Below are 57127 nucleotides of genomic sequence, written 5' to 3' on the forward strand. Positions count from 1 at the left end.
AAATGGCGCGAGCACAAATTGCCCGTGATCGGGTAATGGCAGCGACGCTGCTGCCGTATCAATCGCGCGGCGTAGTTTTGCTGGCAGGTAACGGCCACGTGCGTCGCGATATCGGAGTACCACAGTGGCTTAACTCGGCGTATTCGGTGGGTTTTGTTGAGTCAAAAAGTGAGGCGAATTTTGATGAAGTGCATTTGATTCCTGCCGCCGAGCGACCTGACCTCTGCGCGAGTTTTAAATTGAATCAATAAGTGTTGGATGAAAAAAACCGCACACCACTTTGGTGTACGGCCTTTTTGATTAGATTATCTTATTCAGATTTTTCTGGGAACGGCTCATTTTTGGTTTTCCACAGCGAGTACAACACCCCCGCAAGCAGTAGACCGAATGTCACCAATAGCGATACCAGCGTTGGGATTTTGAATGCCACCAATTCAATGTCGTTCAAATACACCAAACCGACTTTAATCCCGATAAACACCAGCACTACGGCTAAAGCATACTTCAGATAGTGGAAGCGATGCACCATCGCCGCCAGTGCAAAGTACAGCGCACGCAAGCCTAAAATCGCGAAAATATTCGAGGTGTATACGATAAATGGATCTTGGGTAATCGCGAAAATCGCCGGAATACTATCAACGGCAAATACTAAATCGGCGGTTTCAACCAAGATCAAGCACAAGAATAATGGTGTTGCCCACCAGCCTTTTGATAGACCATGCTCTTCACCACGTACCCAGAACTGATTCCCGTGAATACCTGGCGTAAAGCGCATGTGACCGCGCAACCATTTATAAAAACCATTGTCTTCCAGTTTGCCGTGCTCATCATCGGCAATCAGCATTTTGATCCCGGTAAAAATCAAAAATGCGCCGAAAATCATCAAGATCCATTGATATTCAGATACCAAGACCGCGCCGACGCTAATCATCAAGCCGCGCATCACAATCGCTCCGAGAATCCCCCAGAACAAAACGCGGTGTTGATAAATCCGTGGTACGCCAAGGCTAGTAAAAATCAAGGCAATTACAAATACATTATCCATTGAGAGCGATTTCTCAATCAGATAACCTGTCATGTATTCCATGCCAGCCGTTGCGCCTTTGTACCACCAGAGCCATACCCCAAATAAAAGCCCCATCGCGATATACATTGCCGATAGCTTTAAGCTTTCGTTGACGCTGATTTCGTGGTCGTCTTTTTGTAGTACGCCCAAGTCAAATGCGAGCAGTGCGATGACGACAGTAAAAAACATCAGCCAAACCCAGACTGGGTAGCCCACCCATACTCCCATTAAAAATTCCATTTGTGTTCCCTGTGATTGATGACTTGCAATGCGAAAAATTAACTTGCAGACTAGACAAGTATAAATTGAATTGCGCGAAGAATTTAGACTATGAGTGGAGTTGGAGAAATAAGTTTCATCGATAGCCATTGTCATCTCGACGCTGCGGAGTTCGATTTGGATCGCGATGCGGTTATTGAGCGCTCGATTGCTGCCGGAGTGACGCAGTGGGTGGTCCCCGCGGTCACATCGGAAACCTTTGCCAGTACCCGCCAAATGCAGCAAAAGTATGGCACACACATTGCATTTGGCTTGCATCCTATTTATGAAGCGCAGCATCGCGATGAGCACTTATTGCTGTTGCGACAAGAACTGGATGTCGGCGATGCGGTGGCGGTTGGCGAAATCGGCCTTGATTTTTATTTGCCTGAACTGAATGCCGAGCGGCAAATTCATTTTTTCGAAGCACAACTCAAAATCGCCCGCGATTACGACTTACCCGTCATCGTGCACATTCGGCGCAGCCAGGATCAAGTCCTTAAATATCTGCGTAAATGGAAAGTGCGCGGTGGAATTGCACATGCGTTTAACGGTAGTGAGCAGCAAGCTGCTGAATTTATCAAATTGGGATTTTGTCTCGGTTTTGGTGGGGCGTTAACGTATAGCGGCTCACAACGAATTCGTCGTTTGGCGCAAAGCTTGCCGCTCGAGTCGCTGGTGCTGGAAACCGACGCGCCGGACATCACGCCGAGCTGGTTGGCTGGGCCTCCGCCACGGCGTAATGAGCCGGCTGAGTTGAGGCAAATCGCGGTATGTTTAGCCGATTTAAGAGGTATTACACTGCATCAGCTTGCGGTCATAAGTCTTGAAAATACGCAGCGCGTATTGGGAATTGCGACGATGTAATGCTAACTAAAATCAGTTTTTTGCTTTTTTAAGGCTTACTTAAATATTTTTTTTGACATCATGAAATTCGAGTATAGAATCATAAGAAGAATAAAAATACTTTTAAATCAATGATTTAGGTTATTATTATATTCTTATGGAGCGATAATCATGCGTATGTCAAATCTCGCTGTTGCAGCAACATTGGTCTTCTCTGCTGGTTTTAGTCAGGCTGCGTTGATTCCGGTAAAGGTATTTGAAAAAGACACGATGGTTGACTCTGTCCATCGTGAATTCACGAATTGGACATCACCTTATAAAGTTTCTAAAGCAGGAGAATATTCATTTGATGTGATCTTGACGTCTACTGATGGCAATTTTGCATCACTAGTTGATAAATTTTATGTGAATAATAAGCGTTTAAAATTTAACGCTGTGGGTGGATCTACTGATAGCTACGTTAGTAGCTTTAGTTTTTATGCTAAGCAAAATGATGCTTTACAATATCTTTTATCGTTTAGTGTCCCCCTTAATGTGATTGGTAAAGTAAACATCAGTTTGAATCAAGTAGCCCCTATTCCCGAGCCAGAAACATACGCTTTAATGGGGCTTGGCTTGATTGGATTGTTGGCTGCGCGTCGTCGTAAGATCGCTGCTTAAGTCAACATCGCTTGCTTCCAAACCCGCTACGGCGGGTTTTTTTAATACCAAACTTGCTCGTGTTTACCATTACTCAGATGTTTGCTTAGCACTTGGCTTGGGTTATAGCCAAAGTACTGGCGAAAGCGGCGCGAAAAACTAGATATTTCTTGGTAGCCACTGGCTCGTGCCACGTCCCCCACGCGATGTCCATGCAGCAATAGCTCTTTGGCCTGATTCATTTTCATTCTAAAAATCAGCTTATTGGGTGTTTCACCTAAATGCTGCATGCACAGTCGATGCAAGTGCGTGGTGGTAATGTGTAGTTGTGCAGCAAGTGCGGCATTAGTCCAATCTTGCTGCAAGTTCTTTTGCGCATGAGCAAACAGTTGATCTAATTGCTCGCTCCAACCGATTTTAGTACTAAAGGCTTGCGTGGCGCGTTCTAGCGCCAAGCAGAGAAAATCTAAGGCTGGCACCGCTAGATTGCTCGTATCGTTTGTATTAAAGCGCAGCACTTCGCGATGAAATTGTCGCATCGCATCGGCGAGTGTTGCACCGTCTACACTGTGAGTGATCGCTGGCAGTGTGCGATGTAGATAATCCCAGCGTGAAGTGCAATACAGCAAAAACCACACATGTTGCATCGGCTCGGTGCCAATGCGTCGATAGCCGCAGTGGACTGATGCAGGCATCAACGCTAATTGCCCTGGCAGTAAAGTGCGGGTCAGACCGTCTGGCGTAAAGACTTCGCCACGTCCCGAAAGGCAAAAAGCCAGCACGTGCCACGGGGTGTCTACCCGCTCAACTTCAAAAAAATCCCGACCTTCGCTAAGGCCACACATCATTATCCCGCGATCACGCAGTGGGGGATAAGGTTCTTTGTGGAACACATGAGTCCCCACCATGATTTGTGGGGATTCTGGACCGATATCGAGCCGTTCGCGATAGATGAGTGCCATAACATTAATTCCAGTTGCACATTGCTGCTACTTATCCATTCGCTTCAATCAGTGATGGGTAGGGGAATGTTAGTTTTAGACAAATTGAATGTCATGTTGCGACATTTTAATCCGTTCAGCAAGTGAGTAATCTAGCTGTCTATTAGCTTTCGAAAAAGAAAGGACAAAGGTGATGTCTCAGTCTAGTAAGCCTTCCATGCTTGGCTCTTGGCAACTGGTGACCGGTGAGTGCCGTGACGACAGTAGTGGTGAGCAAGTTCAGTATCAAGCTGTGCAGTGCCGTTCATTAAAAGTTTTGTCGGAAACTCACTTTTCATTTATCACGTATCAGGGCGGAGAGTTCTACTTTGCAGCAGGCGGCCGCTATTGTTGCGAGGGTGAGCAATACACCGAATGGCTTGATTTTGCCAGCCATCCTTCGATGCAGAATCGCGAATTTGTGTTTCAGTTTCGTATCGAAGGTGATCTTTGGCACAACACGCGCTGGGAGAATGGCGTGCAAGTTGAGCATGAAATCTGGCGCAGACTGGACGCTCAATAAAACCCACACTGAATACGGGCAAATTAAGTATGTTGATCGAAGTAGAAAATCTAAGTCGCGTTTACCGCACGCCGATTGCGCCGAAAGGTTGGGCGGAGCGTTTTAAACAAGTGTTTCGTGCCAATTTTGAAGATAAACGCTCAGTGAGTAATGTGAATTTCACGATTGCGGCGGGCGAGTGCGTTGGCTTGGTCGGCCCCAATGGCGCAGGGAAATCGACAACAATAAAAATGTTGACTGGTATTTTAGAACCTAGCTCTGGCAAGGTATTGGTCGCTGGCCATCATCCACAAAGGGATAGGGTTAAATACGTTAAGAAAATTGGCGTCGTTTTTGGTCAGCGTAGCCAGTTGTGGTGGGATTTGCCAGTCAGAGATTCGTTTGAAATTTTGCAGGCATTGTTCGATGTGCCGCAGGCCGCATTCAATGAGCGCTTGGCGCTGTTTCGTCGCGAAGCAAATTTGGACGAGTTTTATCATCGCCCAGTACGTACTTTATCGCTCGGTCAGCGCATGCTCTGTGAAATCGCCGCCGCATTTTTGCATAGCCCTGATGTCGTGTTTTTGGACGAGCCAACGATTGGCCTTGATTTAGATATGAAGTCGCGGATGCGTAGCTTGATTCGCAAGCTCAATCAAGAGGCTGGTACGACGGTGTTAATTACGTCGCATGATGTGGGCGACATTGAGCGGCTGACGCAGCGATTGCTGTTGATCGATAAAGGTGAGCTGCGCTTTGACGGCAGTTTGGTGCAATTTCGCCAACACGCGGGGGACGGTCGCTGGTGGGCGGCGCGCTTGCCGCCGGACTTGGTTGCGGCGGCTCAAATCAGTTTACGCCAGCATCATTCGGCCTTGCCGGTGCGTTTGCGTGGCGAATGGCTCGAAGTGGCGCGCCACGATAGCTTGCCATTTGCCGAATTAATGCAAATTCTCGCGCCATACTCGGTGAGTGAACTGAAACCTGTTGAGCAAGAATTTGAAGAGCTGCTGCACGGTTTTTATCTGGCTAATCAAACGGAGGCGGTATGTTAAGTATTCCGTTCAAAGGTTGTACTGCTTTGCTGTGGGGCAGCGCGCGGATTCTGGCCACTGACCGCAAAGGGCGTTGGTTGGTGACGTTTGGCTATTTGATTGCCTTGTGGTTGCTGTATTACTTATGGGCGGCGCTGTTTAACGATGGCACCGAGCGGGCAGGGATGAATTTTGCTGGCGCGTTTTTGCACGTCGCCGTGGCGCAAACCTTGTTTACGATCTTACATGTTGGCACGGATTGGCGATTAGCGCGTGAAATTCGTTCTGGTGAAATTGCGACGCAACTGATTTTGCCGATGTCGCTGAATCTGCGTCATTTTTCGATTTCGCTGGGGCGTGCTTTGGCGCAAGCTGCGTATATTTTGCCCGCGTTTTTGGTTTTTTTGTGGTGGTTTGACTTGAGTTTGGCTCCCAAAGCGATTGGGTTGGCTTTGCTGTCGGTGTTTTTGTCTTTTGTGCTGATGTTTTGCATTGATTTTGTCGTTGGTTTGGCTGGCTTTATTGCGACTGATTTATGGGGTATTACCGCGAGCAAAGATGCGCTGGTGCAGTTTTTGGGCGGCGCTTTAATACCGTTGGCGTTTTTTCCGGCGGCGATGCGCGAGGTGTTGGCATATTTACCATTCGGGCATTTTTTTAATACGCCAGTTGGCTATATCACCGGTGAAATTGCCAGCATTCAGCCAATGCTGATTCAGGCGGCATGGACAGTGCTGTTTCTCTTTGCCGCCGCATTGGCGGGGCGGATTGTGCTGAAAAAGTTGATTGTGTTTGGGGCTTGAAATCGATAACCCGAGTCCACGAAAAGCACGAAAAGCACGAAAAAATCAAAAGCAATTTGATTGAGTTTGTTTGTTGGGTATTTGCTTGTGGCCAATAAATTGATTGGCCTGTATGTATATACATGTTGTATTGGTGTTTTTTCGTGCTGTTCGTGTTTTTCGTGGACAAATTGTTAAAAGGTATTGTTATGCAACTTAGTCCATTTTGGCGCGCGTATCGGCGCATGGTGGGATCAGAAGCGCGCGCACGCTTGGAAAATCGGGCCGATTTTGCGCTGATTATTTTGGGCGTTGCGGTTACGTCGCTCTCGACCGCTGCCACTTTGTATTTCATGCTCGGCGCGACAGGCACGATTGCGGGCTGGCATCGTGGTGAATTGATTTTTATGCAGGGCTTTATGTTTTGCATTTTTGCGCCACAAAGCGCCTGCTACAACAGTATGTTTTGGTTGGAACATTGGCTGAAAACTGGCGCATTTTTGCGTTTTTATACGCGTCCGGCCAATCCTTTGTTGCTGCTGGCTTTAGAGCGCTTTCACCCGCAAGGATTTATCGTGTTGCTGATTGGTTTGGCTTACTGCCTATTTGGTCTGTGGGGTAGCCCGCTATTGCATGAGCCGAGGTTTTACGTGGGATTTGTGCTGTTGATGCCTTTGTCGGCGCTGGTGCTGTGGGTGATTAATCTGGCGGCCTTGTCGACTTGCTTTTGGTTGGGGGAGTCGCATCCGGTGTTTATGACCACGGGGAAATTGGTGGATATGTCGCGCTATCCTTTGGATTTGTTTCCCAAGCTGGCCACGATGATTTTTATGGCCCTGCCTTTGGCAGGAACTGTTTGGTGGCCGAGCAAAGCCTTACTACGTGATGCAAGTTTGCCATTGACGTTGCTGGGGATGGCGCTGTTGGCAGGTGTCTGCGTTGCTGGCTTGAACTGGATGTGGCGCGCTGGGATGCGACACTACGCAGGTGCCGGAGGTTAAGTTTTGTAAAGAATTGTTATTCGCAAAGAAAAAGCGACTAAAAATCAATGATGCAATGTTACATCAGTGGTATTGCTAATTGAAAAGACTTGATACGTATGATTTTTGCAATGTTGCAATTGTAAAATTTGACGCTGCTTTATGCTCTCTGGCCTAATATCCGCCGTAAGTTTTATTGCAAGCAAAATCATAAGGATTTGTCATGTTTAGCCCAGTTGTTCGCTCTTGTGTTATTGCCGCTACATTGTTCGTTGCTGCACCAGTATCGGTATTGGCTTTTGACGCTAATTCAAGCCGCCCTGTGAATGTCAACGAGAAAGGAGTGGCTTTACGCGGCTTTGATCCGATTTCTTATTTCAGTGGTAAAGGGCCAGTGATGGGGAGCGAATCGAATAAATTTGTTTTCGACGGCGCGACGTACTGGTTTGCATCGGCTGAAAATTTGGCGAAGTTCAAAGCCAATCCATCGCAATACGCACCAAGATTTGGTGGTTTCTGCGCGATGGGCGTAGCAAAAGATAAAAAAATCGATAGCGACCCAACGGCATGGCGGATTGTCGATGGTTATTTGTTCGTTTTGCAAAACAAAGACGTACAAAAAAATTGGTTGGTTGATGTTTCTGGCAATCTAAAAGCGGCGACAGTAAGCTGGAACACCATCAAGAATATTGCCCCCAAAGGCTTGTAATTCGCAGCGTGATGCCAATCATTTATTGCATATAAATTGATTGGCATCGACACCATGCAATGGCAATATCGATTAGCAAACGCAGCAGATTTACCCCAGATCGTTGCGATTTATAACAGTACCATTGCCTCTCGGCAGGTCACGGCAGATACCGAACCTGTTTCGCTTGATAGCCGACAAGCTTGGTTTGCTGCGCATCAGCGCCCAGATCGCCCTTTGTGGGTGGTTGAGCAGGCTGGTGTTATCGTCGGCTGGCTGTCTTTTTCCAGTTTCTATGGCCGTCCGGCTTATCAAGGTACTGCTGAAGTGAGTATTTATCTGGCTGAGTCGGTGCGAGGGCAAGGGCTTGGGCAATTTCTACTTCAATCAGCGATTGATTTTGCTCCTAGTATTGCTCTGCATACTTTGCTCGGCTTTGTTTTTGGGCATAATACCCCTAGTGTAAAACTGTTTGAGCGATTTGGCTTTGCCCGATGGGGGCATTTACCCTGCGTCGCTGAGCTGGATGGCATCGAGCGCGATTTACTCATTTTTGGTTTACGAGTTTAGACCGATTGAGTGGCTAGTGCTTGTTGGGTCGCTTGGCGTAATTCACGTAATTGCGCTACTGGCAAAGCGTCGGGCGAGGATTCTAATTGCGCCCAGCGCTCGGCGAGCAATTCGGCACCAATTTGGAGCGCAATTCCTTTGGCACTATGGGCGTGACGGATAGCGTCTTCTTGGTGGCCTTCGCTGTATGCTTGGGTAAATTTTTCTTCTAATTCCTCGATTCGTAGCAGCCCTTTTTGGCATAAAGGCCAAAATCGCTCGGCTGAGAAACCTAAGCGTTGCATGGCGTTTTCTGCATTCAGAATAAGTTGGGATTCGCTTATCGGTGATGGCGCTGGTGTTTTAGCATCGGGGTTTAATAAGGCAACGATTTCATCGATTGTAAAGGGCTTGTGCAAATGCCCCGTGAAAGCGCGAAACTCGGGTTTCGTTTGTAACTCTGAGAGTGGGCTAGCAGAAACGAGGTAGATAGGCTGATTCCAGCCGTTTTCACGTAGGCGAACCGCCGCATCCATTCCGTTCATTTCTGGCATCTGGTAATCCATGATGATCGCAGTAATTTCAGGATTGTGTTGCGCTTGAGCTATTCCTTCGAGCCCATTGGCCGCTTCTAGTGTTTTTGCGCCAAAGTCGTGCAGTATTTCACAAATCATTTCACGATTGATGGCTTGATCTTCAACGACCAAAATCAATTGATTGCTGAGTGATTTGGGATGCGCGATGTGGTCAGAGTTTGTTTTTGTTGTCGAATCGGCAAGCTCTGGGGCGCTTTGTGCTTGCACATTAACGATGAATTCACTGCCAATATGCTCTTGGCTGGTAAATTGAATATCACCATGCATTAAGCGCGCGTAGTCGCGACTGAGAGCTAGTCCTAAGCCCGTTCCACCCGCGAGTTGACCTGATTCGCCTTGCTCAAATGGAGAAAAAATCCGTGCTTGATCTTGGGCTTTAATCCCACATCCTGTATCACACACTGTTGCGTAGATTTGGTAATAATTCGTGTGTGCTTCTGCATAAAAAATGACGCTGACTTTACCTGCTTGCGTGAATTTCAGGCTATTGCTAATCAAATTAATCATGATTTGCCGAAATTTACCTGCATCTAGTATGACGTTGTCGGGTAATTCGGCCGCGAGATGAATGCTGAAATCGATCGCTTTGGCTTGCGCCATCATTTCAAACATGGTTTCAAGCTCTTGCTTAAATTGTTTGAAGTTGAGCGTTTCGTTCACTAGGCAGAGCTTGTTTTGATCGGCTTTAGATAGATCAAGGACATTGTTTAATAGTCGCAATAAATGAGCACCACTTTTAGCGATATGACTCACTTCCCGCCGTTCTTCAGGGCCGAGTGGTTTGCGAGATAGTCGATCGGTATAGCCCAGAATGGAGGTAAGTGGCGTGCGTATTTCGTGGCTAATATGTGCCAAAAATCGGCTTTTCGCTTCGTTGGCGACTTCTGCTTGTTGGCGTGCTTCTTGTAACGAGATCGCCGTATCTGCGAGTGTCTGGCGGCTTTTTTCTGAGCGCCACAACGCATATAAACCCAGTGCAGCAGAAATAAACAATAGCAACATTTGCAGTGTTGCCAAAATAACCCTTAATTCCCCCCAGTGGCGAATATCTTTTCGATTTTCGTCAATCTCGTTCGCATCATGGGTACGAGCCTCTTGAATTAAGAGATTCACTTGAGGCTCGAGCGCAATCGTAGCTTGTTTGAACTTTTGCCAGTCCTCAGACGAAATAGGATTTTTTTCTAATATTTTGGCGCTCTCGTGAATGTAGCGTATCAACGGCGCCATAATCGGTTTGGTTAAGTTGGGATGTTGAAATAAGGGCGCAGCCTCGATTTCCCCTACGGCAAAACTATGAATTCGGCTGTAAAAAATATCAAACCGCAGCAAGATGGGTTCTAACTCGGTTGGATTGCCATGCTGTACGACTTCGCGAAGACGCTGGTATTCATTATTCAATTGAAAAAATTGCCATAACTGATTATCGATGCCCGTTTCACTGGCATAGTTAAGCGCTTTTTTCTGTTTGAATTCAAAATGCACCATCACACTAAAATTGCTAAGTAAGATGATGCAAATCGCTGCAAAGATGATTCTAAATCGAGTCATGCGCAGCTTTATTCCGCGGTGATACTGCGCAATTGCCAGCTACAGCGACGGTAGTAATCGGTTTTTCGTAATTCTTCGTGCTCATGAAAAGGGTACACAATAAACAGTGGGCCTTTTTCGCGAACCGACATCGGCTTGCCATCGAGTTGGCGTGCGATGATGACATCGTATTCAAATGCATCGCTGACAGGGATGCTAATCGTATAGTCGTTGAGTGCAATGAGCCGAATTTGCCCAGAGTGAATGCCCGCCAATTTCAAGACATCGCGCAGCAGGGGGCCCTCAAATTTCTTCGGCGCTGGATACCATGGAGTTTGGACGGTCATGCTTTTTTGTGGCAACTTGGCTAGCGCAGCATCACTGAACTGAATCGTATTGCTAGCGGGTTTTCCTGTTACAGTGAGAATGATTTTTTCGCTCACTTCTGCTGACGCAAACGCACTGAACGTTGCAAAACAAAAACTCAATAGCAAGGTGCGTAGCATGCTCGTACTCGGTTGAAATTTGAGCTTTAAATTGTAACGTGAATATCATGATATTGTGATGAATTACCGTTCATCGATAAGGCAGGGCAGATAATCGGTAAGTTTTGCATGTAAATATGCCCCAGCGCTGCTGGCAGCTTAGTGCCAACAGACTCTAGGGCATCTTTAGCGGTCTCACTCAATTAAAGAATAGAAAACGCAATCATCCCCACTGTTGCGCCAGTCGTTCCTAAAATGGTCTCCATGACCGACCAGGTTTTTAAGGTTTGCATTTCATTGGCGCCAGTGAACTTACCAAATAGCCAAAAGCCAGAGTCATTCACATGGCTGAGCACAATTGAGCCGCCAGCAATACAAATCGATAAGGCAGCCAGTTGTGCGCCAGAAAATCCAGCTAATTCAATTACTGGCAACACCAAACCCACCGTGGTTAAGCAAGCGACCGTTGCCGAACCTTGAATCACGCGTACTGCTGCGGCGAGTACAAAACACGCAATCGCAATCGGTAAACCCGCGCTAATCAGCGCATTACCCAGTGCTGGGCCAACGCCGGAGTCAACCAGTACCTGCTTAAACACACCGCCCGCTCCTGTCACCAGCAAAATAATCCCCGCTGGTTGTAGCGCTGCACTGCAGATTTCCATGACTTTTTCTTTACTCATGCCGCGTGGGATGGCGAGCCCATAGATGGCAAGTAAGCAAGCCAGCAAAATCGCTGTGAATGGGTGACCGATCAGTTGTAGCCATTGAAACATTGTGCTGCTTGGGTCGATCAAGCGGGCGACGATGGTTTTCAGGCCAACCAGTAAGAGTGGGAACAAAATCAGCGACAAGCTAAAACCAAACGAAGGCATTTGATTTTGCCCTAGGGTTGGCTCACTCACGTCGCTTGGCAAGGCCAAGTGCACATGCTTGCTAATGAAATTGCCATAAATTGGTCCAGCCAAGATCATTCCTGGGATCGCAGCCGCTAAGCCAAGCAAGATCATCCAGCCAAAATCAGCATTCATTTGCGACGCCAACAACATCGCGGTTGGACCCGGCAGCAAAAATGCCGCAGAAGCAGCAACACCAGCAAATAAAGGAATCGCCAGTTTGATCACATTGCCACCCGTGCGACGTGCCACCGCAAAGACCACGCCAATCAGCAACACAATCGCCACATCAAAAAACAGCGGTAGCGTACAAATGAGGCCAGCAATCCCCAATGCGTAGTTCGCGCGGCTGTGGCCAAATTTGTCGAGTAATTTGACGGCGATTTGATCGAGCGCGCCCGTTTCATGCAAAATTTTGCCAAACATCGCGCCCAAGGCGACGACAATCGCCAAGAACCCTAGCGTGCCGCCCATGCCTTTTTGCATGGTGTCGGCGATTTTATCGATGGGCATGCCAGAGAAAATACCGGCGCCAATCGACACCATCATCAATGCAACAAAAGCGTGTAAACGTGCCTTCATCACTAAAAACAGCAGTAATAGCACCGAGCCTAGCGCGGTGAAAATCAGTGTGAGCGTTTCCATGATCATTACTCCCGCGTCAAAATGGCTTGGTAGGCTTGCTCGATGACTGCGTCAAGCGGCTGGGCGATGTCGATTTCAATCACATCGTTTTCGTCGGCGCCTGGTACTTCGAGCGCGGCAAATTGTGAGGCCAGCATCCCGCTTTTTTGGAAATGACCTTGCCGTGCAATCAGGCGTTGTTCAATCAGATCAAAGTCACCCTTTAAAAATAGAAAGGCCAGATTCGGATTACCCTGACGTAAACGATCTCGGTAGGCTTTTTTCAGCGCAGAACACACAATTAACGAGACCGGATTGGCGCGTTGCATCGCGAAAGCCGCGTCATTGATGGCGGCGAGCCACGGTGCGCGGTCATCATCATTCAGCGGCTGCCCAGAAGCCATTTTCTCGATATTGGCTCTGGGGTGTAAAAAATCGCCGTCTAGAAATGCGGCGCCTAGTTTTTGTGCCAATTGTGTTGCGACCGCTGATTTGCCACAGCCTGATACACCCATTAATACGAATATTTTTGTATTTGCCATTTTTCGACTCCATTCTTGAATATGTTACGAGTAACATGTTACCAGTAACATATTGCCTACACTTTTGCGTTAGCTCAAGGTTAAACAAGGGTTTAGCGCTGATTTTGGCTTGGGGATACTACTTATGTAGTGCGGTAAATATTAACTACGAAATGTATATGGAGCTGTAATCGATCGCAGCTGTGCTACAGCGCTATACGATGGGGGAGTATTACGGCCTTGCCATCACACTCTGGCCCATAAATAAATGAAAGCCTAAATCCAGTGTCCGATCAGGATAAATGTGTCCATTAATGCTGCCGATTAAGCGCTCAGCAGCGCAGCGACCAATCGCTTCGCGTGGCGTAACGATGCTGGCGAGCTGCGGTTGTAAGGCTAGACCAATGTCTAAATGGTTAACTCCGGCAATACGCACGTCGTTGGGAACGCGTTTGCCTATGCTTTGTAGCGCCAATAGGGCGCCGGCAGCAATATCGTCATTGGTACAAAATACGCCGTCGAGCGAAGGGCGCTCGGCGAGTGCTTGTCGCATCAGTTCACCACCTAAGGTAAAACTGGATGAGGCACTGGTTTGTACGATGTGCGCTGGCAGATTGCGCGCTGCCAGTGCTGCGCGAAGACCCGCTTCACGCAATTGAGTGCGAGTATCCATTCGGGCGGCTAAATACACCATTTCTTTGCAGCCCTGATCGAGCATCGCATTGACCATCGCCATGGCGGCGGCTTGGTGATCCATGCCAACGGCTAAATCGATGGGGTGCGCGGGTAAATCCATCATTTCAACGACGGGAATTGCCGCGACTTCTAGCATTTGCAAAGTTCGTGCAGTGTGGTTCGATTCGGATAACAGTAGCCCATCGATATGAAATGAAAGCAGCTGTTCGATTTGCTGCTCTTCGCGCTCTGGTTCATAGCCGTAATGGCCATACAGCGTGTGATAACCGGCTGGCGTGCTGACTTGCTCGATGCCTTGCGCCACTGCGGAGAACACTTGGTTCGACATCGAAGGCAGTAATACGCCAATTGCACGACTGCGCGAATTAGATAGCATCGCTGGCACACGGCTGGGAATATAGCCCAGCGCTTGCATCACTTCGGCAATTTTGGCTGCGGTTGCAGGTGCGACTAACTCGGGCGAGCGCAGATAACGACTGATGGTCATTTTTGACGTGCCGACTTGGTCGGCGACGTCTTGTAGCGAAGGGCGGCGGGGTTTATCGAGCATGTACGTTGCCGCAGACAGGGCAGTGTGGGTCTTGTTTGTATTTCATTTCACGCCAGCGTGAGCTGCGTGCATCAAAGAGTTGCAAGCGACCAATTAAGGTTTCACCCATTCCCATAATCACTTTAAGTGTTTCCGCCGCTTGGGCTGCGCCAATAATTCCGACCAAGGGCGCAAAGACGCCAAAAGTTGCACATGGCCCGTCGTTGGCCTCGCCTTCTTCGTCAAATAGGCAGTGATAGCACGGCGCGCCAGCAATACGGCTATCGAACACGCTCAGTTGTCCATCAAAACGTACTGCCGCGCCCGAGACCAACGGTGTTTTACTGACAACACAGGCGCGGTTGACCGTATGGCGGGTGGCGAAATTATCACAGCAATCGACGACGACATCGGCGGCACTGACGAGCTCGAGCAAACGCTCGCCACTGGCGCGTTCGGCGAAGGGGCGGACTTCAATTTGGCTATTGAGTTGTTGCAAAGTGAGTGCTGCCGATTGCGCTTTGTTTTGGCCGACTCGATTTTCAGTATGCACAATTTGTCGTTGCAGATTGGTCAAATCTACCGCGTCATCGTCGACAATTGTCAATGTGCCAATCCCAGCGCTGGCTAAATACAGCGCCACCGGAGAACCTAATCCGCCCGCACCAATAATAAGTACATGGGCATTGCAGAGTGCGGTTTGGCCTTCAATGCCAATTTCGTCGAGTAAGACATGGCGGCTATAGCGCAGCAGTGCGGCGTCATCGAGGTCAATTTGAGCCGTTCGGGTAGGGCAGAACGTCATGGCGTCAACACCAAAACAAAGAAGCACTCATTATAGCGCGCTGGCGTGTGCCAAAGGCTTGTGTATTGTCAGAGCAAAGTGAAAAATCGGTATGAATGGGTATATTGATATAGGACTTGATCAATAATGGTTGCATGGGTATACCGTGTGCTAAAGATACCGGCGGAGCTCTTCTGGCGTTTCATCATGATCACCGTGTGGATGCTTTTCCCATACTTTTGCATATACGTCGCGGCTTTTGATATTGTGCTCTGGGATATTTAGATTGTCGCATTGCACTTCTTCACAGTAGTGAGCTAGCGCGCGTTTGATTTTTTGCAGGATATGATTGTCAAGATGAAAGCCTGCATCCATCAAGATGGTTTCGAGCTTGAGCAGGGTGTGCTCGCTGACGCTATATTGCACCGAAACTCGATGCTCGCTCGGATACGCTTGCACCGTCACCCCGACAATACGCCCAAGTAAACGCGCAGCTTGCACCGCTTGATCAGTCGGTAGTGCGCTAAATACGATATCGCGATGCTGTAGTTTGAGGTCAGAATGAGATTTCATGATTGAGCCTATCGATAAGTCTTATCGTTGGTATAGATTAGGCTTTTTTTTTGCAAAATGCACGTCGGCACTCAGGTTTTTTGTAGCGAGCAGACATAAAAAAACCGCAGCGTTTAAGCTGCGGCTTTGTGGATGACAACTTATTAGCTATTGGGTTGATAAACCACTACTTTCATGCCCGGCACCAAGGTTTGCCGATTCCATTTTTTAAGGTCATCAAGGTCGACGTCGTATTTCTTGGCAATCTGGCTATAAGTATCACCGCGCTTCGCTACGTATTTGGTGGCGACGGGTTTTTTGCCATTTTTGGCAATAGCTTTACCCGGAATAGTTAAGGTTTCACCAAGGGCCAAGTGATTTGATTTTTGACCGTTGATTGCTTTGAGTTGCGCGACAGTGAGTCCGTAGCGGTTGGCGATATTAAACAGCGTATCGCCTTTGGCCACTTTGTGCTCGCCCGCGGTGCTAGATTTGGCGAGGGTGGGTTGCGCTTTCGGTGCGTCATTGGCGCCAGTATCAATGCTGTCGGATTCGCGGTTTTTATGCAGTGCGAGCAGGGTTTGACGCTCGGAAATATCTAAACCTGGTACTTTAGGCACCAAAATCGTTTGCCCGCGTGCGATGGTGTCTTTGTTGCCAATGTCATTAATATCGCGTAGCTCCGCCGGGGCAATACCAAAGGTATCGGCCAGCTCATCAAAGCGCTCGCCGGGTTTGGTCACATACGGTTGCCAATTGAGTAATGGTTCGTTGTACTGTGCCAAATTGCGCTCGAAGGTTGCTTTTTTGCTGATGGGCAAGACCATGTGGCGGTCGTCTTTGTGCGCGATCACCGGGCGAATAAAGCCAGGATTCAAACGAAGTAATTCATCAACGCTAATTTCAGCTAACTTGGCCGCCACCGATACATCCATGTGTTTACCGGTTTGCAGTGTTGTGAAGTAGGCTTGATTATTCACTGGCGTTAAGGTCACGCCATAGGCTTCGGGGTCGGCGATGATATTGCGGATGGCGAGCAATTTGGGAACGTAATTGCGCGTTTCGTCTGGCATTTTTAGATCGACGTAGCTGGTCGGTAGACCCGCGGCTTCATTTTTGGCGACGGCGCGTTTAACGGCGTTTTCGCCCCAATTGTACGAAGCCAAAGCCAATTGCCAGTCATCAAACATGCCGTGAATATCTTGCAAATAAGACAGCGCGGCGCCGGTTGCCGCTACCACATCGCGACGACCGTCGTACCACCAAGTGCGTTCTAAACCATAGCGTTTGCCCGTGTCGGGAATAAATTGCCACATGCCCGCAGCTTTGGCGTGCGATTCGGCGCGTGGATTATAGGCCGATTCAATCATCGGTAGCAGCGCGAACTCCATCGGCATGCCGCGTTTTTCGACTTCTTCCACGACAAAATGCAGATAAGGCGTGCTGCGATTGATAATTCGATTCAGATAATCAGGGCGGCTGGCGTAGTAATTTTCCCATTTGCTAACTAATGGGCTATCAATATCGGGAATTGCAAAGCCTTTGCGAACGCGCATCCACAGATCTTTTTCCATGGGGGCGGTAATCACATTACCAAATAAGGCATCCATTACTTTGGCGGTGTCGCCATCGAGCTGACCTGAAGGAATGCTCAGATTGTAATCGAGGCGGATCTTGGCAGGGTCTGCTGCCGATACTGAAGCGGATAAACAAGCGGATAAGATGAGCGCAGGCAGTCGTAGCTTCATGAGCCGTGTCCCATTGAGTGATAATCTGAATCTGCCGATACTAAAGCTCGCTTTCATGCTGTGTCAACGCGTTAGCAGCGATTATTTGATTAACGGAAAGTATCTTTCCAGCGCCTTAATGCAGTGAAGCAATCTAAAGCGGTGTTTCTACAGCCAGTTTGCTGCGCTATAGCTGACGCAAACGCGGCATCATCGACGCGCAAGTAGGGATTGGTCGCCTGTTCGAGCGCAATAGTGCTGGGCAAAGTGGGCTGGTTTCGGGAACGTTTTTCACTTTCAATGGACTGACGTTTTAGAGTGTCCGCATGTGTAGGATCTACCGCTAGCGCAAAACGTAAATTGCTCAGCGTATATTCGTGGGTACAGCAGACCCAAGTTTGAGGCGGTAAGGCGGCAAGGCGCTGTAAACTATGAAATAGTTGTTCATGGCTGCCTTCAAATAGTCGGCCGCAACCACCGGCAAACAAGGTGTCACCGCAAAATAGCGCGCCAGCACCAAAGTAGCTAAGGTGATCAAGCGTATGACCGGGGGTGGCGATGACTTGAAACGTGGTATCCAGCAGGGTGATGGTTTCACCGCCTGCCAATACATGGTTCACGTATTTAATCCCTGCCGGTCCATAAATAGGAAGGTCTGGCCGGGCTAATTCAGCCAGCCCATCCGTATGATCGTGATGGTGATGCGTGATGAGGATGCCTGAGAGTTCGCACTGGTGCGCAGCGAGCCAAGTTTTGAGTGGCGCAGCATCGCCCGGATCGACCGCGATGACCTGCTGATCGTTTTGCAGTAGCCAGATATAATTATCAGTAAAAATAGGAAGGCAGCTAATTTTGAGCATATGCGATAAAAATCCTGTGAGCCACTGTCATGAATGCTGAGTTTGACCATTTTGCCGCTTGGCTGGCGACTCCGCTAGGGCGATATGTCGCATTGAGCGAAGCTGCGTGGTTTGAACGCGCAGCGGTTGATCTATTTGGCTACAAAGCCATCCAACTGGAATTGCCACAAATCGATTGCTTGCGTAGCAATCGGATGCCATGGCGCCTGCAAGCGGGAGAAGCCGCCGGCACACAACTCAAATGCGCTGCGCATGAATTACCTTTTGATGCGCAAAGCCTTGATCTGATCGCGCTACCGCACGTGCTGGACTTTTCTCCTGATCCGCACGCAGTTTTGCGTGAATGTCAACGCGTGTTGCGCCCGGAAGGTCGCTTACTGATTACTGGGTTTAACCCATGGAGTTTATGGGGCTTGCGCCGCCTAAAACCGAATCAAGATATGCCGTGGAAAGGCAATTTTGTGGCCTTGCCAAAATTAAGAGATTGGCTCACCGAGCTGGATTTACAAGCCGTGCATGATGAACATTTGTGCTATCGGCCACCGATTCAGCGGGCGGGGTGGTTAGAAAAAAGTCGCTTTTTTGATCAAGCCGGTGATCGTTTATGGCCTGCGGGCGGCGGCGTTTATTGTCTTGAAGCTGTTAAGCGAGTCTGTGGCATGCATGTGATCGAGCCGCATTGGCGCAGCGTTGCGGTGAATCCAACTGCGGCCGTCGTGGTAGAGAAAATGCGGCAGCAAGCAGGCAAGGATCGTTGCAAATGAAGAGGGTATTGCTCTTTAGTCTTTATTTAATAATGGCTATATAGCAATACCTTTATTTTGCGCATTGCTTGGCGGTGTCCTGCATCGATTTGATGATTTTGTTGCCTTCCTCACGGTTTTTAGTTGAAATTCGAATATCGTAGCCGCTGCCCAAATTACCGCCGCCAAAGGCGATTTTGACATCGTCGTCGCCCAAATCGACAAATTGCACCACGGTGAGATTAATAAAACGTTCTGTTTTCGCCTCGTTCGGGATTTTCCACGGGCAAAAAGTCGCCGCGAAACTGTGGCTAGCGGTTAAACTGAGCGCCAAAACGCAACTGATCTTCATCGCAATCTTGCGCATGATCTAATCCGAAAGTGAATCAAAGATGGTCGAAATTTACACTGATGGTGCTTGTAAAGGCAATCCGGGCCCGGGAGGTTGGGGCGCTTATTTGAAATATGGCGAACACGAGAGAGAGTTGTTTGGCGGCGAAGCGCATACGACCAATAATCGGATGGAATTGCTCGGTGTTATTTCCGCGCTCGCGGCCTTGACGCGTTCCTGCGAAGTGACGATTCATACCGACTCACAATACGTTAAAAATGGCATCGAAACGTGGATTCACGGCTGGAAAAAAAACGGTTGGAAAACCGCCGCCAAGCAGCCGGTGAAAAACGAAGATTTATGGAAAATGCTCGATGAACAAGTGGCACGGCACACGGTGCAATGGCGCTGGGTGAAAGGCCATGCTGGTAATCCCGGTAATGAGCGTGCCGACCAATTGGCCAATCGCGGCGTTGAGTCTTTGGGCTGCTAGGCTTTGTTGACGGTGGCTTCACCTCGAACATCGTTTTGCCGCGATGCGTAAAATAAACGCCAACAGCGCCTAGTTGGGTAGGACTGGAAAAACACAATGAAAGTGCACACCTTGATTAGGCTGACTGTGAATTTCAATGCTGCCTTTGAGCTGTTGGGTAATCAGGTTATAAACAATATTCATGCCCAAACCGCTGCCGCCGCGCCCCATCTTGGTCGTGAAAAATGGATCAAAAATGTGCTTTTGGGTGTGGTCGTCCATGCCATTGCCATCGTCGCGATAATCTAAAATCAATTCTCCTGCCGCTCCCTGTGTTAATTCAATTTGCATCAGGCCATGTACGCGGCCTTCAAAACCGTGTAATAGGCTGTTATTGATTAAATTAACAATGATTTGTGAAAGGCTGCCAGGGTAGGTATCTGCCTGAATATAAGGCTCACATTTGGCTACCCAGCGATACGGTGTATGTTTGATGCTGGGGGATAAATTTAGCAAGATTTCATTCAAGTAGTCATTCACGTTAATGATGCGCCGGACATCGCTATTTTGATCAACGGCTATTTCTTTAAAGCTCTTCACCAGTTCGGCCGCGCGTTGTAAGTTTCGCTCGGTTACTAAAACATTTTCCATCGCTGTTTTGACAAAGTTCAGCAAACGGTTTTTTCCGAGTTTGCCGCTGTCAATTGCGCTGGCGATTTGTGCTAATTCACTGCGTAGAGTGCTACTGGCCGTCACGCCAATACCAATTGGGGTGTTGATTTCGTGGGCAATCCCGGCGACAAGTCGTCCAAGCGAGGCCATTTTTTCATTTCTTTGTAACTCAGCTTGAATTTTGTCTCGTTCCGTATTGGCAAACACTCGTTCAAATAAATGCACCACATGGCTGCAATGCAGAATTTGCTCTCGCTGCCAGATATTGCTCTGCTTGATTTGCATGAAACTCACCATGCCCACAGGCTGATTGTGGCTTTGCAAGGGGAAGTCGAGACAAGATTGCGGTTTTTGTTCACCAAATACCAGGGGCATTTCACTTGCAGCGGGGTGAAATCGGGCATCGGGCGCAATCACCGCCTGACTGATTTTTTGAATAAATTGGTGATACTTGGGGGTTTCTGCTTGGCTGATTATGCCGCGAATCGGCGAGTTGCTATGCGATTGGGCTTTGCACTCATAGTTCATGGTATGGGTATTGAGTTGCCATATGCCGACCCAGTCTAATTGCAAAATGCGTGCTGTTTCATTAAGTAGTAATTGCAATGAGGCTTGCTGACCGAGATTAATTTCTGGGGTGGCTGCGAGTTCGAGCAACTGTTCGCTGACAGATTTCTGCGTTAAGTCGTATTTCTTTAGTACTTGTAATCGGTCAGGTGCGCTGAGTAGATTCATTTGCGCTTGGGTTGCGTGCATTTCATGCACGTATTGCATGGCTTGCACTAAATTGCCATTGAGCTCGTGAATGGCAATCAGTAAGCGTAAATGCTCAATTTGTTGTAATAACGAATTGCTTTCTTTGGCGAAAGAAAGCGCTGTTTCACAGTGAGTTTGGGCGCCGGCAAAATCATGTTGTTTGAATAAAATCTGCGCCAATGTGTCATAGCAGACGCCACGTAACCATTGATAGCTACACTTTTCGGCCATGCTTAGCGCAATATGAACGCTATTTTTGGCGGCGTCGAGGCGGTTTTGCTCTAGATAAATGTGCCCCAAATGCCAGTGCGACTCTGCAATATACTCTTTGATATTACCCAAGGTTGCGTAGTGCAAGCCGCGTAAAAACTGCGCTTCAGATTGTTCTAGCTCGTCAGGATAATAAAAATGATTGACCCCGATATTGATGGCTAGCTTGCTGGCAAGATAGGGATTGTCAATTTTATTGATGAGTTGTTCGGCATCTTTAAAGTAGCGAGTTCCTTGGCCCGGATCGCCCAATTCATTGCTAATTTGGCTCAGACCAATTCTGGCTTCAATGCCTGAGGCGATATCGCCACTCAGTAAGCTGGTATCAATGCAGCGAGTCCAGTATTGCAGTGCCTCCCGATATTCACTACGGGTGTAGTGAATCCGGCCTAGCGCTTCAAACAGTCGACCCGCTTGCCAAGCGAGCGTATGTTCTTCCGCTATCGTCAGCGCCAGTTTGAGCTCAGCCTCGATGCTGGCGGCTTCGCCGATACGTTCCAGCGTAAAGTAGCGTTGGTAGAGCGCATCTAATTGCAGTGCGTAGTCGTTTTGCTGGTTCGCCGATTTTTCGATTTGCTGATAAAGACGGAGTGCGATGCGAGGGTGCTGGCGCGCGATTTTTGCTAGTCGCTGCAAATCAGAGTGCATGACCCCTCCTGTTTATCCGACTTGTTGTAGATTTATAGCTTAATCTGTGGCGGTTTCTTTCTTATTTTTTGTATCAAAAGCAATCACATCCATGCCCAGTACGCCTAGTGAAATGCTTTGATGTGCTGCTTGTGGATGGGTGAGCGAGCCTGCTGCGGCACGAGCGATCAGCAAGGGTAAGAAATGCTCCGGTGTAGGGTGAGCTCGGCGGGCGTGTGGCAGGCTGTTTTGCCACTGCTCCCAATCTTGTTTGCTATAGGTATCGAGTGCTGAATAAGTTGCAGCAATGAATTCAGACGCATACGGTTCGATCTCAAATTTAGTGTTGCCCGTTTGCATGCGGCTAAATGCATCGCGCAAATTGTGCGTGATACTGCCCGAGCCAATCAGTAACACATCATCCGGCAGAATTTCAGCTAAGCGTTCACCCAAAGCCCAATGGGTAGCCACATCCATAGTTTGCGCCAATGAGATTGTTATCACCGGCACATCGGCGTTGGGGTACATCAGTTTCAGCGGCACCCACGCGCCATGATCGAGCGCGGAATCATCGGTGACTGCGATAGTGAGCCCTGCGTTGGCGAGCTGCTGCGCTAGGCGCTGGGCAAAATCAGCATCGCCCTCCGGACGATATTGCATTTCGTATAGCTCAGGCGCAAAGCCACCAAAGTCGTGCCATTCTCGCCATTGTTGGGCGATACCAACCGTGGTGTGTGTTTGAATATTGTGCGCGGAAATCATCACGATGAGCCTGGGGCGTGGCTGGGTTTGGCCGAGCGAAATCAGGAAATCGTGGGCTGGAGTATCGTCAATCACTAGCGTTGGTGCGCCATGACTAATAAATAATGTGCGTGGCATAAGTCATCCTTTTTGATGCTTTCAATCATACGATTTTGCACAAAATGCTGCGGCGAAATGATTTGAATGACTTGTCGAAAAAAAATGAATTGCGGCCTATTGAGGAAAAAACGTAAAAATGGGAGTCCAAGAAAAAAGACAAAAACGAAAAAAGACAATGCATTGAATTTGCTCGATTGAGCTTGCGCGCGACGGTGCTGAGTATGGATTCATTTTTGTTTTGTATTGGCCATGCTTTCGTGGGCAAGCCCGCTCCCATGAGCTTGTCAGGCATAGAAATTTAAGCGGCTTCGTTTTTTTGCCTTTCTTTCGTGTTTTTCGTGGACTCTGGTTTTGAGTTTGGATTTACCCGTGCTGGGCGCAGGCTGGTGCGAACATCAGTTACAATAGCCCCATTGTTGTGTGGGGAACTGGCATGCGCCAAATCTTTTTAGATACTGAAACGACCGGTTTGCGTGTTGAAGACGGCAATCGCTTGCTCGAGGTGGCGGCGGTTGAAATGATCGATCGCAAATTATCCAAACCAGAGCGCCATTTTCATCGCTTTGTGAACCCGGAGCGCGATTCGGAAGAGGGCGCTTTGAATGTTCACGGATTAACGACCGAATTTTTGGCCGATAAACCTAAGTTTGCCGCCATTGTCGATGAGTTTCTCGATTTTGTGAAAGGCAGCGAGCTGATTATTCATAATGCGCCATTTGATGTTGGCTACCTGAATATGGAGCTGGGTCGGCTCGGGCGCGGCAAAATTGAAGATTACGTCGATAGCATTACCGATACGCTGAAAATGGCCAAAGACCTGTGGCCGGGTAAGCGCAATAGTTTGGATGCGCTGTGTGATCGCTATGAAGTCGATCGCTCAGGCCGAACTTTGCACGGCGCTTTGATCGACTGTGAATTGCTCGCCGAAGTCTATATGGCGATGACGCGCGGGCAAGACAGTTTATTGATCGACTTTGCGCCAACAGCCGAAGAAAACGCCAGTAATTTGGAACGCCGCAGTAGCGGCAAGCCGCTGATTGTGACGCAGGCCAGCCCTGAAGAACTCGCGCTGCATCAGAAATACCTCGATGCCTTGGATAAAACGGTCAAAGGTGCTTGCGTGTGGCGCGAATTAGAGCCGCTAGCGACGAACGAGGCGAATCCACAATGAGCGTATGCATGAATACCAGCGAACTTAAAGCTGCTGCGCACGCCGCGTGGGACGATGATGACGAAGCCTTGGCCGAACAGCATTTTTTGGCCGCGCTGGCGATTGATGAACAAGACGCGGTGACTAACTACGATTTGGCGCTGCTGTATAAATATCAAAGCCGCTGGGTCGAGTCACTGCGCTATAACCGCCGTGCCGCTGAATTGAATCCGGAAGACGAAGCCGCGTGGTGGAATCTGGGTATCGCTGCGACTGCATTATCGGATTGGGCAACTGCAGCGCTGGCGTGGGAATTTTTCGGTGTTACTTTGGACGCCAGTACAGGCCTCGCTCCTGATTTAAAACTTGGCTCAATTCCAGTGAGAATTACACAAGGCGATCAGGTTGAAGTGCTGTGGGCCAATCGCCTTGATCCGGCACGCGCACAGATTGTCAGCGTGCCGATGCCCGATTGTGGGGTGCGTTATCACGATATTGTGTTAATTGACGGCGCGCCGCGTGGCACGCGTGAACTCAATGGTCAACAAGTCCCAGTGTTTGATTGGCTTGAGTTTTGGCAACGCTCGAACTACTCGACGTATGTGCTGGAAGCCAATATTCCTGATGAGCTAGCTGTTCATACCCTTGATAAATTAATAAAAAACTTAGAGCTGGCTGTTGAAGATTGGGCTAGCAATCTGCGTTTATTGTGTAAAGCCTGCAGCGAAGGCACTCCGCATGAGCAGCATGATCAAAAGGGGGATGTTGTCAGCGAATGGCAGCCCGAGCGTCAAATGGGGTTCGCGGCACTCAACGATCAGGCCCTTGCCGATGTGCTTGACGCATGGCAAGCGGCTCATCCAGAAATAGAAATCCTCGAAGTTTACAATGCACTGGATGTCGATGAAGCTGCGGAGGGCGATGCAAAATGAGTGCGATTGCTTTGGTGCCCGCTGCAGGTAGCGGGAGCCGCATGGCATCCGCCACGCCGAAACAGTATCTAGATTTGCTCGGTCAACCGCTGATTGCGCACACGCTGTGCGCTTTGTTGGGCGCAACGCGCTTGGCGCAAGTGGCCGTGGTGATTTCACCAGCAGATGAATGGTGGGAGAGCTACGACTGGCCAGCCTTACTCGGCGCATCGTTTGCACGCCTGCTGGTGCTGCGCGTTGGCGGGGACAGCCGTGCAGAATCGGTGATGAATGGCTTGGCGGCATTACCGCAGTCCGATGCATGGGTATTGGTGCACGATGCGGCGCGGCCTTGTTTGCGTAGCCAGCAAGTCGATGAAATGATTACTCAGTTGGAGTATGACGCAGTAGGCGGTATTTTAGCTGTGCCAGTCGCAGATACCCTTAAGATTGCAAGCAAGGAGCAGAGCATCGCCCGCACAACGCCGCGCGCTGGATTGTGGCAAGCGCAAACGCCGCAAATGTTCCGTCAGCAAGCATTGCTTGCTGCGCTGCAAGCGGCGTTACCTGAACATGTGGCAGATATCACCGATGAAGCCAGTGCATTAGAACGCTTGGGAAAATCGCCAAAACTCATCATGGGCAGCCCGTGGAATTTGAAAGTGACGTATCCGCAGGATTTAATTTTGGCAGGCTTACTGCTAAAAAGTGGGGCGATTTAATTCGCTTGGAGAACGCCAATTAAAAAGTCCGCATGGAATGATCCTTGCGGGCTTTTTACTGTGTCGCTGGGCTTATTGAACTTGCTGCGGCACTACTGGGTTGGTGAATTTCACGCCCGCGAGTAGTTTTTGATACATCGCAGGATCAATCCATTCTTGCTGGCATTGCGCTGAAAACTCAATCTGCGATAGTTGAATTTCGCCCATCCGAGGATTGTAGGCATCGTGGCGAAAGGCTTGTGCGTAACCTGTTTCGGTTTCGTGCGCGATGATTGAATGCAATCGAACATCATGTTCGCCATTGGCCATCACGGTTTGCGCCAGCACTTGATCAATAATCACAAAAAACAGCCGTGCAAATTGTTCCGCTGATGGCGATACGGGCATGGAAATCCAGCGCGCTGAAAAAATTTTGCATAAGCGGATGTATTCCGCGTCGTCTTTATCCCAAAAGCAAATGGCATGATCAAACGCATCAATCACATCGCGAATCGTACCTTTCATCAAACCAAAGTCGTAAACCATCTGCCCGTTGTCTAATGCATCGGCTTCGAGCAAAACTTCTATTTTATAGCTGTGACCGTGAATCGAAGTACGACAGCGCTCGGATGAGCAGTTGCGCACAATATGGGCGTTTTCAAATTTAAATAGTTTGCGAATCAGCATATTCAATAGCAGGCAATGAATGAGATTTGTTTTTAACAGAGACGAGCCGCAAGGGCAAGGCAGGAGCGCGGCTATTCGTTGCTTATTGAGCGTGTTTAATACCAGTGTTTTGCCGCGAGCTCGGCAAAATACCCAATTCCTTTCAAGAAATAAAGAAGAAAGATTAAAGAAAGATTGTCGATTCGACTTTTTTTTGGCGCTAGAAAAACATGAGATTTTCGTCACAAATGTATCGCGTTGAGCAAAGTTTTTGTCGTTTTAACTACTGCAATAAACTTCAATTAGTTACATCAGTAAATGCTAATTAATGTGTTGCGCTGCATTTTTGATGCTAATTAATTCATATTAATCATTGGTTTACTGCTTTTATGTTGCGGTGCGAAAAAATGGGGCTTGTTGCTTTTTGTAGTAAATTTCCGAGTGTTACTGTTTTGCTAGACGTGAATTATTTTTGTTTGAGTTTGGGGTGTTGACAAGGGATTTGGCTTCAGTATTAATCGTAATTGCCGAGGTCGGCCTAGAAGTGAAGCGGTCGGTCAGCAGGGGTTAATGCCTGGTTTCTTACAAAATGGTAACAGCCCTAGGCTGCAGGATAAGACCAATTATTTTGCAGCATGAATGCCAATCAATAATATGGAGGAGACTTTAATGTCCCATTTGAATCGCATCGCATTTGCAGCTATCCCGGCCGCTATTGCAATGATCTCAGTCAATGCGTTTGCTGCCACTGCGTGGAATAGCACTTCTACTTACGTCGCTGGCGACGTTGTGACCTACTCTGGCAAAGACTACAAAGCTAAATGGTGGACTCAAGGTAACGTGCCTGGTGCCGAGCAATGGGGCCCTTGGGAAGCTTTAAGTGGCGGCACTGTAACGCCAACACCAACGACGGTCGTTACCGCTGGTCCAACAGCAACGACTGCACCAACGGCAACAACACCACCTGCTGGCGCATGTACTTACGCAGCATGGAATGCCGCAACTGCCTACAATGGCGGCGCATTGGTGAGCTCGAATGGTCGTAACTATAAAGCTCAATGGTGGACACAAGGCAATGAACCAGCGACTAACGTTGGCTCAGGTAAACCTTGGTTGGATCTTGGCCCTTGCGATGCCACTGCAACGCCAACGCCAACAGCAACTAAAGTTGTGACGCCTACTCCGACTGCAACAACTGTCGTGACCCCAACTCCAACTGCAACTTCAGTTGTTACTCCAACGCCAACGAAAGTCGTGACGCCAACTCCGACAGCGACTTTAGTTGTGACGCCAACACCAACCGCTACTTCGGTTGTAACCCCAACACCAACTAAAGTGGTAACGCCAACTCCGACGGCGACCACTGTCGTGACGCCAACACCAACTGCAACTGCAGTCGTAACGCCAACACCAACTCCAACAGGTGTGGTTGGCTCGCAAGATCAATGCCGCCCAGCTGGCTTGGTGTCTGACGTCGCTAACGTACCGTATTGCAATGCTTACGATACCGCAGGTCGTGAAAAACTCGCTAACAACATGAAACGCCGTAGCATCGGTTACTTCACTAACTGGCGTACTGGTAAAAACGGTCAGCCTGCATACCTAGGTGCAGATGTGCCTTGGGGTGATATCACTCACGTGAACTATGCGTTTGCACACGTGAATGATCAATGGCAAGTTTCAATCGGTAATGAAGCCGATCCAAATAATTCTTCAGTAGGTATGGAATGGCCAGAGAAAGGTGCGAAATACGCATTGAATCCTAATCTGCCATACAAAGGCCACTTCAACATGTTGAAGACCAACAACAAGAATGGCGTGAAATTGCTGCTTTCTGTTGGTGGCTGGGCTGAAACTGGTGGTTTCTTTAATGAAGCTGATGGCCGTACCGTAAGTGGTGGCTTCTATGCCTTGACGACTGACCCTGTGACCGGTGCTGTACGTCAAGATCGTATCGATACGTTTGCTAAATCAGCTGCTGCATTCGTGAAGAAATATGGCTTTGATGGTATCGATATCGACTATGAATATCCAACTTCAATGAATGATGCCGGTAATCCAGAAGATTGGAAGATCGGTAATGCAAGACGTGGTGATTTGTGGAAAGGCTATATGGCCTTGATGAAAACACTGCGTAACGAGTTGGACAAACAAGCCGTTGCGGATAACAAGTACTACATGTTGACGATTGCATCACCATCGTCAGGCTACTTGCTACGCGGTATGGAAGACTTCGAAGCGGTTAAATACCTCGATTACGTTAATATGATGACATATGACTTGCATGGTGCGTGGAACCACTTCGTAGGTCACAATGCGGCCTTGTATGACACAGGTAAAGACAATGAAATCGCTGATGCGAAAATCTACTCAGGTGGTGATGCGCATTACTACAATTCGCAAGGCTACTTGAACATTGATTGGGCGTATAAATACTTCCGTACTGCATTGGCAGGTGGTCGTATCAATATCGGTTTACCGTACTACACTCGCGGTTCACAAAACGTAACTGGCGGCACTAATGGTCTATGGGGTATTTCTGCTCTGGCTGATCAAACTAAGTGCTACCTCGGTACTGGTGGTAACTTAGGTCCTGATGCATTGAGCGCGAAAGCGGGTGCACCATGCGGCTTCGGTGCACAAGGTATCGATAACTTGTGGTTTGACCGTGATGCAGCTGGCAATGAAATGTTTGCCGGTGTGAATCCATTGTGGCACGTGAACAACTTGCGTGATGGCTTGCCAACTCCATACGTTGCTCAATACGGTCATGATGTAACTAAGCCAGCGAACCAAGTGACTGGCAGCTACATCGAATACTTTGATGATGTTGCAAAATCATCTTGGCTGTGGAACCCAACGAAGAAAGTGTTCTTGTCGACTGAAAATGAGAAATCATTTGCAGCTAAAGTGCAGTACGCAATCGATCAAGGCGCTGGCGGTATCATGTTCTGGGAAATGGCGGGTGACTACAGCACGCCAGCTCAAAATGGTACTTCTTCATACGGCATGGGTAGCTACTTGACAGCTCTTGCAGCAAACAAATTGCGTGCAGCAACACCGTATGGTGTGAAAGCAGGTGATGAGAAGTTTGTTCAACCAGCTGACGTGTTGGATGTGACATTGGATTTGGTTGGCTTCAAACCAAAAGGCGATGATAACTACCCACTCGCTATTGGTGTGAAACTGAAAAACAACTCTAATGTTGATTTGACTGGCGCGAAAGTGTCGTTCAACGTGGCCCCATCAACTCCATTGGTACCATCTGAAGTTCAATACCTGAAACCAAGCGATCCACCAGCTGGTAACGGTGTAGAAAACCTCGTTGATATCTACAGCGGCGGTACTTGGTCTGCGGTTCCTGCATCTAGCACCGTAGGGAACGTTGGCGGCTTGCCAAATGGTTTCCACCGTCTATCGTACGAGCTCAAAGCGGGTACTGTTGGCACAACATGGGGTGTAACTGACTTCAGCCCAGGCAAAACGATCACTATCGGTATGCGTGTGTTTATGCCTCTGACTGTACCAAGCAACGTAACGCTGACTCTGCCAAACGGCAAAGTGTACGGCATCAAGCAATAAGTTAGACTTTGACCCAGCATTGCTGGGTTGATGAAAAACGCCACGATTTGATCGTGGCGTTTTTTTATGGAAATCAAAGCGTATATTGCTCAAAGCTATGCGTGTAAACGCTTTTGCTGATATACATGTCTACTTGTATTTAGGGCAGAACCTTGTGTTTGATCTGTTTTAAAAAAATCCCGCTGTGACGAGCGGGATGTTGGATCAAGTACTCAGTGCTTAACGTATATGGAGCCAATCAATCAGCGGCTGCCATTCTTCACGGTCACGCTCTGTTTTTGAGTGGGGCAAATCAAATAATGTCATGCCACGCTGTATCGTTTGGTTGTAGAGCTGCGTATCGCGTAAGCAAGTGAGTAGTGGTAGGTCGTAGCGACTCAGAAAATCGGGTAATTGTTGAGCAGATTGTGTACGTGGATTCACGCGCATGCCGACCACGCCAATTTTTACTTCATCATGGCGCACCGATTTTAATTCGGCTAATTCGGCAAAAAAATCAGCGCAGGCCCATAAATCAAATGCAGAAGGCAGTACAGGGACGATGACGTGATCGACTTTATTGATGACATGCTTGAGTTTTTTTCCGCTAAAGCACGCTGGGGTGTCCAAAATAGCGACTTGGCAGCCTTTGGGTGGGCGTGCAACTTTATCGTCGCCGATATCCCAGCGATGGATAAACGGTAGGGTGCTGGGGCGTAAATCAAGCCAATGGTGACTCGAATGCTGCTTGTCTAGATCGCCTAACATCACGGTGTCTTCTTGCCAGGCAAAGTAAGTTGCTAAATGCGTGGATAGGGTTGATTTACCGCTGCCGCCTTTGGGATTGGCGATCAATATTTTACGCATTACCGAAAACTCATATTCAAAACCATTCAAGATTATGACAGAGTTTTGCTTGCTGAATGTGAAGGTTTAGTTAAATTATTTCTTTTTTGTGAAAGTAGTTTGAAATATATAAGTCAACTTTTGAGGGCGGAAAATTGAAATGCAGCTGCTGAGTTTGCTGAGCCGCATTGATAATTTGCTGCTACGGTGCAGTCGCTGAGCACTCCCATGGTGGGTAAGCGGCAAGTGGTGACGCGTAGCAGCCGCAAGCAAGTTAATTGAGTTTGTCTTGGTTTGGCTCTGCTTGGCGCAGACTAACGGTTGCGCCGCTAGGTATTCCTTCTTGTTCCCAGCGGTCAAATTCGGCCATGATTGTGTCGTAGGTTTGTTGGCTGATTTCCGGCAGCGTTCCACCTAGCGCTTCTTTAGCTTGAGTAAACCCTAATTCGACGGCATCGCGGATTTTTTTCATTTGTGCAGGATCATCGCCGATTGCAAATTTGGCAAAGCTTAAAATGCGCTCAGAGACTTTTCTTACCCCCATCTCGCCATCTTCAGAGATTGCAGCTTTTGCGGCATCAATGGTGTCTTGGTCTACCGTCAGTTTTTGCTCTCCACTGATGACTTTGGACATCGTCAAGCCTTGTTGTTCCAGCAAGGGGCGAATCAAATTCATCATTGCTTCTACCTGACGCTCAGAGTCTTCGAGCATGGTGGTCAGTTCGGCGGGCATCACGCGAGGCTTGCTATAAGTGAGCGCTTCTGGAGTTTGCCCAGTGAGTATGACTTTGTCTGCAGTATTTGCTGCTGTCTGTTCGCTGGGCTTGATTTGTTTCATGTCAGCGCTGGCTTTGCTAATAGAAAGATTGCTGGTCATGCTGCTGGAGCTGGAAATTTGGAGCGACATTTCAATCACCTTCATCAAATCAGTATGGGTCTCTAGTTGTTATATCGTCTTAAAGTACTGAATTAATAGGTAAATAATGCCGATTCTCAGGTGAAAGGATGATTTTCCTGTGTGAGTTGACGAGCGGTAGCTAGGGGCTGTTATGCAGCGTTTTTTTGACTTCAGTATGGGTTAAGTACTGGCCTAAAATCCGCTGCATGGTGCCGTCGGTATTCATGGTCTGAATGATATTTTTCCATTGCTCAGCTTCACTGGCTGTGAAGTGTTTTTTCGATAGAATCAGACCGTGAGGTACTGGTTTTTCGAGCGGTGCCCAATCGTGGATCGATATCAAATGCGGCATGCCAAGCTTAGGAATGTAGTAGCCATATACGGGACTTTGTGAAAATAAACCGTGTATGCGGCCCGCTTTGAGTAGCTCAAAGAGTTGTTCAGCACTGGCGGTTTCAAGCAATCTATTTTGTTCCCGTAGTTGAGTTAAGAATTGGTCTTGTGTTTCGCCGTGTTTAAAGGCGCGAACTGCGCCCCACTGTAGCGATGGGGTGTTTAAAAAGTCTTCAAAAGAGTTGATTGTGGTGCTGAGGTTTTTAGAAATGACGCTGATATTTTTGATGTTGAGATAGGGGGCAAACCATGCAAATTGTTCGCGAGCAGGATTTTGTATTCCCGACACGCTCATCGCGATCTCGCCAGACTCGAGATCTTTCCAAATCCGTGCGCGCGGTAAAACGGTGCTGACAAAATGGCAGCCTGTTCGCTGTTTTAGTTCGTCAATCACATCTCGATCGATTCCTTTGCCGGCTGAATAGAGCAAGCCGAAATCATAAAAGGCCACTTTAATCATAGCGGGGCACTGTGGCGCAGCAATAACGTTGCTGGCGACACACATCATGAATATAAACAGGGCTTTAGTTTTGGGCATACTGTTAGCGTTGTATAACAACTGAATTATTTGCAATTTAGTCTAAAAAAATCAAAGCAAAAGATAATAAGTGCAATCTGTGTTACTGAAATCCGCCACGCCAATTTTGAGCTCTGGCTCGGTGTGTTGTTGGTGTTTTGCTATTCAGTGTTTTCTCAGCCATGATGAATGATGTGATATTAACGTGATGGTTTGCATGTTGTTGATTTGAATACAATAAGCAGAGGAATCTCTTTTTACATGCCGATAAACAAGCTCGCCGCGGAAGATTTCGATTTTTTTCGAGATTTTCTGGATGCTTTGCCAGTTCAGTGCTTTGTCAAAGATGCACAGGGCAATGCTTTGCTGATGAATAAAGCATGTGAAGAAGCACTAGGTGTTCCTTTTTCAGTGGTGAAAGGTGAAAAAATTAAGCAGTTTTTTCCAGCTGAGCAATGGCAGCGATTTTTTCTGCGTGATTTGAGTGTTTTTGAAGCGCATCAAACGATCTCATCCGAAGAAACATTCTTTAGTGCTAAGCATGGGCAAAATCGGGTTGGTTATGTGGTAAAGAATCCTTTGTATGATGAGCAAGGTAAGCCGCAATATATTATTGGTTCGACGATTGATATCACCGAGCAAAAGCAACTGCAGCAGCAAGTCGACAATGAACTTGAAATGCTGAAACTGCAAGTGGCAGACGCCCCTCTGCAAACCATACTTGAGCAGTTTGCGCGCAGTTTTGAGGCGACTTTTCCCGGGACAATGTGTTCAATTTTATTGTTAGATGAGTGTGGCTTGCACTTAACACATGGCGTCGCGCCAAGCTTGCCGGCGGATTATTGTGCTGCCATTGATGGTTTGACGATTGGTCAGGGAGTCGGTTCTTGTGGCACGGCGGCCTACACTGGGCAGTCGACGATTGTGGCGGATATCGCCAGCGATCCACTGTGGCAAGATTATGCCGCTTTGGCGCTCTCACACGGATTAGCGTCGTGCTGGTCTATTCCCATTATCTCGACCAAGGGCAAGGTGTTAGGCACTTTTGCAAATTACCATGCTTATCCTTGCTCGCCACAGGCGATTGAGCTGCAAGCGATTAAGCGCGCGGCTTATTTGATTGGCTTGGCAATTGAGCACGATCGCGCAGAGAGGCAGCTAGCGCAGGATCAAAAAAAACAACAAGAAGCCGCGCAGCATACACAAACCATTTTGGACAATATGGTCGACGGGGTGGTTACGATTGGTGTCGATGGTGTGATTGAGAGCTTTAATGCGGCGGCGAGTCGCATTTTTGGTTTTCAAGCGGATGAAATCGTGGGTAGAAATGTCTCCATATTGATGCCAGAGCCACATGCAAGCCACCACGATGCGTATTTGCGTCACCACTTTGATACGGGGGAGCACCGAGTGATCGGTCAGCCGCGCGAAGTGGTCGGCAGGCGTAAAAACGGCAGTTTATTTCCGATGAGATTGTCTGTTTCAAAAACGACGCGCGCAGGACAGGCTATTTTTATTGGCTTGGTGAGCGACATTACGCAAGAGCATCAACGGACTCAAGAAATTCACCGTTTGGCATTTTATGATGCGCTAACCGGCTTGCCTAATCGCCGATTGCTGATGGATCGAATCAAAAAAGCGATGATCGCCTCTGCGCGCTCTGGGCATTATGGCGCGGTGATGTTTTTAGATTTGGATCATTTCAAACAATTGAACGATACGCATGGTCATGATGTGGGGGATGTTTTACTGCAGCAAGTTTCGGCGCGTTTGCTGTCGTGCGTTCGGGAAAGTGATAGTGTGGCGCGCTTGGGTGGGGATGAGTTTGTCATTTTGCTGGAAGCGCTTAGTTTGCATGAGGCTGAGGCTGCTAATCAGGCAAAATGGGTTGCCACTAAAATTTTGGAGACGCTTGGTCGGCCCTATAGCTTGTGCGGTATTGAGCATTTGAGTACCCCGAGTATTGGTATTGTATTGTTTTTGGCCGAGCAAACCTCAATCGAAGAGCTGCTCAAGAAAGCCGATGTGGCTATGTATCAAGCAAAGGCTGCGGGGCGTAACACCGCTTGTTTTTTTGATCCTGAAATGCAGGCTGCTGCAGCGATTCAAGCTGATTTAGAAAAATCATTGCGCGATGCCTTAACGCGCGAGCAGTTTTTTCTTGAATACCAAATTCAGTGTAATGCCGCGGGGCACATTCTTGGGGTCGAAGCATTGGTGCGTTGGCAGCATCCTACCTTAGGGAAAGTATTGCCCGAGGTGTTTATCCCTATGGCCGAAGAAACGGGGGTGATTGTGCCGCTGGGCTTGTGGGTATTAGAGCAGGCCTTAGGACAGCTGTGTGTTTGGTCGAGATACCCAAAGAGTCAGTCCTGGATGTTGGCGGTCAATATGAGTGGCTTGCAACTGGCTCATCCTAATTTTGTAGACAGTGTGATCCGTGTTCTGCGGCAAACGGGAGCAAATCCAGCGCGAGTCAGAATCGAGTTGACTGAAGGCGCAATGCAGAAAGATATCGATGAGATTATTGGCAAAATGAATGAGTTAAAAGCCTTGGGGGTCAGTTTTTCGCTTGATCACTTTGGCACTGGTTATTCGTCTTTGCTGCATCTAAAACGCTTGCCGCTCGCGCAATTAAAAATTGATGCTAGCTTTGTGCGTGATCTTCATTGTAATCCGAGTAATGCGATGCTGGCGCAAGCGGTGATTTCATTGGGGCATGGTTTTGATCTTGCGGTGATTGCAGAAGGAGTCGAGTGTGCCGAGCAGCAAGAGCGTTTAGAGCACATGGGTTGTGATGCATTTCAGGGGCATTTATTCGGCAGACCTGTCGGGGCAGAGCAACTGCATCATTATTTTGATTGATGAGGTATTGCTCTGTATCCAATGCTGTATATTGCTTTTGGCAATATACGCCACAGATTGTAGTCAAAGCGCCGATTTGATTCGGTGCTTTGAGAATGGCAGTTGCAAGTGCGAGGGTTGGTAGCGCTGGATTTTTGCCGCCCCACGTCACCCCCCCACTAGGCTTGGATAATAAACACCGTAGGCCGTTTATGAATCACTGGCTCGGGTTTCTTTTTCCATTGTCCAACTTCCAACGTTAAAATTTCTTGATTGGGCAGCGTAATATCGCAGGCCACAGTGAGGCGGGTGCCGGGTTTTAGGCTGGCTAGTAGCGCTTGAAATAGCGCACCATTGCGGTAGGGCGTTTCGATGAATAGCTCTGCTTGGCTTTCTTTGGTTGATGTGGCTTCCAGTTGACGAATCGCAGCTACGCGACCTGTCGCATCCGAAGGTAAATAACCGTTAAAACGGAATTTTTGCCCATTCGCGCCCGATGCCATCAGTGCTAACAAGAGCGATGAAGGGCCAACCAGTGGTACAACTTTGATGCCGCGTTGATGCGCCAATTGCACGAGACGGGCGCCTGGGTCGGCCACGCCGGGGCAGCCTGCTTCTGACATCAAGCCTACGTCAATCCCATCGAGTAGCGGTTTTAAGAGCGCAAAGACTTCGTGATCTTTGGTGTGTTCGGATAATTCATCCATTTGCAGGCTACGTAGTTCATGCGGTGTGCCAAACATTTTTAGATGCGCGCGCGTCGTTTTGGCATTTTCGACCACAAAATGAGTGAGTCGTTTGGCGATTTCAATCACATCGGCCGGCAGAATGTCATTGAGCGTATCGCCCCCCATTGGGGCTGGAATAAGGTAGAGAATGCCGGACATGGTATTTTGATCCAAAAGAGTAGAAATTACAGTTTGGGGCGAAAAGCAAAACTGAATTGTCCACGAAAAGCATGAAAAACACGAAATATAGCATTCGGGCGTACCTGAATTTATTCGAGCATTGCGCCAATGATTGCTCGAGTGTTTGCTTTTGTTTGTGCTTTTTGTGTCTTTCGTGGACTCAAGGTTTTGATTTTGTTGAATTACAGAATCGCAAATCCTTCTGCATTGAGCATCGTAATCAGCTCAATCAGCGGCAAGCCAATAATTGCAGCGGGGTCTTTGCCTTCTATCGCCGCAATCATCACAATCCCCAAACCTTCGGTTTTAGCACTGCCAGCGCAATTGTAGGGTTGTTCGCGCTGCAAATAAGTTTCAATTTGCGCGTCGCTATAATTGCGCATCGTCACGGTTGTAATATCGACATGGCTTTGCGTATGGCCGGTGGCCGTATTGTAAAGACAGAGTGCCGTATGAAAGGCGATGGTTTGCCCGCGCATCTTTGCTAACTGCCGAACGGCACGCTCAAAGTTGCCTGGTTTGCCCAGTTGCTCGCCATTGAGTAACGCAACTTGATCCGAGCCAATAATCAAGCTGTTTGGGAACTGCGCTGCGAGTACTTTCGCTTTTGCAATTGCGAGGCGTTCGCTGGTCTGCGCGGCGGTTTCCTCGGGCAGTGGCGACTCGTCCAAATCGGGGGCTGCGGTGATAAACGGAATACCAAGCCGAGATAAAAGTTCTTTTCGATACAGTGATGTAGACGCCAAAACGAGTTGTGGTGGGGTCGTCGCGTGAGAAGTCGTGGTCATGATGTTCAACTTAGGCCTTAAAAGCACAAAATACTTTGACAGAGGGTAGTGGTCGATTATATCATGCGCGGTTTCCGGTTCGAGCTAGTAGCCACATGACGGTGATTCATAGCGCGGAATTTGCGCAAGAAGGTCGAGAACTTCAAGGTTCTATCCCACTTTCGCAGCTCTCACGCTTGAGTGATCTGTTAGCCAATCCATCAGGCGAAGTCGTTTGGCATATTGAGAGTGGTGTGGATGAATTGCAGCGCCCTTGGCTTTATTTAGAAGTGAAAGGTACTTTGCAATTGATTTGTCAGCGCTGCCTATCGGCGGCGCCTTGGCAGCTCCATGCAGAAACCGTGTTGACACAGTTTGCTACCGAGGAACAAATCGACGACGCTGAGGCGCACGATGAAGACCTCGAAGGTATTCTGATCGATCCGGAGCTAGATATTGAAACACTGGTTGAAGATGAGATCTTACTCGCTTTGCCAGTAGCGCTAACACATGATGTATGTGATGGCGATGACGCGCTGGCCAAATTGGCAAGCGATAAACCTAATCCGTTTGCAGCCCTGGCTCAGTTGAAAACCAGGAAAGCGGAATAAACAACTGAGTACTTAGGAGTATTACAACATGGCAGTTCAACAAAACAAAAAATCACCTTCGAAACGTGGCATGCACCGCGCTCATGACTTCCTTTCTGCTCCAGCATTGTCTGTTGATGCAGCAACAGGTGAAGTTCATCGTCCACACCACATTTCTCCGAACGGTTTTTACAATGGCCGTCGTGTGATCAAAGCTAAGGGCGAATAATCGCAACCTGGCTGTTTTAGCTGAGTAGGTGTATCTTCGCCTAGCTAGCCAGTATTACGGCGCAAGTGAGTGTCTCTTTGAGAATTACTCCCTTGCGCCGTTCGTCATTCTAGTCTTTGAGTGGATTTAGGGGCGTCGTCGCCTTCAAGGGCTGACGATTATGTTCCTCTGTTTTTGATTTTAAGGTGTACTGATGGATATCACTGTCGCAGTTGATGCCATGGGTGGCGATCACGGTACCCATGTCACGGTGCCTGCCGCATTGCGCTTTTTGCGCGACAATCCCGATGTCAATATCGTTTTGGTTGGGCTTGAAGATGCTATTGCTGCTGAATTAAAAGCGCATCATGCCGTAACGCACCCGCGTTTGCGTATCCATGCTGCAACTGAAGTGGTGACGATGGATGAGTCACCGCAATCGGCGATGAAAAATAAAAAAGATTCGTCGATGCGCGTTGCCATTAATTTGGTGAAATCGGGTGAGGCGAATGCCTGTGTTTCTGCCGGTAATACCGGTGCTTTGATGGCGACGGCACGCTTTGTGCTCAAAACCATTCCGGGGATTGATCGCCCGGCGATTGCCAAATTAATGCCAACGATGAAAGGCCAAACGGCCATGCTCGATTTGGGTGCCAATGTCGATTCAACGCCGTTGCAATTAACACAATTTGCCATTATGGGCTCGGCCATGTTTGCGGCTTTGAAGCATGTGAATGCGCCAACTGTGGGCTTGCTCAATATTGGCTCGGAAGACATCAAAGGCAATGAGGCGGTGAAAGAGGCTGCGGAGATGATCCGCAAAACGCGTTTGAATTTCCATGGCAATGTCGAAGGTAACGATATCTATCGTGGTACGGTTGATGTGGTGGCCTGCGATGGTTTCACTGGCAATGTGGCCTTGAAAGTTTCGGAAGGGCTGGTCAAGATGATTGCCACCTTCTTGAAAGAAGAATTCAACCGGAATTGGTTTACCAAATTCGTCGCGCTGTTGGCGATGCCTTTATTAAAGCGTTTTAAATCACGATTGGATCCAGATCGCTTTAATGGCGCATCTTTCTTGGGCTTGCGCGGGATTGTGGTAAAAAGTCATGGCGGCGCGAATAAAAACGCTTTCTACTGGGCGTTGGCGCAAGCCGTTGAGGAAGCGCGCTCTGGCATGATTCAACGCATTACCGAGCAGGTCGAGCAAGAGTTGCTGCATCTGAATGCAGTGGTGGAATCTACGGTAAATTGATTGGGTATTGGCTTGTAGCTATTGTAATGAAATGGCTGCAAGACAATACCCAGATTAAAATAATGAGGGGACGTTGATGTATTCCCGTATTGCAGGCACTGGTTCTTACTTACCAGAAAAAATTCTTACTAATGCCGAGTTGGCGCAACAAGTCGATACAACCGATGAATGGATCGTATCGCGCACCGGGATTCGCCAGCGCCATTTGGCTTCCCCAGAGCAATTAACCTCTGATTTAGCATTGATTGCCGTTGAGCGCGCTTTGGCCGCCGCCGGGGTTGATAAAAGCGAAGTCGATTTGCTGATTGTGGCGACCACGACGCCGGATAATATCTTTCCATCAACGGCCTGCATTTTGCAAAACAAACTCGGTGTACATGGCTTTCCGGCATTTGATATGCAAGCCGTATGCGCTGGCTTTGTTTATGCACTGACCACTGCCGATCAATTTGTGAAAAGTGGCGCGGCGAAATGTGCCGTGGTGGTTGGCGCAGAAACCTTATCGAATTTGATCGACTGGAATGATCGCGGCACTTGTATTTTGTTTGGTGATGGTGCAGGTGCTGTGGTGCTGAAAGCTTCTGAAGAACCAGGCATTTTGGCCACACATCTGCACGCCGATGGTCGCTACAACGGCATTTTGAAAACCGACGCACGCCCTAAACAAGGTGCGCTGGTCGGTAATCCCTATGTGTATATGGAAGGCAATGCGGTGTTTAAATTCGCCGTGAAAGCCTTGGCGGAAGTCGCTGAAAGCACTTTGGCCAAAGCGGGCTTGGAAAAAACTGATATTGATTGGCTGGTGCCGCATCAAGCCAATATTCGCATTATTGAATCCACCGCAAAACATTTGCAGATGGCTATGGATAATGTGATTGTCACCGTCGATCAGCACGGCAATACCTCGGCAGCATCGATCCCATTGGCGTTGGACGCCGGCGTGCGCAGTGGTAAGATTCAGCGCGGCCAAACCTTGTTAATGGAAGGGATTGGTGGTGGCTTTGCTTGGGGCTCGGTGCTCGTTAAATATTGATTTGATAGATTGTATGCGGCGCTGTTCAAGCGCCGTTTTACTGTTTGAAAGGAATAAATTAATGTCTTTAGCTTTTGTATTTCCAGGTCAAGGTTCGCAATCAATCGGCATGATGAATGGCTGGAGCGACCTTGCCGTGGTGAAAGCCACGTTTGACGAGGCTTCCGGTGTTTTGGGCGAGGATATGTGGGCGATGGCTTCAGAAGGCCCGCTCGAAGCGATTAACGCAACTGTGAATACTCAACCTTTGATGTTGACCGCGGGGGTAGCAGCATGGCGCGCGTGGCAATCACAAGGCGGCGCGATGCCAGTCGTGATGGCAGGGCATAGCTTAGGCGAATACACTGCCTTGGTCGCGGCAGAAGCTTTAAGCTTTGGCGATGCGCTGCAATTGGTGCGTTTGCGTGCTGAGGCAATGCAAGAAGCCGTACCCGCCGGCACAGGTGCCATGGCAGCCGTGCTGGGCTTGAGCGACGAGTTGATTATCGAAGCGTGTGCCGAAGCCGCGCAAGGCGAAGTGGTGCAAGCGGTGAATTTTAATTCACCAGGCCAAGTGGTGATTGCCGGTAGTAAAGCTGCTGTAGAGCGTGCTTGTGAGGCATGTAAAGCGCGCGGCGCAAAACGCGCCATGTTGCTGCCTGTTTCTGTGCCTTCACATTGTGATTTGATGAAGCCTGCGGCAGAAAAACTCGCAGCAAAATTGGCAACGGTGCAAATAAATACGCCGATTGTGCCGGTATTGCACAATGCCGATGTGGCGGCTTATCAAGATGGCGAGCAAATTCGTGATGCCTTGGTGCGTCAACTCTATCAGCCGGTACGTTGGGTTGAAACCGTACAAAAAATGGCCGCCGATGGCGTGACCGTGGTGGCCGAATGTGGCCCAGGTAAAGTCTTGGCTGGTTTAAACAAACGGATTTCTGCTGATCTGCAAGGTGTCGCTTTAGTTGATGCCGCGAGCCTTGAGCAATTGAAGTCAGTATTGTAATTAAAATAAATGGTTTGGGTATGTGCTGTTAGTCGTTAGCAGCATTGCCTCAATAAGATATACCTCGATGAAGGAGTGCTTAATGAGTTTGCAGGGTAAAGTCGCTTTAGTCACAGGCGCATCGCGTGGGATTGGTCAGGCTATTGCTTTAGAGTTGGCGTCACAAGGCGCGACGGTGATTGGAACTGCGACCAGTGATTCTGGCGCGTCAGCAATTACCAGCTATTTACAAGCTGCGGGAGCAAGTGGCGCTGGCGTGCGTTTGCAAGTTACTGAAGATGGCGCGTGTGACGCGATTGTGGCGCAAGTTGAAAAAGATTTTGGCCCGATTGCCATTTTGGTCAATAACGCGGGCATCACGCGCGACAATTTATTAATGCGGATGAAAGACGAAGAGTGGGATGCCATCATGGATACCAATCTGAAGCCAGTTTACAAATTATCCAAAGCCGTGATGCGCAATATGATGAAAGCCCGCTGGGGTCGGATCATTAATATTGCTTCGGTAGTGGGGGCGACGGGTAATGCTGGGCAAACCAATTACTCCGCCGCGAAAGCCGCTTTGTTTGGCTTTACTAAATCATTGGCCAAAGAAATCGGTAGCCGTGGCGTGACAGTGAATGCGGTTGCCCCTGGCTTTATCGATACTGACATGACCAAAGGCTTGCCGGATGAGCAAAAAGCACATTTGGTCGCTAATATTGCTTTGGGCCGCTTGGGTGATCCAAAAGATATCGCCGATGCCGTGGGCTTTTTGGCCTCGGACAAGGCCGGATACATTACTGGCAACACCATTCATGTGAATGGCGGCATGTTTATGAACTAATCGGCTAACAGGCGGCAAAGCCGCATGTTGACTGGATTTGGCAGATTTTTTTGCTTTGATTTTCTTGTACATTTTGTACATTTTGTACAAGAAAACCCTAAAACCTGTTTGCAATGCCGTTTTTTTGGTAGAATGCCAACGTTTTTTTCGAACATTAAGCTAATAAAGGCTTGGGAATATACATCCATGGAAAACCTAGAACAACGCGTGAAGAAGATCGTTGCTGAGCAACTCGGCGTGCCAGAAACTGACGTTAAGATTGAATCATCATTCGTAAACGACCTCGGCGCCGACTCACTCGACACCGTTGAACTCGTAATGGCACTGGAAGAAGAATTCGAGTGCGAAATCCCTGACGAAGATGCAGAAAAGATCACTACAGTTCAGCAAGCTGTTGACTATGTGTCAGCTCACCTGAGCAAGTAATTCAGTACGACCCGACCTCCGTTGCGGCACATTTGTGTCGTCGCGGGGGTTTTTTCATATTTAGTCTGATAAAAATATCGGATAAGCCACAGTTGCTGAGCTTGTTCGGCTGTTATCAGTACGGCTGGGGATACCCAGTTTAAAGCGGAGTGAACCCGTGTCTAAACGCAGAGTAGTTGTCACCGGATTGGGCCAAGTTTCCCCTGTTGGCAATGATATTGCCACTGGCTGGGCCAACCTAGTAGCAGGTCAATCTGGCATTGATTTGATCACTCGTTTTGATCCGAGTGATATGGGTTGCCGTGTTGCAGGTCAAGTAAAAGATTTCGACGTTTCACAATACGTGAATCCAAAAGACGCGCGCCGGATGGATGATTTCATTCATTACGGTATCGCAGCAGCAATGCAGGCGATTAGCGATTCGGGGCTCGATGATATTGCGGATCTGGATAAAACGCGTGTTGGCGTGAATATTGGTTCGGGTATTGGTGGTTTGCAATTAATTGAGCAAACCAATGCCGCATATCTTGAAGGCGGCACTCGTAAAATCGGCCCGTTCTTTATTCCAGGCTCATTGATCAATATGATTGCAGGCCACGTTTCCATTATGAAAGGCTATCAAGGCCCAAGTTATGGTATCGTTTCGGCGTGTACCACCGGTGCGCACAGCATTGGCGACGCGGCACGGATTATTCAGTACGGTGATGCCGATGTGATGATTGCTGGTGGTGCAGAAGGCACGATCTGCAAAATGGCGATTGGCGGCTTTGGCGCAATGAAGGCGTTATCAACCCGCAATGACGATCCAAAAACTGCTTCACGTCCATGGGATAAAGGCCGCGATGGCTTCGTGATGGGCGAAGGCGCGGGCATCTTGGTGCTGGAAGAATACGAACACGCGAAAAAACGCGGTGCGACGATCTACGCAGAACTTGCTGGTTTCGGTATGAGTTCAGACGCACATCACATTACCGCTCCAAGCGCTGAAGGTCCGGCACGTGGCGTTGCGAATGCATTGCGTGATGCGGGTGTGAATCCAGATCAAGTGCAATACGTGAATGCGCACGGCACGTCGACGCCATTGGGTGATGCGAATGAAACCAATGCATTGAAAATTGCTTTTGGCGATCACGCGAAAAAACTCGTCGTGAACTCAACTAAATCAATGACTGGCCACTTATTGGGCGGTGCAGGCGGAGTTGAAGCAGTTTATTCGATCTTGGCGCTGCATCATCAAGTATCGCCACCGACGATTAATCTGTTTGAGCAAGATTTTGAATCGGGCTGCGATTTGGATTACTGTGCGAATACCGCACGTGATATGAAGATCGACGTTGCGATCTCGAATTCATTTGGTTTTGGCGGCACCAACGGCACGCTGGTGTTTAAAAAAGTTTAAGTTGAATTGATGATTGAAAAAGCCACCTGCGGGTGGCTTTTTTTGTGCTGGTTATTTTATTTGTTGAGTGCTCGGTGGGGGAGTGTGTTGCGGGCTTAAGTCTAAGTGCTTGCTTGGGTATGTCTTTCAAGTCAATTTACAACAAAGGCTTTGAGGATATACATCTAATTAGTTGGCTTTGAGTACCTGCAGCACGGTATTTTACAGCCGCAATCTACGACGGTGACTGGCTTCTCTTTTTGCTGTGCGAAGTAAGAGAAGGCGATCCATATATCTGCACCGACTTCGTCGACTTGATATGAGGGGTTTTATAAACCCGAACGCGAGGGTCGAGAAACTTAATTCTAATATCAGTACTGGATCTGAACATTGCCAATTAGTTGCCTTGATTGGCATCCCATGCTTTAAAGTCTTTTGCATTGCTGATGGTGACCAATGTCGGTTGCATGAGCTCAAATTCAGAACTGATTTTTTCGCCCGCATGCAGCGCAAGCGCCAGTGTGATGGCGCGCTGTCCCATCGTTCTGGGTGACTGACTTGCTGTTGCAATGATGGCTGAGCCTTGCGCAATCGCATTGACCACCGCTTGCGAACCATCAACCGAGCCAATTTTGGTATGCGCATGTTTGGCTTTTTCTAGTGCTTGCTGTGTGCCAATCGCTTGTCGATCATTAATTGCAAAAATCATATCAACCGGACCGCGTTGCTTGATTAATTGCTGAGTTGCCACATAGCCACCCCAGACCGAGCCTTCGCCATTTTCAGTTTCACTGAGTAATTCAATACCCGGATATTTAGCCCACGCTTGTTTGCAGCCGGCTACTCGATCAATCACTGACGAAACCTGTGGTCCAGTCTGAATCGCGGCGCGGCCTTTGCCATTCAGACTGCGGGCAAGATAATCGCACACCAAATATCCAGCGTTGATATTGTGGGTGAGTACTGTTTGCATTGCGCCTTTGGCGCGCACGTCAACACCAATCACAATAATGCCCTGCTGGCGTGCTGTTGTGAGCACCTGTACGAGCCCGTCTTCAGCTGAGGCACTGACTAAGATCAGCTGTACTTTTTGCTGAATCATGGTTTGGATTTGAGCAATTTGCTTATCTACACTGTAACCGGCGGAAGCCACACTAAATTTGACTTTGGGATTGATTTGCTTCGCTTTATCACGCGCGCCGTGCGACAGCGCGACAAAGTAAGGATTTTCTAAGCTGGAAATGCTGACGCCAATCGAATTGGGCCATGGTGCGTCTGCAGCGTGGACAATCTGCGCCATGCCGCACAGCAAAAGCAGCGGTAGTAGACTTTTATGAGCACGGCAATGGCGCATGAAATGGAGTCTCGCAAAGTGTTTTGTCTGAATTGCACTGAATATGCCATGTTTTAGCTCAATTCTGACAACTTTAAAGTGCCGTACCGATAGGCGGTTTAATTTGCGGATGAAGTGTTTTACGTTGGTTTACACGTTTGCCTCGTTACCTCAGCACTCGTATAAAAATGCTTGTAACGTCTGGATGATGTTTAATTTGCTACTGACTGATTAATTGCTGCAGATCGTAGCCTTGCGCGAGCGCGGTGGCTTTGGCTGCGGCTAAGTCATCCGCAGTCATATTTTTTGTACGTGACAAAATCCACAGGTATTTGCGATTTGGATTGCCGACGACGGCCCAGCGATATTCAGGGTCGAGGCCAATGATCCAATAATCAGCGCGAAACGGCCAAAAAAAGCTAACTTTGAGTTGGGCATTACCGGTGTTTTCGACAACGCTGGCACTGCCTTCCGCTTGATCAAATTCACCATCCTTGGTACGGCAGCGATTAATCACTTTGATTTTGCCATTGTCCATTTTGCTGTAATTGGCGGTGACATCACCCACGCACTGATTTTGAAAATACATCGGAAAGCGGGCAATCTCATGCCAAGTGCCGACATAGCGCGCTAAATCCACTTGCGGTACGGATTGCACTGTTGGCAGGTCTGCTGCCATCAGGGATTGGCTGGCGAGCAGGGCGGTGATGAAAAGTCGTTTCATTGGCGGTCTTCTCTACTGTGAGTTGGCAGCGCTCCTGCTACAATAGCGCCTATGCCTGAATTTAACTATTTTACTGCCGTTTTGCCGTCTACGCCGGATTTACTCGCGCTGGCGGCGCAAGCTCCACAGCAATTTCCTGCGCTATTGCAATCGTCGCAAACGCAAGGCTGGGATATTTTATTTGCCCTACCGAGCGAGACACGCCTGTACGCAGCGGGTGACGGCGCACGCTTGGTGCGAGATTTAGCTGAACTATCAATTGATGCTGCATCAGCACCGAACAAGAATCAACTTCCCTTTGATGGCGGCTGGGTATTCTATGCAGGGTATGAGTTGCTAGAGATTTTTGAACCTAGTGTTCAGGCGCGTACAATGGGGGAGTATATTGACTTTCCTCTGGGCGCTTTAATTCGTTGCCCTGCCGCGATTTTGATGGAACGTGAAACGCAAACGACCACCTTGTTGGCAGAAACGCCCGAGCAGCTCGCGCAGTTGCAAGATTTGCTGGCTAATTTGACCGAATGGCAAGCGCAGCCCTTGCAGATCGCGGCAATTTCCGAAGACGAGCCGCAGCAATTTCTCGATGGCGTCGCGCGGGCCAAGCAGTACATCGTCGACGGTGACGTATTTCAAGTGAATTTGTCTCGTGGCTGGGATGTGTCGCTCGCGCAAGGCACGGCGACCGATGTGTATGCCGCGCTGCGCATTGCCAATCCAGCGCCTTTTTCAGCGTATTTGGATTTGGGGGCGGCGGGGCAAATTGTCAGCTCGTCGCCGGAGCGCTTGGTGCAAGTGACAGATGGTGTTGTGCAAACTCGGCCGATTGCGGGGACTTTTGCGCGCTCACTTGATCCGATCGAGGATGAAGCACTCAAGCAGCGCTTGCTCAATACGCCGAAAGAGCGTGCCGAGCACATTATGCTAGTCGATTTAGAGCGCAATGATTTGGGGCGACTTGCGGTGCCGGGGACCGTGAAAGTCGATGAGTTGATGGCGGTGGCGACGTATTCCTTTGTTCATCATATTGAATCGAATATCCGTGCAGTGCTGCGCGATGGCTTGAACGCGGCCGATGTGTTGCGTGCCTTGTTTCCGGGCGGCACGATCACCGGTTGCCCGAAAGTGCGTTGTATGCAAATTATTCGCGAGCTCGAAGATCGTCCACGGTTAGCCTATACCGGTAGCTTAGGTTATATCAATCGCGATGGCAGTATGGATAGTAATATTCTAATTCGCACCTTTGTGCAGCGTGGCGAGCAGCTATATTTCCGTGCTGGCGCTGGCGTTGTCGCTGATTCGGATGCTGAACGCGAATTGCAAGAAACACGTCACAAAGCGCGTGGTTTGTTGCGGGCCTTGGGAGTGCAAGGCTGATGCGTTTGGTCAATGGCGTGTTGGCAGAGAGCCTAAGTTTAAGTGATCGCGCAATTCAGTTTGGTGATGGCGTGTTTCGGACGATGAAGGTGACCGCGGGTCAAATTGAGTTTTGGTCGCAGCACTATGGCAAACTCGCCAGCGATTGTGCGCGTCTAGGCATGACCGCGCCGAGCGAGGCGACTTTGCTGGCTGATATTGCGCAACTTCAGCCGATTGATCACAGTATTAAAATCATCGTCACGCGGGGCGAGTCGGTGCGCGGCTATGTGACACCTGGCGATATTCAGCCTAACCGGATTGTGCAAAAAGCTGCATTACCGGTCTATCCAGCGACTATATATACCGAAGGTGCGGTATTGCGTATTTGCAAAACACGTGCTTCTTGGCAGCCCGCTTTGGCTGGTGTCAAACACCTGAATCGACTCGAAAACGTTTTGGCACGCCGAGAATGGACTGATCCTAATATCTTTGATGGTTTGATGCTTGATCGTGATGGTTACGTTGTCGAGGGCGTGATGAGCAATGTGTTTGCTCTGATCGACGGTGTTTGGTGTACGCCGACATTAAACGATGCTGGTGTAGCTGGGGTATATCGAGATATGCTTTTATTACTAAATGGCTTTAGCGATATATGTACTAAAGAAGCTAAGCTGACCTTGGCTGAGCTTTATTCGGCCAGTGCCATTTTTGTGTGTAATAGCTTGGCCGCTTGCGTGCCTGTACGGCAAATCGAGCAGCATCGCTGGCCTGTTGATAACGAATGGATGCAACACATTCAGCACATTTTGGGTCAAAACAAATGAAATCTACCCTGATAATCACATTAATGATGTTGGCCGGATTGGCGCAAGCGCAAGAGTATTACAAAGGCGATCCTGCCAAATTGGCTGCATTAGAAGCGCAGCGCTGTGCGAAAATCAGCAAAGAACAGAGCTTGATTCAGCGCCGTTTGACTGGGAATAATCAGCCCTATGATGTGCGAAAAATGCAGGACAAGCTCAAAGTTTTGCAGGCTGATTATGCCAAGTATTGCCCACCTAAACCGACCCCTTAAGCGATTGTTATCCTTGATTATTTGATAATCACCTCTCTGTTTTCCCAAAAGCAGTCTATAGATGAAGGGTGACAAAGTTGTGGTGGAGAAGAATCATGGATGCTGCATTGGCTCATCAGCTGATTGAGCATTTGGGCGAGAAAAATGCGCCTAAATTATTGCTGCTGAATTACCCACGAATAGCGGAACGAATCGCTCAATTGTGGGGGCATGAAGCCTTGGTTGCGTTTTTAAATGATTTACTCTTTGATAGCCGAGGTGACCGCGCTGGCTTTCCCCCTGATGTGGCGCACGAACTATTTGTGATTCAGCAAATACACGACCAAGTCATGGGAATCGGTAGTGACGCCGCGATATGGGGTTACGAGGAGGATGTCGGTACTTCAGCAATTCATATTCGGGATTTCGATTTGTCTGCCTTTTTGGAGGCCGCTAAACAAGGCGATGATTTGGTTTTGCAAGAGCAAATCAAAGGCGGCGTTCGAATCGACGAGCCCGATGCCGATGGGCTTACCGCGTTGTGGTGGGCGGTCTACTACGGGCACTTAAGTACCGTGGAGCGATTGCTGCAAAATGGCGCAAATGCGAAAGTTGCAGATCCGCAAGGCCGACAACTACCGCATTTGTTTGCTGGAACAGATCATTGTGCAGGACTGCAATTGTTATTGCGGTTTCGGGTGCGCTTGGATGTGTGTGATCACGATGAGGTGACCCCGCTAATGGTTGCTGCGGCAAAAGGCAGAATTAGCGCCGCAGTGCTCTTGCTCGAGAATGGCTTAGCCCCAGCGGCTCAAGATCACAATGGCAAAACTGCATTGCACTACGCGGCGCAAGCAGGGCAGCGACGTATGGTTGAGTTATTGCTTAGTCACGGCGTTGATCCCCACGCCCCCGATCACTGTGGGCAAACTGCTTACGAAATTGCCATGCTGCATCCTGATTCGGGTAAATTTCAGCATCTTTTTGTCTAATCAGCAGTTTAAACCACCCGATTTTCGCGGTGACGTCCTCTATTTTTGTCCTGCGTCTCCTTTGATCTTTTGCGTTGGCTACCCAATTGATTGCGGTAGAAAAAGCATTTTTTTCCCCTGAATGGGCGTTTTTTTAGAGTTATTTTCGATAAATTGCTTCCTGCTGAACCCCTGTAAAATAAGGGCTTGCTAATGCAAGTCCTTGTTTGCCAACAATTATTGTTTGTCGTTTTGGAAAAAGTTAGGCACAATGCGCCATCTTTGTAAGGAACAGGATCGGCATGAAGAAATTCTTGATTGCGCTCTCGGCGTGCGTACTTTTGGGTTGTGGCGAGCATTCGTCGCAGTTCCAGCGTGTATTACCATGGGCGGAATCCAAAGAATTAACCGTGCTGGTACAAAATGGCCCCACGACGCTGTATGTCGATGCCGAAGGTCGTTATGCCGGTCTTGAATATGATCTAGTCACCCGATTTGCTGAGCTGAATAATTTAAATGTTCGCTTCATTATGGTGGCGACCTATGCCGAGGTGGTGCAGCGTTTAAAGCAAAACGAAGCGCATTTGGCGGTTGGCGTGCATCGTGGTGTCGATGGTGAAGGCTTATTATTTGGGCCTGCCTATCAAAACGTGACGCCGGTATTGGTGTATGCCGCATCGCGTAGTGAAGCGGATGTGTTAAAAGAAATCCAGCAAGGCCAAGCGCCATTAAGCACTTTGCCGCAATATCTGGATTCACTGAGCCAACAAAAAGCACAATATCCCAATTTGCAAATGAACGTCGTGGCTCAAGCTGATAATGAAGACTTGATTGAGCAAGTATCAAGTGGTCAATTAGCTTACGCCGTAGTTGATTCGCATGCGGCGGATGTTGCACAAAATTACTATCCGAATGTCGCTATTTCAAAGTCATTTGCTAATAACACTCAGCAATTGTCTTGGGCGGTGCGTGATGAAGATCCGCAACTGCGTACGATGGCTTCGGCTTATTTCCGGCAAGTGATGGCCGAAGGCACGCTGGCTCGATTGCAAGATCGCTATTATGGGCACGTAAATCGGGTTGATGCGCTCGATGCGCTGACTTACCTTGGGCGAATCAAATCGACGCTACCCAAATTCCGAGCTGCTTTTTTGCAAGCCGAAGCCGAAACGGGGATCGATTGGCGTTTGCTGGCGGCCCTCGCTTACCAAGAGTCGCACTGGGATAATGAGTCTATTTCTCCAACGGGCGTGCGCGGCATTATGATGCTGACTAATGATACCGCCTCGTTGTTGGGGGTTGATCGCTTAAATCCGCGTGAGAGTATTTTGGGCGGTGCTCGTTATGTACAAATGATGCGCAATGGCATTCCTGAAACGATTCCTGAGCCGGATCGTACTTGGATCGCACTGGCTGCCTACAATATTGGTATGGGACATGTGGAGGATGCACGCACCTTGGCGCTGCGCTTGAATCGAAATCCAGATAGCTGGACTGATTTAAAAGGCGTATTGCCGTTGCTGCGTAAACCTGAGCATTTTAGTACGCTGAAATATGGCTATGCGCGCGGCGGTGCTCCGGTGATTTATGTGGAACGCTTAAAATCGTATTACGATATTTTGGTGCGTTTTGAAAGACCTAGCAAAGTGACGCTGCCTGAGTTTTCTAATACGGTCGTTGTGCATAATCCCGGCAATTTGACTTTGGATATTAATAGTAAGCTCAATGTGATCAAGCCCAAGCGTTTGGCATCATTGTAATGGTGCCGGTATTGCTTCCTAGTCTTTATTAGATAAGGGCTCTTGGCTTATACCCTGTTTGTCGTTTTTGGCTTGCTTGTGATTCGCAGCGCCTGTGCGCATTTCTAGTACAATAGCGGTTTTGCTATTCGCCGGATTTGTCGCTATGACCGTACGCACCCGTTTTGCCCCTTCCCCGACTGGTTTATTGCATATTGGCGGTGTTCGCACTGCGCTGTTTTCTTGGGCTTATGCCAAGAAGCACGGTGGTCAATTCATTTTGCGGATTGAAGACACCGATCTAGAGCGCTCGACACCGGAATCGGTGGCGGCCATTTTGGATGGCATGCACTGGGTGAATATGGGTTATGACGAAGGCCCGTTCTATCAAATGCAGCGCATGGAACGTTACAAAGAAGTGATTGGCCAATTGTTGGCCAGTGGCCATGCTTATTACTGTTATTGCAGCAAAGAAGAACTTGAAGCTCAGCGCGCGGCCGCTGAAGCGCGTGGTGAAAAACCGCGTTACGATCGCACGTGGCGTCCAGAAACTGGCAAAACCTTGCCAGCGATTCCGAGCGATATCAAACCTGTGGTGCGTTTCAAAACGCCAATCGGTGGCTCGGTGGTATGGGAAGACCAAGTCAAAGGCCGCATCGAAATCGGCCATGCCGAGCTGGACGATTTGATTATTGCTCGCCCCGATGGCACGCCAACATACAACTTCTGCGTTGTGGTGGACGATGCCGACATGCGTATCAGCCATGTGATTCGCGGTGATGACCATGTGAACAACACGCCACGTCAGATCGTGATTTATGAAGCAATGGGTGTGCCAGTGCCGGTGTTCGCACATCTGCCAATGATTAACAACGATCAGGGCGTCAAACTCTCCAAACGCCGCGATGCTGTGTCGGTGGTGGATTACGACAAACAAGGTTTCCTACCCGAAGCACTACTCAATTACCTTGCGCGTTTGGGCTGGGGGCACGGCGACGATGAAATTTTCTCGCTCGAGCAATTTGTTGAATGGTTTGATCTGAAAGACGTCAGCGGCAGCCCAAGCCGCATGGATCGCGATAAATTATTGTGGACCAATGCGCAATACATCAAGGCCGCTGATCCTGCGCGCCTCGCTGAACGCGTAGCAGGCTTCTTAGCCGACAAGGGCGTTAAAACTGAAGGTGGCCCTGCGCTGGCTGATGTGTGTGTCTTGCTCAAAGATCGTTGCCAAACCTTAGTCGAAATGGCCGATCAAGCTGAATACTTCTATCAAGCCTTAACGCCAAGCCAAGAAATCGCCGATAAACATTTACAACCGGAAGACGAAGAACGTCTGAAGTTGTTTGCTGAAGCTGCTGCTGCGCTGGAGTCTTGGGATGCCGCGAGTTTGGGCGCGTTGATTAAAGATTTCGTTAAACAGCAAGGCGTGAAAATGCCGCAAGTCGGCATGCCGATTCGTGCCAAAGTCTGCGGCATTACCAATACACCATCAGTGGATGCGGTGTTGGCGCTGATTGGTCGGGAAGAAGTATTGCGCCGTTTGCGATAAACGGCTGCGAAGCCCGTACGCTGCGTTAAAAAATAGCTCAAAATCCTCATTTACTATTCGTAAACTCCGGTTTTTCGCCATTTTCTGCCTTGCCTACAGGCTTCTCGCTCGTTTCTTTTGCGGCATAAGGTGAATCACGTCGTGATATAGAAGGCCAAGCAAAACTTGGCCTTCTTGCATTTGAATGAGGATTTTATATGTCCGCCATGATTGAATTTAAAACCGCCCTACTCATCGCCCGTCAGTGGCGTGATGAGGACTTACTGCCCTTTGCCCAACTGAATGCCGATCCACAGGTGATGCAGTATTTTCCAAATTGTTTAAGTCGTGCCGAAAGTGATGCAGCCGCCGCACGGATGCGTGGCCTTATTGCGGAGCAGGGCTGGGGATTTTGGGCGATTGAAGAGCAAGCCTCACAGCGATTTATTGGATTTGTCGGTTTGAATATTCCTTCGCCTGAATTACCATTTTCACCGTGTACTGAAATTGCTTGGCGTTTAGCGCGTGAATTTTGGGGTAAAGGCTATGCCACTGAAGCGGCGCAAGGCGCATTGCGCTGCGGCTTTACGCAGCTTAACTTGGCCGAGATCGTGTCGTTTACCAGTATTCATAATCAACCCTCGCAAGCGGTAATGCGTCGCTTGGCGATGCTGCCGTCTGACAATTTCGAGCATCCGAAAATGCCTGTTGGTCACATATTGCGTGAACATTGCCTGTTTCGGCTCACTCAAGCTCGCTGGGCGGCTCTGGAAAGCCGCACCACGTCTTAAGTCTGGTAAATTAAGGCTGGCGGTGGGCTAGCCACATCGATCACGACCCTGTTTCAAGGATAAGCAACGCAATGAACTCGAGTTTTTCTGAATCTTTACAGCAGCAGCTTGGCCAATTGGTCATGGTTGGTTTTGATGGCTTTGTACCGAATGCGCAAATTGAAAGCCTTATTCGCGAGCAGCGTATCGGTGGTGTGATTTTGTTTCGCCGCAATATTGAGTCTCCGGCACAAGTGGCTGCCTTGTGCCGACGATTACAAGCGATTAATGCCGAGGTGTCTGATATTCCCTTGCTGATCGCGATTGACCAAGAAGGTGGCATGGTGATGCGGATTGAAGCGGGCGTCACGCCGCTGCCGTCGGCGATGGCCTACGCCAAGGGCGGTACGGTCGTGGAGTGCGAAGCGTTGCATCGGATTGGCGCGGCAGAGTTGCGGCAGCTGGGGATTAATATGAATTTCGCCCCTAGCCTTGATATCAACAATAACCCAAACAATCCGGTGATTGGCATCCGTGCTTTTGGCGAGGATGCCACGATTGTGACGAATTATGGTTTGGCCGCGATTCGTGGGATTCAGGCGGCCGGCGTTGGGGCAACTGCCAAGCATTTTCCCGGTCATGGCGATACGGCGATGGATTCGCATTATGGCTTGCCTGTGGTCGCCCATGCGGCAGAGCGGCTGCATGCGGTTGAACTCGCTCCGTTTAAAGCGGCGATTGCGGCAGGCGTCGATGCGATTATGACCGCGCATGTGGTGTTTCCGGCGTATGAGCCCGACCCAAACACGCCGGCGACCTTGTCACAGGCGGTATTGACGGGCTTGTTACGCGATGAATTGGGTTTTGAGGGCGTGGTGTTCACCGATTGCTTGGAAATGGCTGCGATTGCCGCTGGCGTTGGTACGGTGGCTGGCGCGTTGCAATCGTTTGCTGCGGGGGCAGATATCGTTCTGGTATCGCATACCTATGAGCGGCAGCGCGATACCGTGCTGGCTTTGCAGGCGCAATTGGCCAGTGGCGAGCTGTCTGTCGCGCGGCTTGAGCAATCGTTGGCGCGTATTGCGCGCTTAAAAGAAGCGGTTGCAAGGGGGGATTGGGCGGCACCGTTTGACCCGCTGCAATTGCAAACGCCAGATGCGTTGGCATTGGCTGCACGAGTGCAAGCCAATGCGGTGCAAGTCAGTGAGCCATTTCAAACCGTGGATTTAAGTTTGCCGACTTTACTGATCACGGTCGAAGTGCAAACGCGCACGGAAATTGATGAGGTTGCACTGGGTAAAAGCACTGCTGCGCGTGGCACTTTGCTACCTTTATTAGTGGCGGCTGGCGCTCAAGTGAACGAATTGATTGTGTCTCCATCGCCGACTGAGGCCGAAATTGCTGCCTTAGTACAAGCCGCGGCGTCTTACTCGCAGTTGATTGTGCAAACGTATAACGCGTGCTTATCAGCCGCGCAGCAAGATTTATTGGCCAGATTGCCAGCAGAACAATTGTGGTTGGTAGCGGGGCGATTACCCTATGATTTGACTTTGTTGCCGGATGCCAAAGGGCGTTTAGCTGCATGTAGTAATCGACCAGCGGCCTTAGTGGCGGTGGCGCAACGATTGCTAGTGCCAGCATCGCACTGAAGTTGCTGTTGAGGGGCGGAATTGAATTGAGCGTTAAAAGCACAGTAATAAAAAACGGGAGCCGAGGCTCCCGTTTTTGTATGCTATGGCAGTATTGCTCTAAAGTCATTATTTACTAATTACTTTAGCGTAATACCCCAGTTAGCTTCTACGCATTTGCTGTATTGACCATCGATCAATGCATTGTATGGCGTTTGATAGCTAACTAATTGGCACTTATTATCGCCGCCGACTTTCCAGTCTTTTTCCCAGTAGATGTTGAATGCAGCTGAAGATGCACCATCGAAGCGACCCATGCCAGCGCATTTCATCGATTCTTTGTTGATATCCCAGCCCAAATCTTTCGCAAACTCGGTGTAGTAGTTCAAACGATTTTGCGCCGCAGCTTTGGTTGGTGAGTCTTGGCATTCGGCATTGATAATTTGAATTGTCGTTGGGAAGTCGTTACCCAATTGACGCGATTTATCAAAGTCGTTTGGCACCCAAGTACCGTCAATCACATGCAACATCGATGGTTTTGGTGGTTGTGGGTAAACGAAGAAGAACACAGCAGAAGCCAAGTTCAACCAGCTTTCAGCCACACGATCCGGATCTTTCAACAATACCGATTGGTCGCCATCAAACATGGCTTGGCTGAATGGACCGTAGTTGTAGTTGTAAGACAGCTGTTTCGCGCCACGACCGTAGTATTTCTTGAAGCCGCCTTTCGCATCGGTGCCGCAAGTCCAAACTTTGTTAAATACTGGATCGGTACATTCGGTGTTGTAACCACAACCAGTGCCGTCTTCAGTGCAACCCATTTCACGCACGTGCACCAAAGCTTGCAACCATTCTGGATTGCCGTATTGCGTTACGCTGTGACCACCAGTTTCTTGGGCAAAGTGAGCGAATGAGGCAGCCAGCGAACGGCGGCAAATTTCATCAGCGTTGCGGCCATCAGTGTAGTCACCGCAGAACGCTGGGAATTTCGCCGCAGCTTGCAAGAAGCGAGTGTAAGTGTAGCTAGGATGCGCTTTCGAGAAGTAGTAATCCCACTTCGCTTTCGGCAAGATCGCTTCCACGCGTTTCACATTGCTTGGGTTGCTCATCAAGCCTGGCGCAACCGCTTCCACCACTGAGTTTGGCAAGGTGCGAACCGATGCTTTCACTTTATTGAAAATATCGCTATTGGTCAGCGTAGCGGCATAAGCTTCGGCTTCAGCTTTAGTTGGCACGCCGCCGGTTGAGCCGCCACCGCCTGGTATCGGAGTTGGTAATGCGGACGCATCACAAGCGCCGCCGGCATTCCAGTCCGCCGCAGTGCCAGGCGTTACACCTGGATTAACCCACCATTTAGCGGTGTAACTGGTATTGTTGTAGCTTACTACTGAACCACCAGCGTACGACGATGCCGCATTCCAAGCTGCAGCACATTTAGGCAAGCCAGAGCCTGAACCCGGAGTTGCTGTTGGTGTTGGGGCGCTGGTTGGGATGGCCGTTGGCGCTACTGTTGGTTTGACGGTAGGTGTCGGCGTCGGAGCCAGCGTTGGAGCGGCTGTTGGCGTTGCCGTTGGAGCGATCGTTGGCGCAACTGTCGGTTTTAAAGTTGGTGTCGCTGTAGGGGCAACCGTAGGCGCCACTGTTGTAGCAATGGTCGGTGCTACTGTTGGTGCTACTGTTGGTGCAACCGTTGGTTTGACGGTCGGAACAGGTGTTGCGCCGCCACCTGCTGTGACTAATTGCCATGGACCCCATTGGCTTGCGCCGGGGGCTTCGCCCGTAGTCCACCATTTAGCAGTATAGGTATTGCCTTGATAGGTGACAGTTTCGCCACCTTTATAGACCGTGGCGGCATTCCAATCTGCAGCCCATACACTGGCACTGAAAAATAGGCTGGTAATCAGGGCGGAAATTTTTACGGTTTTATTCATCTGTCTCACTCCTCGCTGGTCTGTACGCTTGCCGTTTGGGCATGGGTCAGGCCTTATTCGTTAGGAAATTTAAGTCGTCTTACACACTGGATTATGTTGCCGAATCCGAATGGTATTTAACTTAGCTTACAGATGTTACCTGTTGTAGTCGTTGAGTCAATCACTACGGATTGATTTTAAGCTACCGTTCGTCTGTCTTATTTTGCTTGTAATTAATTAAATAAAAATGCTGACGGCATGCTTTTTGTGAGCTACTTGGTTGCGGCTTTTCTACAGGAAAGTACTGAGTTATTTTCGAGTGACTCGTTTATAATGCGCACTTTAAATGCGCTTTCTAGTCGGTGTGGCGCAGAGTTTGGAACAAGGAAAAG

At 48.9% G+C, this 57127-nt stretch carries 56 protein-coding genes (2 of these 56 running past the window's edge); 33 read left to right on the forward strand and 23 right to left on the reverse strand.

All coding sequences use genetic code 11. From position 1 onward, the window contains the following. Window positions 1-251, forward strand: partial view of a ChaN family lipoprotein gene (locus tag GM173_RS10565; RefSeq protein WP_203571346.1) — the final stretch only. The gene continues 514 nt to the left of window position 1, outside the view; the window shows 251 of its 765 coding nt (coding positions 515-765); its start codon lies beyond the left edge, outside the window; the stop codon is at window positions 249-251. Window positions 252-310: 59 nt separating this feature from the next. Here GM173_RS10565 and GM173_RS10570 read toward each other — a convergent pair whose 3' ends face one another. Further along, window positions 311-1306 (reverse strand): TerC family protein, encoded by a 996-nt coding sequence (locus GM173_RS10570; protein ID WP_275412346.1) that lies wholly within the window; start codon window positions 1304-1306, stop codon window positions 311-313. A 90-nt stretch (window positions 1307-1396) separates the two neighbouring features. Between GM173_RS10570 and GM173_RS10575 the strand changes: the two genes are divergently transcribed. Then, entirely contained in the window at window positions 1397-2191 is a 795-nt protein-coding gene (locus tag GM173_RS10575; protein ID WP_203571347.1) for a TatD family hydrolase, read from the forward strand. Window positions 2192-2341: 150 nt separating this feature from the next. Next, the gene (locus tag GM173_RS10580) at window positions 2342-2830 is read left to right on the forward strand and encodes a PEP-CTERM sorting domain-containing protein (RefSeq protein WP_203571348.1); all 489 of its coding nucleotides are present in this window, start codon (window positions 2342-2344) and stop codon (window positions 2828-2830) included. A gap of 41 nt (window positions 2831-2871) precedes the next feature. Here GM173_RS10580 and GM173_RS10585 read toward each other — a convergent pair whose 3' ends face one another. Then, the gene (locus GM173_RS10585) at window positions 2872-3771 is read right to left on the reverse strand and encodes a helix-turn-helix transcriptional regulator (RefSeq protein WP_203571349.1); all 900 of its coding nucleotides are present in this window, start codon (window positions 3769-3771) and stop codon (window positions 2872-2874) included. Window positions 3772-3943: 172 nt separating this feature from the next. Between GM173_RS10585 and GM173_RS10590 the strand changes: the two genes are divergently transcribed. The 6 genes from GM173_RS10590 (at window position 3944) to GM173_RS10615 (ending at window position 8345) form a co-directional block, all read left to right on the forward strand. Further along, the gene (locus GM173_RS10590) at window positions 3944-4312 is read left to right on the forward strand and encodes a DUF4488 domain-containing protein (protein ID WP_203571350.1); all 369 of its coding nucleotides are present in this window, start codon (window positions 3944-3946) and stop codon (window positions 4310-4312) included. Window positions 4313-4341: 29 nt separating this feature from the next. After that, window positions 4342-5346, forward strand: coding sequence for an ABC transporter ATP-binding protein (locus GM173_RS10595; protein WP_203571351.1), 1005 nt, complete (start codon window positions 4342-4344; stop codon window positions 5344-5346). Further along, a complete protein-coding gene (locus tag GM173_RS10600) occupies window positions 5340-6128 on the forward strand; it encodes an ABC transporter permease (protein ID WP_203571352.1) in 789 nt (262 codons plus the stop codon). The genes GM173_RS10595 and GM173_RS10600 overlap by 7 nt, the downstream gene beginning before the upstream one ends. 188 nt (window positions 6129-6316) lie before the next feature. Continuing rightward, window positions 6317-7108, forward strand: coding sequence for an ABC-2 family transporter protein (locus GM173_RS10605; RefSeq protein WP_203571353.1), 792 nt, complete (start codon window positions 6317-6319; stop codon window positions 7106-7108). A gap of 202 nt (window positions 7109-7310) precedes the next feature. Further along, window positions 7311-7796 (forward strand): YHS domain-containing (seleno)protein, encoded by a 486-nt coding sequence (locus tag GM173_RS10610; RefSeq protein WP_203571354.1) that lies wholly within the window; start codon window positions 7311-7313, stop codon window positions 7794-7796. A gap of 54 nt (window positions 7797-7850) precedes the next feature. Next, window positions 7851-8345 (forward strand): GNAT family N-acetyltransferase, encoded by a 495-nt coding sequence (locus GM173_RS10615; protein ID WP_203571355.1) that lies wholly within the window; start codon window positions 7851-7853, stop codon window positions 8343-8345. Here GM173_RS10615 and GM173_RS10620 read toward each other — a convergent pair. From GM173_RS10620 to gloB, 9 genes are all read right to left on the reverse strand, one after another. After that, complete coding sequence (locus tag GM173_RS10620; protein ID WP_203571356.1) at window positions 8342-10468, reverse strand: hybrid sensor histidine kinase/response regulator; 2127 nt, start codon at window positions 10466-10468, stop codon at window positions 8342-8344. The two genes, GM173_RS10615 and GM173_RS10620, sit on opposite strands and share 4 nt — an antisense overlap. 8 nt (window positions 10469-10476) lie before the next feature. Then, window positions 10477-10953, reverse strand: coding sequence for a putative pterin-binding protein (locus GM173_RS10625; RefSeq protein WP_203571357.1), 477 nt, complete (start codon window positions 10951-10953; stop codon window positions 10477-10479). A 182-nt stretch (window positions 10954-11135) separates the two neighbouring features. Beyond that, window positions 11136-12473, reverse strand: coding sequence for a gluconate transporter (gene gntU / locus GM173_RS10630; RefSeq protein WP_203571358.1), 1338 nt, complete (start codon window positions 12471-12473; stop codon window positions 11136-11138). A 5-nt stretch (window positions 12474-12478) separates the two neighbouring features. Further along, the gene (gntK, locus tag GM173_RS10635) at window positions 12479-12994 is read right to left on the reverse strand and encodes a gluconokinase (RefSeq protein WP_203571359.1); all 516 of its coding nucleotides are present in this window, start codon (window positions 12992-12994) and stop codon (window positions 12479-12481) included. 211 nt (window positions 12995-13205) lie between these two features. After that, entirely contained in the window at window positions 13206-14219 is a 1014-nt protein-coding gene (locus tag GM173_RS10640; protein ID WP_203571360.1) for a substrate-binding domain-containing protein, read from the reverse strand. Beyond that, window positions 14209-15003: a HesA/MoeB/ThiF family protein gene (locus GM173_RS10645; protein WP_203571361.1), complete on the reverse strand. Its 795-nt coding sequence runs from the start codon at window positions 15001-15003 to the stop codon at window positions 14209-14211. Before GM173_RS10645 ends, GM173_RS10640 begins: the two co-directional genes overlap by 11 nt. A gap of 150 nt (window positions 15004-15153) precedes the next feature. Beyond that, window positions 15154-15555, reverse strand: a complete 402-nt coding sequence (locus GM173_RS10650; RefSeq protein WP_203571362.1) for a hypothetical protein — start codon at window positions 15553-15555, stop codon at window positions 15154-15156. A 143-nt stretch (window positions 15556-15698) separates the two neighbouring features. After that, on the reverse strand, window positions 15699-17282 hold the full coding sequence (locus GM173_RS10655; RefSeq protein WP_203571363.1) for a LysM peptidoglycan-binding domain-containing protein: 1584 nt from the start codon (window positions 17280-17282) through the stop codon (window positions 15699-15701). A gap of 89 nt (window positions 17283-17371) precedes the next feature. After that, on the reverse strand, window positions 17372-18121 hold the full coding sequence (gene gloB / locus GM173_RS10660; RefSeq protein WP_203571364.1) for a hydroxyacylglutathione hydrolase: 750 nt from the start codon (window positions 18119-18121) through the stop codon (window positions 17372-17374). A 29-nt stretch (window positions 18122-18150) separates the two neighbouring features. On the opposite strand from gloB, the gene GM173_RS10665 reads away from it, so the two are divergent. Then, a complete protein-coding gene (locus tag GM173_RS10665) occupies window positions 18151-18885 on the forward strand; it encodes a class I SAM-dependent methyltransferase (RefSeq protein WP_203571365.1) in 735 nt (244 codons plus the stop codon). 52 nt (window positions 18886-18937) lie between these two features. Here the strand turns inward: GM173_RS10665 and GM173_RS10670 are convergent, their stop codons facing one another. Further along, window positions 18938-19231: a hypothetical protein gene (locus tag GM173_RS10670; RefSeq protein WP_203571366.1), complete on the reverse strand. Its 294-nt coding sequence runs from the start codon at window positions 19229-19231 to the stop codon at window positions 18938-18940. A gap of 25 nt (window positions 19232-19256) precedes the next feature. On the opposite strand from GM173_RS10670, the gene rnhA reads away from it, so the two are divergent. Further along, window positions 19257-19688 (forward strand): ribonuclease HI, encoded by a 432-nt coding sequence (gene rnhA / locus GM173_RS10675; protein WP_203571367.1) that lies wholly within the window; start codon window positions 19257-19259, stop codon window positions 19686-19688. 69 nt (window positions 19689-19757) lie between these two features. Here the strand turns inward: rnhA and GM173_RS10680 are convergent, their stop codons facing one another. Then, window positions 19758-22013: an ATP-binding protein gene (locus GM173_RS10680; protein ID WP_203571368.1), complete on the reverse strand. Its 2256-nt coding sequence runs from the start codon at window positions 22011-22013 to the stop codon at window positions 19758-19760. Window positions 22014-22052: 39 nt separating this feature from the next. After that, window positions 22053-22871: a DODA-type extradiol aromatic ring-opening family dioxygenase gene (locus tag GM173_RS10685; protein WP_203571369.1), complete on the reverse strand. Its 819-nt coding sequence runs from the start codon at window positions 22869-22871 to the stop codon at window positions 22053-22055. Between the two features lie 415 nt (window positions 22872-23286). Here GM173_RS10685 and dnaQ point away from each other — a divergent pair, with 415 nt between their 5' ends. Genes dnaQ through ispD form a run of 3 tightly spaced genes read left to right on the forward strand, consistent with a single transcriptional unit; the run spans window position 23287 to window position 25636 of the window. Further along, the gene (gene dnaQ, locus GM173_RS10690) at window positions 23287-24024 is read left to right on the forward strand and encodes a DNA polymerase III subunit epsilon (RefSeq protein ID WP_203571370.1); all 738 of its coding nucleotides are present in this window, start codon (window positions 23287-23289) and stop codon (window positions 24022-24024) included. Between the two features lie 8 nt (window positions 24025-24032). Next, window positions 24033-24935, forward strand: a complete 903-nt coding sequence (locus GM173_RS10695) for a hypothetical protein (protein WP_203571371.1) — start codon at window positions 24033-24035, stop codon at window positions 24933-24935. Further along, window positions 24932-25636 (forward strand): 2-C-methyl-D-erythritol 4-phosphate cytidylyltransferase, encoded by a 705-nt coding sequence (gene ispD, locus GM173_RS10700; RefSeq protein ID WP_203571372.1) that lies wholly within the window; start codon window positions 24932-24934, stop codon window positions 25634-25636. Before GM173_RS10695 ends, ispD begins: the two co-directional genes overlap by 4 nt. Window positions 25637-25708: 72 nt before the next feature. Here ispD and GM173_RS10705 read toward each other — a convergent pair whose 3' ends face one another. Further along, complete coding sequence (locus tag GM173_RS10705; protein ID WP_203571373.1) at window positions 25709-26302, reverse strand: 6-pyruvoyl trahydropterin synthase family protein; 594 nt, start codon at window positions 26300-26302, stop codon at window positions 25709-25711. Between the two features lie 648 nt (window positions 26303-26950). Here GM173_RS10705 and GM173_RS10710 point away from each other — a divergent pair. Then, window positions 26951-29863, forward strand: a complete 2913-nt coding sequence (locus GM173_RS10710; RefSeq protein WP_275412347.1) for a glycosyl hydrolase family 18 protein — start codon at window positions 26951-26953, stop codon at window positions 29861-29863. A gap of 219 nt (window positions 29864-30082) precedes the next feature. Here the strand turns inward: GM173_RS10710 and GM173_RS10715 are convergent, their stop codons facing one another. From GM173_RS10715 to GM173_RS10725, 3 genes are all read right to left on the reverse strand, one after another. After that, window positions 30083-30709 (reverse strand): nucleotide-binding protein, encoded by a 627-nt coding sequence (locus GM173_RS10715; protein WP_203571374.1) that lies wholly within the window; start codon window positions 30707-30709, stop codon window positions 30083-30085. Between the two features lie 253 nt (window positions 30710-30962). Then, the gene (locus GM173_RS10720; RefSeq protein WP_203571375.1) at window positions 30963-31595 is read right to left on the reverse strand and encodes a hypothetical protein; all 633 of its coding nucleotides are present in this window, start codon (window positions 31593-31595) and stop codon (window positions 30963-30965) included. Window positions 31596-31725: 130 nt separating this feature from the next. After that, window positions 31726-32517, reverse strand: coding sequence for a substrate-binding periplasmic protein (locus tag GM173_RS10725; protein WP_203571376.1), 792 nt, complete (start codon window positions 32515-32517; stop codon window positions 31726-31728). Window positions 32518-32757: 240 nt separating this feature from the next. Between GM173_RS10725 and GM173_RS10730 the strand changes: the two genes are divergently transcribed. Next, the gene (locus GM173_RS10730; protein WP_203571377.1) at window positions 32758-35361 is read left to right on the forward strand and encodes a sensor domain-containing protein; all 2604 of its coding nucleotides are present in this window, start codon (window positions 32758-32760) and stop codon (window positions 35359-35361) included. 158 nt (window positions 35362-35519) lie between these two features. Here the strand turns inward: GM173_RS10730 and GM173_RS10735 are convergent, their stop codons facing one another. Together GM173_RS10735 and GM173_RS10740 are read right to left on the reverse strand one after the other, a co-directional pair. After that, window positions 35520-36227 carry an SAM-dependent methyltransferase gene (locus GM173_RS10735; protein ID WP_203571378.1) on the reverse strand — a complete coding sequence of 236 codons (708 nt, stop codon included), beginning with the start codon at window positions 36225-36227 and terminating at the stop codon, window positions 35520-35522. 203 nt (window positions 36228-36430) lie between these two features. After that, complete coding sequence (locus GM173_RS10740; protein ID WP_203571379.1) at window positions 36431-37036, reverse strand: Maf family protein; 606 nt, start codon at window positions 37034-37036, stop codon at window positions 36431-36433. Window positions 37037-37131: 95 nt separating this feature from the next. Between GM173_RS10740 and GM173_RS10745 the strand changes: the two genes are divergently transcribed. From GM173_RS10745 to fabF, 8 genes are all read left to right on the forward strand, one after another. Continuing rightward, on the forward strand, window positions 37132-37626 hold the full coding sequence (locus GM173_RS10745) for a YceD family protein (protein ID WP_203571380.1): 495 nt from the start codon (window positions 37132-37134) through the stop codon (window positions 37624-37626). Between the two features lie 28 nt (window positions 37627-37654). Further along, the gene (rpmF, locus tag GM173_RS10750) at window positions 37655-37834 is read left to right on the forward strand and encodes a 50S ribosomal protein L32 (protein ID WP_173532309.1); all 180 of its coding nucleotides are present in this window, start codon (window positions 37655-37657) and stop codon (window positions 37832-37834) included. 193 nt (window positions 37835-38027) lie between these two features. After that, entirely contained in the window at window positions 38028-39068 is a 1041-nt protein-coding gene (gene plsX / locus GM173_RS10755) for a phosphate acyltransferase PlsX (protein WP_203571381.1), read from the forward strand. Between the two features lie 73 nt (window positions 39069-39141). After that, window positions 39142-40101, forward strand: coding sequence for a beta-ketoacyl-ACP synthase III (locus GM173_RS10760; RefSeq protein WP_275412348.1), 960 nt, complete (start codon window positions 39142-39144; stop codon window positions 40099-40101). Between the two features lie 61 nt (window positions 40102-40162). Then, window positions 40163-41089 (forward strand): ACP S-malonyltransferase, encoded by a 927-nt coding sequence (gene fabD / locus GM173_RS10765; protein ID WP_203571383.1) that lies wholly within the window; start codon window positions 40163-40165, stop codon window positions 41087-41089. A gap of 82 nt (window positions 41090-41171) precedes the next feature. After that, the gene (gene fabG / locus GM173_RS10770) at window positions 41172-41915 is read left to right on the forward strand and encodes a 3-oxoacyl-ACP reductase FabG (protein WP_203571384.1); all 744 of its coding nucleotides are present in this window, start codon (window positions 41172-41174) and stop codon (window positions 41913-41915) included. A gap of 186 nt (window positions 41916-42101) precedes the next feature. After that, entirely contained in the window at window positions 42102-42341 is a 240-nt protein-coding gene (acpP, locus tag GM173_RS10775) for an acyl carrier protein (protein WP_203571385.1), read from the forward strand. A 157-nt stretch (window positions 42342-42498) separates the two neighbouring features. Further along, window positions 42499-43740, forward strand: coding sequence for a beta-ketoacyl-ACP synthase II (gene fabF, locus GM173_RS10780; protein ID WP_203571386.1), 1242 nt, complete (start codon window positions 42499-42501; stop codon window positions 43738-43740). 376 nt (window positions 43741-44116) lie between these two features. Here fabF and GM173_RS10785 read toward each other — a convergent pair whose 3' ends face one another. Both GM173_RS10785 and GM173_RS10790 read right to left on the reverse strand, forming a co-directional pair. After that, window positions 44117-45073, reverse strand: a complete 957-nt coding sequence (locus tag GM173_RS10785; protein WP_203571387.1) for a substrate-binding domain-containing protein — start codon at window positions 45071-45073, stop codon at window positions 44117-44119. Between the two features lie 199 nt (window positions 45074-45272). Then, on the reverse strand, window positions 45273-45776 hold the full coding sequence (locus GM173_RS10790; RefSeq protein ID WP_203571388.1) for a lipocalin family protein: 504 nt from the start codon (window positions 45774-45776) through the stop codon (window positions 45273-45275). Window positions 45777-45827: 51 nt separating this feature from the next. Here GM173_RS10790 and GM173_RS10795 point away from each other — a divergent pair, with 51 nt between their 5' ends. The 8 genes from GM173_RS10795 (at window position 45828) to nagZ (ending at window position 54846) form a co-directional block, all read left to right on the forward strand. After that, window positions 45828-47150, forward strand: a complete 1323-nt coding sequence (locus GM173_RS10795) for an aminodeoxychorismate synthase component I (RefSeq protein ID WP_203571389.1) — start codon at window positions 45828-45830, stop codon at window positions 47148-47150. Beyond that, complete coding sequence (gene pabC, locus GM173_RS10800; protein ID WP_203571390.1) at window positions 47150-47956, forward strand: aminodeoxychorismate lyase; 807 nt, start codon at window positions 47150-47152, stop codon at window positions 47954-47956. Before GM173_RS10795 ends, pabC begins: the two co-directional genes overlap by 1 nt. Next, complete coding sequence (locus tag GM173_RS10805; RefSeq protein ID WP_203571391.1) at window positions 47953-48207, forward strand: hypothetical protein; 255 nt, start codon at window positions 47953-47955, stop codon at window positions 48205-48207. The genes pabC and GM173_RS10805 overlap by 4 nt, the downstream gene beginning before the upstream one ends. A 95-nt stretch (window positions 48208-48302) precedes the next feature. Next, the gene (locus GM173_RS10810) at window positions 48303-49178 is read left to right on the forward strand and encodes an ankyrin repeat domain-containing protein (protein ID WP_203571392.1); all 876 of its coding nucleotides are present in this window, start codon (window positions 48303-48305) and stop codon (window positions 49176-49178) included. A 281-nt stretch (window positions 49179-49459) separates the two neighbouring features. Next, window positions 49460-50917 carry a membrane-bound lytic murein transglycosylase MltF gene (gene mltF / locus GM173_RS10815; RefSeq protein ID WP_203571393.1) on the forward strand — a complete coding sequence of 486 codons (1458 nt, stop codon included), beginning with the start codon at window positions 49460-49462 and terminating at the stop codon, window positions 50915-50917. A gap of 145 nt (window positions 50918-51062) precedes the next feature. Next, the gene (gene gltX, locus GM173_RS10820; protein ID WP_203571394.1) at window positions 51063-52448 is read left to right on the forward strand and encodes a glutamate--tRNA ligase; all 1386 of its coding nucleotides are present in this window, start codon (window positions 51063-51065) and stop codon (window positions 52446-52448) included. A 197-nt stretch (window positions 52449-52645) separates the two neighbouring features. Further along, the gene (locus GM173_RS10825) at window positions 52646-53218 is read left to right on the forward strand and encodes a GNAT family N-acetyltransferase (RefSeq protein WP_239078483.1); all 573 of its coding nucleotides are present in this window, start codon (window positions 52646-52648) and stop codon (window positions 53216-53218) included. A 71-nt stretch (window positions 53219-53289) separates the two neighbouring features. Then, complete coding sequence (gene nagZ, locus GM173_RS10830) at window positions 53290-54846, forward strand: beta-N-acetylhexosaminidase (RefSeq protein ID WP_203571395.1); 1557 nt, start codon at window positions 53290-53292, stop codon at window positions 54844-54846. A 119-nt stretch (window positions 54847-54965) separates the two neighbouring features. Here the strand turns inward: nagZ and GM173_RS10835 are convergent, their stop codons facing one another. Then, window positions 54966-56756, reverse strand: a complete 1791-nt coding sequence (locus tag GM173_RS10835) for a glycoside hydrolase family 19 protein (RefSeq protein WP_203571396.1) — start codon at window positions 56754-56756, stop codon at window positions 54966-54968. A 325-nt stretch (window positions 56757-57081) separates the two neighbouring features. Between GM173_RS10835 and GM173_RS10840 the strand changes: the two genes are divergently transcribed. Further along, a protein-coding gene (locus GM173_RS10840; protein WP_203571397.1) for a hypothetical protein crosses the window boundary here: on the forward strand, window positions 57082-57127 show its 5' end (the start). 371 nt of this gene lie beyond the right edge of the window; 46 of the gene's 417 nt are visible here — the first part of the coding sequence; its start codon is at window positions 57082-57084; its stop codon lies off the right edge, out of view.

The sequence above is a fragment of the Deefgea chitinilytica genome (genome assembly GCF_016881405.1).
GTDB classification, from domain to species: Bacteria; Pseudomonadota; Gammaproteobacteria; order Burkholderiales; family Chitinibacteraceae; genus Deefgea; species Deefgea chitinilytica.

Coding starts and splice junctions, on each gene's coding strand:
- GM173_RS10570 (WP_275412346.1), bottom strand. CDS start 1,306: ATGGAATTTTTAATGGGAGTATGGGTGGGCTACCCAGTCTGGGTTTGG.
- GM173_RS10575 (WP_203571347.1), top strand. CDS start 1,397: ATGAGTGGAGTTGGAGAAATAAGTTTCATCGATAGCCATTGTCATCTC.
- GM173_RS10580 (WP_203571348.1), top strand. CDS start 2,342: ATGCGTATGTCAAATCTCGCTGTTGCAGCAACATTGGTCTTCTCTGCT.
- GM173_RS10585 (WP_203571349.1), bottom strand. CDS start 3,771: ATGGCACTCATCTATCGCGAACGGCTCGATATCGGTCCAGAATCCCCA.
- GM173_RS10590 (WP_203571350.1), top strand. CDS start 3,944: ATGTCTCAGTCTAGTAAGCCTTCCATGCTTGGCTCTTGGCAACTGGTG.
- GM173_RS10595 (WP_203571351.1), top strand. CDS start 4,342: ATGTTGATCGAAGTAGAAAATCTAAGTCGCGTTTACCGCACGCCGATT.
- GM173_RS10600 (WP_203571352.1), top strand. CDS start 5,340: ATGTTAAGTATTCCGTTCAAAGGTTGTACTGCTTTGCTGTGGGGCAGC.
- GM173_RS10605 (WP_203571353.1), top strand. CDS start 6,317: ATGCAACTTAGTCCATTTTGGCGCGCGTATCGGCGCATGGTGGGATCA.
- GM173_RS10610 (WP_203571354.1), top strand. CDS start 7,311: ATGTTTAGCCCAGTTGTTCGCTCTTGTGTTATTGCCGCTACATTGTTC.
- GM173_RS10615 (WP_203571355.1), top strand. CDS start 7,851: ATGCAATGGCAATATCGATTAGCAAACGCAGCAGATTTACCCCAGATC.
- GM173_RS10620 (WP_203571356.1), bottom strand. CDS start 10,468: ATGACTCGATTTAGAATCATCTTTGCAGCGATTTGCATCATCTTACTT.
- GM173_RS10625 (WP_203571357.1), bottom strand. CDS start 10,953: ATGCTACGCACCTTGCTATTGAGTTTTTGTTTTGCAACGTTCAGTGCG.
- gntU (WP_203571358.1), bottom strand. CDS start 12,473: ATGGAAACGCTCACACTGATTTTCACCGCGCTAGGCTCGGTGCTATTA.
- gntK (WP_203571359.1), bottom strand. CDS start 12,994: ATGGCAAATACAAAAATATTCGTATTAATGGGTGTATCAGGCTGTGGC.
- GM173_RS10640 (WP_203571360.1), bottom strand. CDS start 14,219: ATGCTCGATAAACCCCGCCGCCCTTCGCTACAAGACGTCGCCGACCAA.
- GM173_RS10645 (WP_203571361.1), bottom strand. CDS start 15,003: ATGACGTTCTGCCCTACCCGAACGGCTCAAATTGACCTCGATGACGCC.
- GM173_RS10650 (WP_203571362.1), bottom strand. CDS start 15,555: ATGAAATCTCATTCTGACCTCAAACTACAGCATCGCGATATCGTATTT.
- GM173_RS10655 (WP_203571363.1), bottom strand. CDS start 17,282: ATGAAGCTACGACTGCCTGCGCTCATCTTATCCGCTTGTTTATCCGCT.
- gloB (WP_203571364.1), bottom strand. CDS start 18,121: ATGCTCAAAATTAGCTGCCTTCCTATTTTTACTGATAATTATATCTGG.
- GM173_RS10665 (WP_203571365.1), top strand. CDS start 18,151: ATGAATGCTGAGTTTGACCATTTTGCCGCTTGGCTGGCGACTCCGCTA.
- GM173_RS10670 (WP_203571366.1), bottom strand. CDS start 19,231: ATGCGCAAGATTGCGATGAAGATCAGTTGCGTTTTGGCGCTCAGTTTA.
- rnhA (WP_203571367.1), top strand. CDS start 19,257: ATGGTCGAAATTTACACTGATGGTGCTTGTAAAGGCAATCCGGGCCCG.
- GM173_RS10680 (WP_203571368.1), bottom strand. CDS start 22,013: ATGCACTCTGATTTGCAGCGACTAGCAAAAATCGCGCGCCAGCACCCT.
- GM173_RS10685 (WP_203571369.1), bottom strand. CDS start 22,871: ATGCCACGCACATTATTTATTAGTCATGGCGCACCAACGCTAGTGATT.
- dnaQ (WP_203571370.1), top strand. CDS start 23,287: ATGCGCCAAATCTTTTTAGATACTGAAACGACCGGTTTGCGTGTTGAA.
- GM173_RS10695 (WP_203571371.1), top strand. CDS start 24,033: ATGAATACCAGCGAACTTAAAGCTGCTGCGCACGCCGCGTGGGACGAT.
- ispD (WP_203571372.1), top strand. CDS start 24,932: ATGAGTGCGATTGCTTTGGTGCCCGCTGCAGGTAGCGGGAGCCGCATG.
- GM173_RS10705 (WP_203571373.1), bottom strand. CDS start 26,302: ATGCTGATTCGCAAACTATTTAAATTTGAAAACGCCCATATTGTGCGC.
- GM173_RS10710 (WP_275412347.1), top strand. CDS start 26,951: ATGTCCCATTTGAATCGCATCGCATTTGCAGCTATCCCGGCCGCTATT.
- GM173_RS10715 (WP_203571374.1), bottom strand. CDS start 30,709: ATGCGTAAAATATTGATCGCCAATCCCAAAGGCGGCAGCGGTAAATCA.
- GM173_RS10720 (WP_203571375.1), bottom strand. CDS start 31,595: ATGTCGCTCCAAATTTCCAGCTCCAGCAGCATGACCAGCAATCTTTCT.
- GM173_RS10725 (WP_203571376.1), bottom strand. CDS start 32,517: ATGCCCAAAACTAAAGCCCTGTTTATATTCATGATGTGTGTCGCCAGC.
- GM173_RS10730 (WP_203571377.1), top strand. CDS start 32,758: ATGCCGATAAACAAGCTCGCCGCGGAAGATTTCGATTTTTTTCGAGAT.
- GM173_RS10735 (WP_203571378.1), bottom strand. CDS start 36,227: ATGTCCGGCATTCTCTACCTTATTCCAGCCCCAATGGGGGGCGATACG.
- GM173_RS10740 (WP_203571379.1), bottom strand. CDS start 37,036: ATGACCACGACTTCTCACGCGACGACCCCACCACAACTCGTTTTGGCG.
- GM173_RS10745 (WP_203571380.1), top strand. CDS start 37,132: ATGACGGTGATTCATAGCGCGGAATTTGCGCAAGAAGGTCGAGAACTT.
- rpmF (WP_173532309.1), top strand. CDS start 37,655: ATGGCAGTTCAACAAAACAAAAAATCACCTTCGAAACGTGGCATGCAC.
- plsX (WP_203571381.1), top strand. CDS start 38,028: ATGGATATCACTGTCGCAGTTGATGCCATGGGTGGCGATCACGGTACC.
- fabD (WP_203571383.1), top strand. CDS start 40,163: ATGTCTTTAGCTTTTGTATTTCCAGGTCAAGGTTCGCAATCAATCGGC.
- fabG (WP_203571384.1), top strand. CDS start 41,172: ATGAGTTTGCAGGGTAAAGTCGCTTTAGTCACAGGCGCATCGCGTGGG.
- acpP (WP_203571385.1), top strand. CDS start 42,102: ATGGAAAACCTAGAACAACGCGTGAAGAAGATCGTTGCTGAGCAACTC.
- GM173_RS10785 (WP_203571387.1), bottom strand. CDS start 45,073: ATGCGCCATTGCCGTGCTCATAAAAGTCTACTACCGCTGCTTTTGCTG.
- GM173_RS10790 (WP_203571388.1), bottom strand. CDS start 45,776: ATGAAACGACTTTTCATCACCGCCCTGCTCGCCAGCCAATCCCTGATG.
- GM173_RS10795 (WP_203571389.1), top strand. CDS start 45,828: ATGCCTGAATTTAACTATTTTACTGCCGTTTTGCCGTCTACGCCGGAT.
- pabC (WP_203571390.1), top strand. CDS start 47,150: ATGCGTTTGGTCAATGGCGTGTTGGCAGAGAGCCTAAGTTTAAGTGAT.
- GM173_RS10805 (WP_203571391.1), top strand. CDS start 47,953: ATGAAATCTACCCTGATAATCACATTAATGATGTTGGCCGGATTGGCG.
- GM173_RS10810 (WP_203571392.1), top strand. CDS start 48,303: ATGGATGCTGCATTGGCTCATCAGCTGATTGAGCATTTGGGCGAGAAA.
- mltF (WP_203571393.1), top strand. CDS start 49,460: ATGAAGAAATTCTTGATTGCGCTCTCGGCGTGCGTACTTTTGGGTTGT.
- gltX (WP_203571394.1), top strand. CDS start 51,063: ATGACCGTACGCACCCGTTTTGCCCCTTCCCCGACTGGTTTATTGCAT.
- GM173_RS10825 (WP_239078483.1), top strand. CDS start 52,646: ATGTCCGCCATGATTGAATTTAAAACCGCCCTACTCATCGCCCGTCAG.
- nagZ (WP_203571395.1), top strand. CDS start 53,290: ATGAACTCGAGTTTTTCTGAATCTTTACAGCAGCAGCTTGGCCAATTG.
- GM173_RS10835 (WP_203571396.1), bottom strand. CDS start 56,756: ATGAATAAAACCGTAAAAATTTCCGCCCTGATTACCAGCCTATTTTTC.